The 55,739-nt window shown below is 73.3% G+C and carries 58 protein-coding genes, 1 tRNA gene and 1 riboswitch; of the genes, 27 read left to right on the top strand and 32 right to left on the bottom strand.

What is annotated here, in order from left to right; genetic code table 11:
• Positions 1–270 precede the first annotated feature (270 nt).
• A complete protein-coding gene (locus ACFUMH_RS01800; protein WP_378199447.1) occupies positions 271–690 on the top strand; it encodes a hypothetical protein in 420 nt (139 codons plus the stop codon).
• A 330-nt stretch (positions 691–1,020) separates the two neighbouring features.
• Here the strand turns inward: ACFUMH_RS01800 and ACFUMH_RS01795 are convergent, their stop codons facing one another.
• The 3 genes from ACFUMH_RS01795 to ACFUMH_RS01785 form a co-directional block, all read right to left on the bottom strand.
• Complete coding sequence (locus ACFUMH_RS01795; RefSeq protein WP_378199444.1) at positions 1,021–2,709, bottom strand: DUF4209 domain-containing protein; 1,689 nt, start codon at positions 2,707–2,709, stop codon at positions 1,021–1,023.
• A gap of 243 nt (positions 2,710–2,952) precedes the next feature.
• A complete protein-coding gene (locus ACFUMH_RS01790) occupies positions 2,953–3,834 on the bottom strand; it encodes an FRG domain-containing protein (RefSeq protein WP_378199500.1) in 882 nt (293 codons plus the stop codon).
• Positions 3,835–4,159: 325 nt separating this feature from the next.
• Complete coding sequence (locus ACFUMH_RS01785) at positions 4,160–6,097, bottom strand: hypothetical protein (RefSeq protein ID WP_378199441.1); 1,938 nt, start codon at positions 6,095–6,097, stop codon at positions 4,160–4,162.
• Positions 6,098–6,218: 121 nt separating this feature from the next.
• Between ACFUMH_RS01785 and ACFUMH_RS01780 the strand changes: the two genes are divergently transcribed.
• From ACFUMH_RS01780 to ACFUMH_RS01750, 7 genes are all read left to right on the top strand, one after another.
• Positions 6,219–7,106 (top strand): nuclease-related domain-containing protein, encoded by an 888-nt coding sequence (locus tag ACFUMH_RS01780; protein WP_378199438.1) that lies wholly within the window; start codon positions 6,219–6,221, stop codon positions 7,104–7,106.
• A 158-nt stretch (positions 7,107–7,264) separates the two neighbouring features.
• Positions 7,265–7,888, top strand: a complete 624-nt coding sequence (locus tag ACFUMH_RS01775; protein ID WP_378199435.1) for a hypothetical protein — start codon at positions 7,265–7,267, stop codon at positions 7,886–7,888.
• A 125-nt stretch (positions 7,889–8,013) separates the two neighbouring features.
• Positions 8,014–8,232: a helix-turn-helix domain-containing protein gene (locus tag ACFUMH_RS01770; RefSeq protein ID WP_378199433.1), complete on the top strand. Its 219-nt coding sequence runs from the start codon at positions 8,014–8,016 to the stop codon at positions 8,230–8,232.
• The gene (locus ACFUMH_RS01765) at positions 8,232–8,669 is read left to right on the top strand and encodes a hypothetical protein (RefSeq protein ID WP_378199430.1); all 438 of its coding nucleotides are present in this window, start codon (positions 8,232–8,234) and stop codon (positions 8,667–8,669) included. Before ACFUMH_RS01770 ends, ACFUMH_RS01765 begins: the two co-directional genes overlap by 1 nt.
• Positions 8,670–9,103: 434 nt before the next feature.
• Positions 9,104–9,376: a tyrosine-type recombinase/integrase gene (locus ACFUMH_RS01760; protein WP_378199427.1), complete on the top strand. Its 273-nt coding sequence runs from the start codon at positions 9,104–9,106 to the stop codon at positions 9,374–9,376.
• A gap of 104 nt (positions 9,377–9,480) precedes the next feature.
• Complete coding sequence (locus ACFUMH_RS01755; RefSeq protein ID WP_378199424.1) at positions 9,481–9,873, top strand: hypothetical protein; 393 nt, start codon at positions 9,481–9,483, stop codon at positions 9,871–9,873.
• A complete protein-coding gene (locus ACFUMH_RS01750; protein ID WP_378199421.1) occupies positions 9,870–10,541 on the top strand; it encodes a hypothetical protein in 672 nt (223 codons plus the stop codon). The genes ACFUMH_RS01755 and ACFUMH_RS01750 overlap by 4 nt, the downstream gene beginning before the upstream one ends.
• A 269-nt stretch (positions 10,542–10,810) precedes the next feature.
• Here ACFUMH_RS01750 and ACFUMH_RS01745 read toward each other — a convergent pair whose 3' ends face one another.
• From ACFUMH_RS01745 to ACFUMH_RS01715, 7 genes are all read right to left on the bottom strand, one after another.
• Positions 10,811–11,209 carry an ASCH domain-containing protein gene (locus ACFUMH_RS01745; RefSeq protein WP_378199418.1) on the bottom strand — a complete coding sequence of 133 codons (399 nt, stop codon included), beginning with the start codon at positions 11,207–11,209 and terminating at the stop codon, positions 10,811–10,813.
• Positions 11,210–11,254: 45 nt separating this feature from the next.
• Positions 11,255–12,418: a hypothetical protein gene (locus tag ACFUMH_RS01740; protein ID WP_378199415.1), complete on the bottom strand. Its 1,164-nt coding sequence runs from the start codon at positions 12,416–12,418 to the stop codon at positions 11,255–11,257.
• A gap of 37 nt (positions 12,419–12,455) precedes the next feature.
• A complete protein-coding gene (locus ACFUMH_RS01735) occupies positions 12,456–12,974 on the bottom strand; it encodes a GNAT family N-acetyltransferase (RefSeq protein ID WP_378199412.1) in 519 nt (172 codons plus the stop codon).
• Positions 12,975–13,419: 445 nt separating this feature from the next.
• Positions 13,420–13,492 (bottom strand) — tRNA-Arg (locus tag ACFUMH_RS01730).
• A 198-nt stretch (positions 13,493–13,690) separates the two neighbouring features.
• Positions 13,691–14,323 carry a hypothetical protein gene (locus ACFUMH_RS01725; protein WP_378199409.1) on the bottom strand — a complete coding sequence of 211 codons (633 nt, stop codon included), beginning with the start codon at positions 14,321–14,323 and terminating at the stop codon, positions 13,691–13,693.
• A 105-nt stretch (positions 14,324–14,428) separates the two neighbouring features.
• A complete protein-coding gene (locus ACFUMH_RS01720; RefSeq protein WP_378199406.1) occupies positions 14,429–14,683 on the bottom strand; it encodes a hypothetical protein in 255 nt (84 codons plus the stop codon).
• A gap of 25 nt (positions 14,684–14,708) precedes the next feature.
• Positions 14,709–14,909 carry a hypothetical protein gene (locus ACFUMH_RS01715; protein ID WP_378199403.1) on the bottom strand — a complete coding sequence of 67 codons (201 nt, stop codon included), beginning with the start codon at positions 14,907–14,909 and terminating at the stop codon, positions 14,709–14,711.
• Here ACFUMH_RS01715 and ACFUMH_RS01710 point away from each other — a divergent pair.
• Positions 14,896–15,132, top strand: coding sequence for a DUF6234 family protein (locus ACFUMH_RS01710; RefSeq protein WP_378199400.1), 237 nt, complete (start codon positions 14,896–14,898; stop codon positions 15,130–15,132). The two genes, ACFUMH_RS01715 and ACFUMH_RS01710, sit on opposite strands and share 14 nt — an antisense overlap.
• An 84-nt stretch (positions 15,133–15,216) precedes the next feature.
• Here ACFUMH_RS01710 and ACFUMH_RS01705 read toward each other — a convergent pair whose 3' ends face one another.
• From ACFUMH_RS01705 to ACFUMH_RS01690, 4 genes are read right to left on the bottom strand one after another with little or no spacing between them, the layout of a single operon-like run.
• Entirely contained in the window at positions 15,217–15,615 is a 399-nt protein-coding gene (locus tag ACFUMH_RS01705; protein ID WP_378199397.1) for a hypothetical protein, read from the bottom strand.
• On the bottom strand, positions 15,608–16,177 hold the full coding sequence (locus tag ACFUMH_RS01700) for a hypothetical protein (RefSeq protein ID WP_378199394.1): 570 nt from the start codon (positions 16,175–16,177) through the stop codon (positions 15,608–15,610). Before ACFUMH_RS01700 ends, ACFUMH_RS01705 begins: the two co-directional genes overlap by 8 nt.
• A gap of 30 nt (positions 16,178–16,207) precedes the next feature.
• Positions 16,208–16,657: a PIN domain-containing protein gene (locus ACFUMH_RS01695; RefSeq protein WP_378199391.1), complete on the bottom strand. Its 450-nt coding sequence runs from the start codon at positions 16,655–16,657 to the stop codon at positions 16,208–16,210.
• A complete protein-coding gene (locus ACFUMH_RS01690; protein WP_378199388.1) occupies positions 16,654–16,863 on the bottom strand; it encodes a type II toxin-antitoxin system VapB family antitoxin in 210 nt (69 codons plus the stop codon). Before ACFUMH_RS01690 ends, ACFUMH_RS01695 begins: the two co-directional genes overlap by 4 nt.
• A gap of 423 nt (positions 16,864–17,286) precedes the next feature.
• Between ACFUMH_RS01690 and ACFUMH_RS01685 the strand changes: the two genes are divergently transcribed.
• The 4 genes from ACFUMH_RS01685 to ACFUMH_RS01670 all read left to right on the top strand — a co-directional run bounded on the left by ACFUMH_RS01685 (position 17,287) and on the right by ACFUMH_RS01670 (position 23,548).
• Positions 17,287–18,642, top strand: coding sequence for a glycosyltransferase family 2 protein (locus ACFUMH_RS01685; protein WP_378199385.1), 1,356 nt, complete (start codon positions 17,287–17,289; stop codon positions 18,640–18,642).
• Positions 18,639–20,825: a right-handed parallel beta-helix repeat-containing protein gene (locus ACFUMH_RS01680; protein ID WP_378199382.1), complete on the top strand. Its 2,187-nt coding sequence runs from the start codon at positions 18,639–18,641 to the stop codon at positions 20,823–20,825. The genes ACFUMH_RS01685 and ACFUMH_RS01680 overlap by 4 nt, the downstream gene beginning before the upstream one ends.
• Entirely contained in the window at positions 20,815–21,969 is a 1,155-nt protein-coding gene (locus ACFUMH_RS01675) for a hypothetical protein (protein WP_378199380.1), read from the top strand. Before ACFUMH_RS01680 ends, ACFUMH_RS01675 begins: the two co-directional genes overlap by 11 nt.
• Positions 21,970–22,141: 172 nt before the next feature.
• Positions 22,142–23,548, top strand: a complete 1,407-nt coding sequence (locus ACFUMH_RS01670) for a UDP-glucose dehydrogenase family protein (RefSeq protein WP_378199497.1) — start codon at positions 22,142–22,144, stop codon at positions 23,546–23,548.
• Positions 23,549–24,019: 471 nt separating this feature from the next.
• Here ACFUMH_RS01670 and ACFUMH_RS01665 read toward each other — a convergent pair whose 3' ends face one another.
• Positions 24,020–24,565, bottom strand: a complete 546-nt coding sequence (locus tag ACFUMH_RS01665; protein WP_378199377.1) for an RBBP9/YdeN family alpha/beta hydrolase — start codon at positions 24,563–24,565, stop codon at positions 24,020–24,022.
• 280 nt (positions 24,566–24,845) lie between these two features.
• On the opposite strand from ACFUMH_RS01665, the gene ACFUMH_RS01660 reads away from it, so the two are divergent.
• Both ACFUMH_RS01660 and ACFUMH_RS01655 read left to right on the top strand, forming a co-directional pair.
• Positions 24,846–25,682 carry a hypothetical protein gene (locus ACFUMH_RS01660; protein ID WP_378199375.1) on the top strand — a complete coding sequence of 279 codons (837 nt, stop codon included), beginning with the start codon at positions 24,846–24,848 and terminating at the stop codon, positions 25,680–25,682.
• Positions 25,679–26,638, top strand: a complete 960-nt coding sequence (locus ACFUMH_RS01655) for a hypothetical protein (protein WP_378199372.1) — start codon at positions 25,679–25,681, stop codon at positions 26,636–26,638. The genes ACFUMH_RS01660 and ACFUMH_RS01655 overlap by 4 nt, the downstream gene beginning before the upstream one ends.
• A gap of 142 nt (positions 26,639–26,780) precedes the next feature.
• Here ACFUMH_RS01655 and ACFUMH_RS01650 read toward each other — a convergent pair whose 3' ends face one another.
• From ACFUMH_RS01650 to ACFUMH_RS01635, 4 genes are all read right to left on the bottom strand, one after another.
• Positions 26,781–27,152: a PH domain-containing protein gene (locus ACFUMH_RS01650; RefSeq protein ID WP_378199369.1), complete on the bottom strand. Its 372-nt coding sequence runs from the start codon at positions 27,150–27,152 to the stop codon at positions 26,781–26,783.
• A gap of 184 nt (positions 27,153–27,336) precedes the next feature.
• Entirely contained in the window at positions 27,337–28,005 is a 669-nt protein-coding gene (locus tag ACFUMH_RS01645; RefSeq protein ID WP_378199366.1) for an AIM24 family protein, read from the bottom strand.
• Between the two features lie 59 nt (positions 28,006–28,064).
• Positions 28,065–28,982 (bottom strand): hypothetical protein, encoded by a 918-nt coding sequence (locus tag ACFUMH_RS01640; protein WP_378199363.1) that lies wholly within the window; start codon positions 28,980–28,982, stop codon positions 28,065–28,067.
• A 179-nt stretch (positions 28,983–29,161) separates the two neighbouring features.
• Positions 29,162–29,572 carry a transferase gene (locus ACFUMH_RS01635; RefSeq protein ID WP_378199360.1) on the bottom strand — a complete coding sequence of 137 codons (411 nt, stop codon included), beginning with the start codon at positions 29,570–29,572 and terminating at the stop codon, positions 29,162–29,164.
• Between the two features lie 162 nt (positions 29,573–29,734).
• Here ACFUMH_RS01635 and ACFUMH_RS01630 point away from each other — a divergent pair, with 162 nt between their 5' ends.
• Positions 29,735–30,457 carry a hypothetical protein gene (locus tag ACFUMH_RS01630; protein ID WP_378199356.1) on the top strand — a complete coding sequence of 241 codons (723 nt, stop codon included), beginning with the start codon at positions 29,735–29,737 and terminating at the stop codon, positions 30,455–30,457.
• Between the two features lie 18 nt (positions 30,458–30,475).
• On the opposite strand, the gene ACFUMH_RS01625 is transcribed toward ACFUMH_RS01630, so the two are convergent.
• A complete protein-coding gene (locus tag ACFUMH_RS01625) occupies positions 30,476–30,706 on the bottom strand; it encodes a hypothetical protein (RefSeq protein WP_378199353.1) in 231 nt (76 codons plus the stop codon).
• Between the two features lie 163 nt (positions 30,707–30,869).
• Here ACFUMH_RS01625 and ACFUMH_RS01620 point away from each other — a divergent pair, with 163 nt between their 5' ends.
• From ACFUMH_RS01620 to ACFUMH_RS01600, 5 genes are all read left to right on the top strand, one after another.
• The gene (locus tag ACFUMH_RS01620) at positions 30,870–31,400 is read left to right on the top strand and encodes a methyltransferase domain-containing protein (protein WP_378199350.1); all 531 of its coding nucleotides are present in this window, start codon (positions 30,870–30,872) and stop codon (positions 31,398–31,400) included.
• A gap of 61 nt (positions 31,401–31,461) precedes the next feature.
• Positions 31,462–31,968 carry a gluconokinase gene (locus tag ACFUMH_RS01615; RefSeq protein ID WP_378199494.1) on the top strand — a complete coding sequence of 169 codons (507 nt, stop codon included), beginning with the start codon at positions 31,462–31,464 and terminating at the stop codon, positions 31,966–31,968.
• Positions 31,969–32,016: 48 nt separating this feature from the next.
• Positions 32,017–33,402: a GntP family permease gene (locus ACFUMH_RS01610; RefSeq protein WP_378199347.1), complete on the top strand. Its 1,386-nt coding sequence runs from the start codon at positions 32,017–32,019 to the stop codon at positions 33,400–33,402.
• Between the two features lie 95 nt (positions 33,403–33,497).
• The gene (locus ACFUMH_RS01605) at positions 33,498–34,037 is read left to right on the top strand and encodes an OsmC family protein (RefSeq protein WP_378199342.1); all 540 of its coding nucleotides are present in this window, start codon (positions 33,498–33,500) and stop codon (positions 34,035–34,037) included.
• On the top strand, positions 34,037–34,759 hold the full coding sequence (locus ACFUMH_RS01600) for a hypothetical protein (protein ID WP_378199339.1): 723 nt from the start codon (positions 34,037–34,039) through the stop codon (positions 34,757–34,759). The genes ACFUMH_RS01605 and ACFUMH_RS01600 overlap by 1 nt, the downstream gene beginning before the upstream one ends.
• Positions 34,760–34,884: 125 nt before the next feature.
• Here ACFUMH_RS01600 and ACFUMH_RS01595 read toward each other — a convergent pair whose 3' ends face one another.
• A complete protein-coding gene (locus ACFUMH_RS01595; protein ID WP_378199336.1) occupies positions 34,885–35,877 on the bottom strand; it encodes an aldo/keto reductase in 993 nt (330 codons plus the stop codon).
• Positions 35,878–35,910: 33 nt separating this feature from the next.
• Here ACFUMH_RS01595 and ACFUMH_RS01590 point away from each other — a divergent pair, with 33 nt between their 5' ends.
• From ACFUMH_RS01590 to rocD, 3 genes are all read left to right on the top strand, one after another.
• Positions 35,911–36,429, top strand: coding sequence for an SRPBCC family protein (locus tag ACFUMH_RS01590; protein ID WP_378199333.1), 519 nt, complete (start codon positions 35,911–35,913; stop codon positions 36,427–36,429).
• Positions 36,430–36,629: 200 nt separating this feature from the next.
• Entirely contained in the window at positions 36,630–37,457 is an 828-nt protein-coding gene (gene ddaH, locus ACFUMH_RS01585) for a dimethylargininase (protein ID WP_378199330.1), read from the top strand.
• A gap of 5 nt (positions 37,458–37,462) precedes the next feature.
• On the top strand, positions 37,463–38,725 hold the full coding sequence (gene rocD / locus ACFUMH_RS01580) for an ornithine--oxo-acid transaminase (protein WP_378199327.1): 1,263 nt from the start codon (positions 37,463–37,465) through the stop codon (positions 38,723–38,725).
• Positions 38,726–39,051: 326 nt separating this feature from the next.
• Here the strand turns inward: rocD and ACFUMH_RS01575 are convergent, their stop codons facing one another.
• Complete coding sequence (locus ACFUMH_RS01575) at positions 39,052–40,407, bottom strand: CAP domain-containing protein (protein ID WP_378199324.1); 1,356 nt, start codon at positions 40,405–40,407, stop codon at positions 39,052–39,054.
• 157 nt (positions 40,408–40,564) lie between these two features.
• On the opposite strand from ACFUMH_RS01575, the gene ACFUMH_RS01570 reads away from it, so the two are divergent.
• Positions 40,565–41,035, top strand: coding sequence for an Lrp/AsnC family transcriptional regulator (locus ACFUMH_RS01570; protein ID WP_378199321.1), 471 nt, complete (start codon positions 40,565–40,567; stop codon positions 41,033–41,035).
• A 19-nt stretch (positions 41,036–41,054) separates the two neighbouring features.
• Here the strand turns inward: ACFUMH_RS01570 and ACFUMH_RS01565 are convergent, their stop codons facing one another.
• From ACFUMH_RS01565 to ACFUMH_RS01550, 4 genes are all read right to left on the bottom strand, one after another.
• Complete coding sequence (locus ACFUMH_RS01565) at positions 41,055–41,984, bottom strand: universal stress protein (RefSeq protein WP_378199318.1); 930 nt, start codon at positions 41,982–41,984, stop codon at positions 41,055–41,057.
• Positions 41,985–42,109: 125 nt separating this feature from the next.
• Complete coding sequence (locus ACFUMH_RS01560) at positions 42,110–42,604, bottom strand: HNH endonuclease (RefSeq protein WP_378199315.1); 495 nt, start codon at positions 42,602–42,604, stop codon at positions 42,110–42,112.
• A 232-nt stretch (positions 42,605–42,836) separates the two neighbouring features.
• A complete protein-coding gene (locus tag ACFUMH_RS01555) occupies positions 42,837–43,628 on the bottom strand; it encodes a C40 family peptidase (RefSeq protein ID WP_378199312.1) in 792 nt (263 codons plus the stop codon).
• Between the two features lie 2 nt (positions 43,629–43,630).
• A riboswitch (cyclic di-AMP (ydaO/yuaA leader) is annotated at positions 43,631–43,854 on the bottom strand.
• A 310-nt stretch (positions 43,855–44,164) separates the two neighbouring features.
• Positions 44,165–44,857 (bottom strand): metal-dependent transcriptional regulator, encoded by a 693-nt coding sequence (locus ACFUMH_RS01550; protein WP_378199309.1) that lies wholly within the window; start codon positions 44,855–44,857, stop codon positions 44,165–44,167.
• Between the two features lie 136 nt (positions 44,858–44,993).
• Here ACFUMH_RS01550 and serC point away from each other — a divergent pair, with 136 nt between their 5' ends.
• The gene (serC, locus tag ACFUMH_RS01545) at positions 44,994–46,133 is read left to right on the top strand and encodes a phosphoserine transaminase (RefSeq protein WP_378199306.1); all 1,140 of its coding nucleotides are present in this window, start codon (positions 44,994–44,996) and stop codon (positions 46,131–46,133) included.
• A gap of 146 nt (positions 46,134–46,279) precedes the next feature.
• Here serC and ACFUMH_RS01540 read toward each other — a convergent pair whose 3' ends face one another.
• From ACFUMH_RS01540 to ACFUMH_RS01525, 4 genes are all read right to left on the bottom strand, one after another.
• Positions 46,280–46,960, bottom strand: a complete 681-nt coding sequence (locus ACFUMH_RS01540; protein ID WP_378199303.1) for an LPXTG cell wall anchor domain-containing protein — start codon at positions 46,958–46,960, stop codon at positions 46,280–46,282.
• A gap of 134 nt (positions 46,961–47,094) precedes the next feature.
• Positions 47,095–48,879 carry a DUF4012 domain-containing protein gene (locus ACFUMH_RS01535; protein WP_378199300.1) on the bottom strand — a complete coding sequence of 595 codons (1,785 nt, stop codon included), beginning with the start codon at positions 48,877–48,879 and terminating at the stop codon, positions 47,095–47,097.
• Between the two features lie 81 nt (positions 48,880–48,960).
• Positions 48,961–50,319 (bottom strand): MFS transporter, encoded by a 1,359-nt coding sequence (locus ACFUMH_RS01530; protein ID WP_378199297.1) that lies wholly within the window; start codon positions 50,317–50,319, stop codon positions 48,961–48,963.
• Positions 50,316–50,768 (bottom strand): MarR family winged helix-turn-helix transcriptional regulator, encoded by a 453-nt coding sequence (locus ACFUMH_RS01525; RefSeq protein WP_378199294.1) that lies wholly within the window; start codon positions 50,766–50,768, stop codon positions 50,316–50,318. The genes ACFUMH_RS01530 and ACFUMH_RS01525 overlap by 4 nt, the downstream gene beginning before the upstream one ends.
• A gap of 91 nt (positions 50,769–50,859) precedes the next feature.
• Here ACFUMH_RS01525 and ACFUMH_RS01520 point away from each other — a divergent pair, with 91 nt between their 5' ends.
• On the top strand, positions 50,860–51,474 hold the full coding sequence (locus ACFUMH_RS01520) for a CAP domain-containing protein (RefSeq protein ID WP_378199291.1): 615 nt from the start codon (positions 50,860–50,862) through the stop codon (positions 51,472–51,474).
• Between the two features lie 53 nt (positions 51,475–51,527).
• On the opposite strand, the gene ACFUMH_RS01515 is transcribed toward ACFUMH_RS01520, so the two are convergent.
• Both ACFUMH_RS01515 and ACFUMH_RS01510 read right to left on the bottom strand, forming a co-directional pair.
• Positions 51,528–52,853, bottom strand: a complete 1,326-nt coding sequence (locus ACFUMH_RS01515; RefSeq protein WP_378199288.1) for a UDP-glucose dehydrogenase family protein — start codon at positions 52,851–52,853, stop codon at positions 51,528–51,530.
• A 70-nt stretch (positions 52,854–52,923) separates the two neighbouring features.
• The gene (locus ACFUMH_RS01510; protein ID WP_378199285.1) at positions 52,924–55,530 is read right to left on the bottom strand and encodes a LuxR C-terminal-related transcriptional regulator; all 2,607 of its coding nucleotides are present in this window, start codon (positions 55,528–55,530) and stop codon (positions 52,924–52,926) included.
• Positions 55,531–55,739 lie beyond the last annotated feature (209 nt).

Raw genomic sequence — 55,739 nt, 5'->3', positions numbered from 1 at the left:
GACACGTTGACGCTGACGGAGTCCCGGCGGTCGAAGCGAGCACTGAGTTCGCGTGCGCGCTCTCGGGCCTAGCGAGGCCGGAATTCCTCGTAGTCCTTCGCCACGCCGATGAGTGTTGCGGATCGCCAACAGGTGACCGCACTGCCACGCCACACACGGCGGACACCTGACTGCGATCTCGCAGATCGGGTAGGCCCTCGCACCCATCGCGGGGCGTCATCGCCGCCGCCAGTCACCTATGCAGCACATCGTTTCGGCCATGATGACGGTATGACGACCGAGGGCTCTGGATACGTGCCGAACGAGCTGCTGTCGCGCCTGGTTGGTTTCCGGCTCTACTCCGTCCAGTTCGTCATGGACTACGTCCAGCTCCGGTTCGACGGCCCGACCGACGACATGCCGGTGCTCAACAGGGACGTCATGCCCGCAGTCGAGACGTCGGCGGGCGTGATCGTTCCCGGAGACCGGGGGCACGCCGACGCCCTCGTCGCCCTGATCTCGGACGAAGTCGTCGGGACCACGGAGGGGACGGGCAGCGGCCTGCGGATCGAGTTCTCGTCGGGGACCGTCGTGCTGCATCCCAAGTTCGAGGACCTCGTCGGCCCGGAGATCGCACTCCTTGATGGCTTCGCGGACGGGCAGTGGATGTGCTGGCGCCCCGGCGAGGAGTCGTTCGAAGACCTCGCATGACGTGACGGCCCGGATGGATTCACCGCCTGTCCGGCGGCGTCCGTCCGCGTCTCTGACGGGCCGCCCACGCCCCGCGATGAGACGCTCACCGCGAGTCTGAAATGGACAGGCAGCTCCGGCGTTCGTGTCGGTCAAGTTGTCGGACCTGCACAACGACTCGGTGCGCCTGGGCAGATTCGAACTGCCGACACCCGCTTTAGTAGTGCGATCTTGGGAAGGCTGCAACGTGCTGCCCCGCGGAACTACATGCGGGTAGTTCGCGTGGTGACCGCGTTCCGGGTGCTCGCTCACCACACGCTGACCACGCCAGCGAGGTACCGGCCATGAGCCTTACGACCCAGCGTCTTCTTCCGCGGCCTGATCCGGCTCGGTCGCGCCCACATCGGGCGCCTGGGCGACTTGCCAGGTTCCCAGGATGAGGCCGATGTGGATGGCGAGCGCAGCATCGGCGGCAGTTGCTTCTTCCATGAGGCCATGGAGCCCTCGGTTGCGAAGGTTCAGGCCGAGTCTGTCCACGAGGATTCTCGACATGTACCGACGCTGAGCCTCGGGGGCGCGGCCCTTGAGAATCCGGAGCAGTTCGCCAAGTCCCTTGTAGTTGCCGTAGCGCGTCCCGTCCGTCCTCGGCTCCTCGTATATGGAAAGGCCCAGCGACCTCGCGATCCGCCGCACAGCCCTTTCAATTCTTGGAAGCAGAACAAACAACGAAGCCTCGTAATCGCCCGCAATATAGTGTCCGAACGCCCGCCCCATGCTCGCCGCCCCGGCGGTGTCAAACGCTGACGCTTCAACAAATTGCTTCACAGCTTCGCCGGTTGCGCCACGTGCGGTAGCCCGAGCGAGAACCTCCACAACGAAGTTTGCCCATAGGCCTATTCCCATGGACTCGTGTTGTGCTACCGCCCGCTCGAACTTCTGATCATCGGTAACCACGTGAGCGACAGGCATGCCGTCCGAGTCGAGAACCACCGTCGAGAACAGGTGCTGGAGTGGGTACTCTGCCATCTGCGATCTGACGATCTCCTGGACCTGATCCAGATCGCCGTCCAGCGGACACTGCAGCGCCAATCTCGCGAGCCATATTGCTACATCGTCTCCTCCGAGGACGTTCTCGACGAAACGTTCGATCTCCTCAACAGGAATTGACACTTCCGTCGCTACGCGCTGCATGCCCAGCTCGTCCGGCGTTCTTGGCACCTCCAGCTTGGAGCGTAAACGGTCAGCGTCCGAGACCATACCTTCATTGGTCGCAAGCTCAAGCGCCCGCTCCAGGTAGTTGAGCGAGGCAAAGTCAGAAGCCTCGTCGGCGCGCTTCTCCCAAGCGTCGATCGCAACCCGCGCCAATGGCCGCCGAAGATGCGTTTGGCCCCCAGCGAGCGCGAGCTGAAGGGCAACGACGTCCTGAACGATGAATGGGTCGTCGGCGTAACGCGTCAGTGCCATATCGAGCAGTTCGCCATACTTCTGCGGACGCACCTCCAACGGGAGGGATCCCAACGGCGTTGCTAGCCGCAGAGCGACGCCCGGGCTCCACTCGGCTGACGCCAACGTCTCCTTGAGAGCCCGGACCATGGCGTCAACCACCGACGCTGCCAGTGATGCATCCCTCAACTCCTGCGAGATGGTGAGGGCTCGGACGAGCTGGTGGGCCTTGTCGACCGCGTGTTGCCCTTCGGAGTCCCAGAGCCCTGCATACGCGTCGACCGCCGCACGCGCGTGCTGGTCAGGACGGGGCTTCGCACGACTGACCCAGAGCAGGTCGTTGAGTCTGGCTGCGACGAGCGGGACGTCGGCGAGCTCATCCGCAGCCTCTTGCCAGACGGCGAGTGTCGGCTCCCCCACTTGGCTTAGCGGCTCGGGGTACTGGCGGCCGTCGGCAAGCTCGATCATCGGGCCGTAGGGCTCATCCCGCACGTCGGCGGAGCGAGGGTGATAGTCCATCGCCTGCGCGAGGGCGCGCACAGAACTCGGGGGTTCAGGCCCAAACTCGGAGCGCAGGCGCTCGGTGAGCTCATACATCTCGCGAGCGTCCGCTGCCGCGGCCCTCACTCGCGCATAGTCGACAGAGGCGGCCTCCGGCCCATCCTCGTGGATCGGTGACTGTGACATGGCGTAACGGTAGCGCCGAGCTCAGACAAACTGGCCCTTCCGCAACGTTCCGGCGCCGGCGTTGTCCGCTCAGCGGCTGTCCCGCCGAGGACGGGTTAGCCCCTGCGGTCGTGACGCTCAACCCGGCGAGTGTGCAACTAGGGGACATCCCGCCTACTCACCCGAGTCACTGGCATCCGCTGACGCACCCAGCTCCTCCCATTGAGGTAGTCCGTACTCGCGGAAGCCCTGATAGTCGGGAAACAACGCGCGGGCGTGCCGATTGTAAGAGCCCTGGAGGTAGGCCAACAGCTTCTTCTTGAGTGTCGATCCGATGAAAATCGCCACGAAGGGCAATGGCCGTGGCGCGCCTCGCTCGGGGTCCGCGAGTAGTCGGCGCGTTAACTCCTGAGGATTCCCGCGGCCTCCCCCAATCTCCAGTCCCATGAATGGCTCGTTGTGCGCGAGGTGACGAAGACTTCGTTCGGGGACGGCCCCGGCTACAAAGAACCCCTCCTGCGCCCGCAGACGGGCGTTTGGAGTCGATTGCTCGACGATAAATGGCTCGTTCGTGGTCAATGCCAGATCGATCCGCCACTCGCTCCCGAGGCGCAGGGTTCCGTCGTCCCACAACCCGAAGGGCACGCCTACCGTATCGAACCTTCGAAAGCGGGTTACGTTCAGTGCAAGAACTACGCCGCTTCTCGCCAGACGACGACCGTCGTCGAGATCTCTTTCCGGTGCGGACTGACAGGCAAACCAGAGAGCAGTCATCGGATTGCTGGTGAAATCAATGAGTCGCGTTGGAATACCGTAGTGCTGAAGATCTGCAAGAAGCTGAAGATCGTCCACTTGACCAAACTCGCCAACCCCAAGACCCCATTGGCGAGCTCGCTCCACGATGGCACGTTCGGCAGCTCGCAGACTCGCCTCGGTGGCTCGCCTCCCGAGCCGGCGCTGAAGGGAGGACGTCACCGAGAAGTCGGCGCTCGACATGCCGCGCCAAGCGAACTGTTGCCCACGGCTGTAGACACCGATTCGCCCGAGCACTTGCATGACCTCGGCGGCGCTCTTCGGTTGGACGTACCAACCGCGGCGCTTCCACCCCGAGCCGTTGTTGCCGATAGACAATGCGACCTCCGATTTGCGTCCTCTAACCAGCCACCGTCACGCCCTTGCGCAGGATCCCATGGAACCAGCCGCATGCGGCGGCCCGGGTGGCAGCTTGAGCGCGTCGAGTCCTGCACGCCGTCGGCCCTCTGGGCGGCTTGGTCAACGAGAACCAGCGGGCGGTCCACCGAGCACTGTGCGCATGCAAGAAGAGTCACGCGCTGGGCCAGTCACGACGCGCCGGCCCGGGCACTCTGGATGCTGCGGAGCATCAGGGAAGCTCGAGCTCGCCTGCGCGGAGCCACTCCCTCCACGTGCGGCTGGCCTTCAGTGACCCCACGTCGCTGAGGCGAAGAGCGCGGATGGTCTCGTTGAGCAACTCCTCGGCGGCAGGGTCCTTCGCTTCGAACGCCCAGGCCCGGAGTTGCTTGAGCTGACGGGTTCGCGCGAGATCTTCCGCGCTAAGCGCGTCCCAGCCGATGGCCGCTACGGCCGCTCGAAGGCGACCCTCCGTGAGCCACGGCGCGCCGTCGACCCGAGCAACCCGGCAGCCAACAACCGTCTGCCAGAGGAACCCCTCAGTCTCCGCGTCGGCATGGTCATGGACTGCCTGCCGATCCACCTCCAGGTGGCGAGCATCGGTCCCCCACTGGTGTGCAACGGAGACAACGTCGACATGGGCCGGGGCGAGCGCAAGGGACGCAGCAGCGATCGCGAAGGTAGGAGGTCCTCCCCCGACGACTTCGAGTTCCATCCGGTCGCCTTCGAGACGCAGGCTCTCCAGGGAAATGCCATGAGCCTCCAGACCGAAGCGGACGAGGGCCTCCGTCGAGGGCTGGTAGAGACCGAGGTCCGTGGGTCGGTGATCGGTGTAGCCCCTGAGCAGGAGCGCGTTGTCGAGCGCGAGATGGATGCCCGCGACCATCTCGGTGAGCGCCAGGACATCATCGAAGAGCTCCTCCCAGTGCACAGTGTTGCTGAAGGACCTCAGAGAGAACTCAACAAAGTTGCCGTTCAAGCGATACGCGTGCCCGCCGTGGCTCGCCGCGTGCCGGTAGCCCTTTTCGACACGGCGGAAGATGCCGGCGAGCTCAGGCGCCTCATGAGCGAGACGCGCGACTTCCGTCGCGTCCAAGCGCATCAGGCGGGCGTACTCCCGGGTGCTCGAACTCGTGCCGACGAGCATCAACGAGCCGAGCGGGGCGACGAGATCTTCAACCAGAGTCCCGTAGAGCTTCACGAGCTGACGCACGACGCCCTCTGACGTTGCCCCGGCCCGCGTCAGAAGCGTGGCCTGCGCGTACGCCTCCGTCCAGAGCGACGAGGCGCGCTGGAAGTCGTCGCGGATGCGTGCATCTGCGAAGGCCGCCGCGAACCCCTCCCGGTTCGTGGCGATCGCTCTCGCTGTGGCTGCCAAGGTGGCGGCCCAGGTCGCACTGTCCAGGTAGACGGACGCGGAGAGCTCCTGCGCCAAGAACGTGACCCCTGCGGTAGCCGCCGCCTCGCCGCCGGTGACCTCAGCCAGCCGGCGCCGGCCAGCGTCGTCGACCTCTGGGATAGACGATCCGGCGTGCTGAGCAAGCAAGACTGAGATCAACCGCTCGACGGTGCCAGCGAGCTCTCCATCCCCCTCGAGGGCGCGCCCGGCCGCTTGCAGGCCTTCGTATCTGTCGATCGATTCGACCGCCCGGTCGATTTCCCGCTGCGCCCGGCCCGCTGCCTTCTGCGCCGCAAGCGGGGTCTCCGCCGTGAGCGCCTCAAGGTATGCCGCAGCGATCGCGGCCAGCGCGGCGCTCCGTCCCCGAAGTGACGCCAGTTGGGACACGAGCGGGCGTCGCGCCCCGTATCGTTCAAGGAGCCCCTGCGTTTCGGCGATGCCCGCGAGCGATTCTCCCAACTCGCCCGCGGCGCCCTTCCGGGCAGCAGCGATGCCAGCGACCGCACTAACCAGGGCTTCGAGTTCCTCGCCTTGGCGGGCCCATATCGTGGGGGCGGCTAGCGCGAGGGGCGGCAAGTCGACGGGCGGTCCCGGCCTGTCAACGGTCTCGGGCTTGGCTAGCTCAACGGCTTGCCGACGCTGTTGTACCTGAACGTTCACCTCGGACGGTGCAGCCTTCGCACCGCACGACGCACAAGCGACGCCGAGAATCCGTTCAGGATCTCCGCACCGCCGACAAGTGACCCGGTCGAAGCCGAGCGTGAACTCCATTGTGATTCCGAGACCTCTCCGGGAGTTGCCAGAACTGAACGTATCGCTCCGCCACCTCGCTTGGGAGGCTGACCGTGACGACTGGGCTTGAGGCTCAGCCTCTTGCCGCCGATGGAGGAGCATGACGACCACCTCCGGCGGGGACGCCGTCACCGCGGCCAAGGTGATGCCCCTGCGCTACGCGGGCACTTGTGAGGCATGCGGCTCGGACCTCGCCGCCGGGACGCGCGCGGGATACTCGAAAACCACGAGGACTGTCCGCTGTCTCCCCTGCCTCGAGCCGGCGCCTCCTGAGGTGCCGGCTGCCAGCGTGACGGAGCCGACGCCGAGACAAGCCCCCGAACCCGTCGAGTCGGGGGCGGCGGGCTCCTCCGCCCGACGCGAGTACGAACGTCGGTCCGCGAAGCGCGAGGCGCGCATCCGCGAAGCGCACCCACGGCTCGGAAGCCTGATCCTCGCGCTGACCGATGAACCGCAGAGCACGACCGCGTGGGCCAGCGGCGCCCGCGGGGAGGAGCTACTCGGGGCGCGACTGGCCGATCTCACGGAGAAGGGTGTCCGCCTCCTCCACGACCGCCGCATCCCCGGGACGAGGGCGAACATCGACCACATCGCCGTTGGGCCCACGGGCGTTCACGTCATTGACGCCAAGCGCTACAAAGGCCGCCGGCCGTCCCTCCGCGTCGAGGGCGGGCTGCTCCGCCCGCGGGTGGAGAAGCTCCTCGTCGGCTCCCGCGACTGCACCCGCCTGGTCGAGGGCGTCCACAAGCAGATCGGTCTCGTCCGGTCCGCACTCGACGCCGGGACGCTCACGGACGTGCCTGTGCAGGGCAACCTGTGCTTCATCGAGGCTGATTGGCCCCTCATCGGCGGGTCGTTCGTCATCGCCGACGTCGCGGTCATCTGGCCCAAGAAGCTCGCCGAGCGCCTCGTCGCCGCGGGCTCGATGAGCGAGGCGGAGGTCGAGACGGTTTACCGAGTCCTGGCACAGGCTTTCCCAGCCGCGTGAGCCCGAAGTAGGGCCCTGCGAGACGCCCCCACACTGGCCGCCCCGCGACTGCTCGTAGCGACCTGAGGGCGTCGCCGTCCGGTGTGGCGCGGGCACGACGCGATGCTCGACACCTCGATCAACGCAGTCCGGTCGTCAGCGAGCGGGGCCGCGTCGCCGTGCTGCAGGCGGTCGACAACCGGACCGTCCGCGAGATCAACGCCCGCATCCGCGCAGGCCGCATCACCACCGGCGACGTCGCCCCGGCGGGGATGAGCCTGCACGACGGGCTGACGGCCGGCGTCGGGGACCGGATCGTCACCCGCCGCAACCACCGGCGCCTGACCACCGCGGACGGGTTCGTGCGCAACGGCGCCCTGTGGGAGGGCACCGCCGTCCTGTCCGACGGACCGCTCCGCATTCGCCCTGCCAGCGACGCCGACGCGGCCACCGTCCGGCTGCCCGCCGACTACGTGGCCGAGCACGTCGAGCTCGGCTACGCGACGACCATCGCCCGCACGCAGGGCATGACCGTCGACGAGACCCACACCATCGCCTCCCCCTGCATGGGCCGTGAGGACCTCTATGTCGCGATGAGCCGCGGCCGCCACACCAACCGCACCTACGTCGTCCACGACCACGGCGACCCAGAGTGCATGCCCGGCCACGCGCCGTCGTCGGGCCGCGAGATTCTGGAGCGGGTCCTCGCCACCAGCCACGCCGAGCCGAGCGCCACCGAGACCTGGGACCCCTACCACCCGGGTCGGGCCGCGCCGCTTGTGCCGCCCGGGCGTCCACAGTAGGCGTGGAGCGTCGTGCCTCCACAGCCTGCGCCGCATCACTTGACCGCAGCGCCGCCGTCGTCCGCCGATCGACCTGTGCTCGGTCGCTGACCGCTCCACCCAACGCAAGAAGAAGGAGAAGAACGATGACCACCAAAACACAGCACAGCGATCGCTCGACCTCGACTCCGGCGCGGCAGTACTACCGCGTGAAGGACGCGGCACGGGCGCTCGGGGTGTCACCCCGGACGCTGTACGACCTGGTCGAGCGCGAGCAGATCCCGTGCCGGCGGCTCGCCACGGTGATCCTCCTCCCGGCGGCATGGGTCGAGCGCGACCCGACGATGCCGGTAAAGCGGCGCTGATGTTCGTCACCATGCGGCTGCACCCGACGGGGAACGTGACCTGGCGCGCGAAGGTGTTCTTCGAGGGCCGGTCATCACGCACCGTTCGTTCGGGCGCCGGGTCGACGCCAAGCGCTGGGAGGCGGACCAGCTCGCAAGAGCTGAACGCCGGCTCGTGGATCGATCCGGCGCGCGGGCGGATGACGTTCGCGGCGCTGGCCGGGGGGTGGCAGGCCTCGCGTGGGCACTTGGCGGTGCGCAGCCAAGAGACCACGCGGTTCCTACTGGACAAGTACGTGATCCCGGAGATCGGGGCGTACCCGATCTCCGGGATCTCGGCGGCCGACGTCGAGCGGGTGATGTCGGCGCTGACGGCTCGTGGGCTGGCGACGGCGACGCGGCGTCGGACGCTGTCGATGATCCGGCTGGTGTTCGACTACGCGCTCCGCGATCCGTGACCGGCGGCTGGCCGTGAACGCGGCGCGGATGGTGGCGCTGTCCCGCGGCGGGACCAAGCGCGAGCCGCGGTGGCTGCGAGCCGAGCAGCTCGGCCGGTTGGTCATGGCGGTGCCACCGCTGTGCCAGCCGGTGATGCTGTTCCTCGGAACCACGGGATGCCGGTTCTCCGAGATGGCGGCGCTGCGGGTCGACGACGTCGTGCAAACCCGCACGGGCTCGGGGTGCGGGTGCACCGGGCGACGACACAGTCCAACCGGACCAGCGGCGCGGTGTTCGGACCGACCAAGACGCATTAGACCCGGACCGTACCGGTGCGGGCGGCGCTCGATGAGTACGTGCAGAGGCGCGTCGCCGGCGCGACTCCGGGCGGGTACCTGTTCCCGAGCCCGAGCGGGGGCGTGTGGGCAAACACCAACTCCGGGGCGCGGTCAGGGTGGATGGACGCGACGAGGCGGGCCGGGGTCGAAGGGACGACGATCCACCCCTGCGGCACACCGCAGCGTCGCTGCTCATCGCCGCCGGCGCCGGCGTGAAGGCGGTACCGGAGATCCTCGGGCACTCGACTTCGACGATGACGATGGACCGCTACGAGCACCTGTCTAGCGATGCCACATGGCAAGCGATGGAACGGCTGCTGCTGATCCCGCTGATGCAGGCGCCGCGGGAAAATCGAACCGGACCTCAGGGGTGGGTGCGGACCCGGTGAGCGCAGACGACGTGCGCCCCGAGAGGGGTGCGTGGTTGCACCCGACCGCAGGGATCTCCCCGCACGCCGTAGCCTCCACCGCCATCGTCAGCCAGACTGCGCGCGTGGACGCGAACGAGTACGGCGAGTTCCTCCGCTATACCAGGGAGAGGGTGCGCCTCAGCGGTCGGGCGGATATCGACGAACAAGCGGTGCGCTCGCAGTTTGGAGGAGCCGACAGAGTCGACGACGCCGTGATCAGCTACCTCGTGGGACTGCGGAGCGAACTGGCGCTTCGCTCGGAGACAGGTGCCCGCGAAGCGATGCGCCGATTCAGGGGCGTATCGACGGACACGGGACAGCCAATCGAGGGGATAGTCCTTGATCTCGTCGGCGAGGACGCAGCGGCGTATGGCACCGACCGAATCGAGCTGAGTGGTCGGTCCGCTCTCAACGAGGTCGTGGCTGACCTCGACCAGCTCATCTCCGAGATCATTCAGGACCGGCCAGTCCGATGAGCCTCACACTCGCTGAGGCAAAGAAGCGAATCGACCGAATACTGTCGACGTATGCGGCGAGCACCACGTCTGTCAGCCTGCTGAGCGACTCCCTAACTGCAGGGAAGGTGTACGAGGCATGGGTCCTGAGCGTGGTGCTAGAGCGTCTGCGCGACGACGAGGGCTACAACGTCCAACTGGTGAACGGTACCCAGGTTCACCTGAAGTCCTCACCAGGCCCGATCAACGCTTCCTACCCGCATTTTTTGCTACGCGCTCCTGGTCGATCATCCCTGGACGTCTGGACGGATGTCGAATTCGCCACGCTCAGCCACAAGAGGCGGGGAGAACCAGGCCCGCCTTCCAGTGCGTTTCGCCACGAGTTGGACATCTGTGTTGTACCACGCGGCACCTCAGGCTATCCATCCCACGATGCGGTTCTCCTAGGGGTCGAATGTAAGAACACCAGCTTCGAAAAAGTCATGGCCCGGGCCGCTCTAGGGGTCCGGCGTGAGCTGAGCCTGCTCTGCCACCCCAGGGCGACGCACTTTGACCGATGGCCCAGGGCTCTCGTTCCCGCAGATCCCCCATCCGTCCTGATGGTATACGCGACCGATCCGAAGGTGACGACATACCAAGAGGCCGGTGAAGTCTTCGGGGTTGGCTTCTACCATGAGCCGATGCTGTAGCATCAGCGACCCGGCTCGCATTTGAGTACGCGATCCACTACCGGTGACTCTCGGTGATCGCTGCACGGGAGGTGTCGCTCCCTCGCGTCGCGATCAAACGCGAGCCACCTGGCTCTTCCGATGGAACGAGAGCTGGCGATGTGGCTACTGTGGGCCCTACTCCCACAAGCTCCGTCGCCGGTGCGCGACCTGACCGCGTCCGACAGAAAGCACGCACCGAGGTGAAGATCTATCTCGAGCGCCGACCGTGAATGGGCAGCGTGGGCAACTTATCGCCGCGTGATGCGGCTTAGGAGTTCCACGTCTCGAACTGAGAGGTATCGCCAGGACATCGGAGCACGGAGATCCGCCCGCAAGTCAGCCAGTCGCACCGGCACCGCGAACTGGACCGAGTTCCGTAACTCAATGACGGATGCCTGCTCGACACCTGCGAAGTACTCGTTGAAGGCGTCGATTTCAATCGCCGCTCGGTGCCCGTATCCTCGCCAGGCGGTGACGGGCGAAAGGCGCCTGACAGCCGTTACCTCGACCGTCCCCAGGATGGAGCCGAGAGGAGCGGTCGCGTACACCACAACGATCCGAACAGAGTCCGGAAAGGGACGACGCCGAAGTTCAACTGTCTTCCTGCCCTCGAAGATGGCGGCGGCGTACTTTGGATGGATGGACATCAGCGCATGGTACGTGGCCCGCTGCTCTAGGTTAGGCACCAGGGTTCAACCGCCTGGCTTGACGCTCAGAATCCACCGCTCGGCTCGGCGGAAGGTCGAGCGCGGGCGGATGAAGCGACCTGATGCCCAGCCACGGAGCCGCTCGTACGCGGCGATCACGCTCGCGAGCGAGGCGCCGAATACGAAAACGAGAACGCCCTTCAACGAGGCGAGATCAAGGTGGATGTCTGAAGCTAACACCCACCCGCCGAGCCGGACAGCACCCCAGGCGAGCATAACGCCGACGAAGTTGAGCAAAGCCAGGGAGTACCAACTCCGCGCCTGAGGACGATGTAGTGACAGCAAGATCCTGAAAGGGTTGTCGGGGTTCGTCGCGCCGTTCTTCGCTTGACCGTCCTCCTCGGTTTTGCGTCGATGGCGCCAGTAGTACACGGCAATTCGATCACCGGAACCACGGAACGTGGCACCCTTCAGGTACTTCAGCCACGCGCCTGTTTCGAGTCGCCTGACGTATCGGAACTCCGGGCTTCTCGCCGCCACGACCAGTCGCGACGGCGCCATTACGAAGATATTGAGGACGTCAACTTCGAGCATTACGTCACGCAGGTGACGTTCCTGCTCTGCGAAACTGCTCTCACGTACGTCGTATAGACGAAAGTCCACCTCGGCGCCGCCGGAGCTCCGGCTCCACCTCCAGAGCGGCGCAGATCCGAACACCCTGAACCTCAGCCGTACATACGCGCGCGAGTTCGGCCCAACTGGCTGCTGCAGGACAACCCTTACGAGAGTCGAGTCCTCCCGGCTCTTCAGGTCCTCTGACACCTCACATTGCGAGGCGTTAACTCGGACTACGTTTACAGGTTCCGCGTAATCTCCGACATAGATTGCGACCGCTCCTGCTGACTGCTCTATCCGAACCGGCCCGCCGAAGACCAACTCCGCGGTATCCTGGTCCACAACGTGCGATTGTAGGTCCTGGACCACGGATGTGCCATCAGGCCACTTGCCCTCCTCGATACGGAAAGGGAGGAGCAAACGAAAGTCGCTTATTGCGAGGCCCGCCGTTGCGAGCTCGACACCCACGTCGAAGTACAACAGACGCCTGGAGCCCAATCCCGGTAGGGACCATAGATTCAGATGGCACTTGCTCACCCGCGGCAATTGATCCTTTGAAGCACCTTGCGGCGCCAGCACCGCGAAGTAGCCCACCGCTAGTCCTCCCGATCGCTCACTTGTGAGACGCGGATCAGCCGAGACGCGTTGCCACTATTTCGTGCCGGCCCCTGCCATAGCGATTCGATTCGAACGCGGTGCGCGTGAAGCCTCGGCTTGATAGCAGCCGTTCGAGCTGGCCCCAGGTTTGGTGCGCAATCGTCACGTAAATTTCTCCCTGGGCGTCACGCGGCGCCCATCTGCTCGCGTCCTGGAGAACCTGGTCAAGGAGCCGGGAACCCAGGTGGGTGCGACGAAAGTCCGGACGGACATAGATGGTGCTGAGCTTCGTCGCCAATGACTTGGGAGTCAAAATCGTGACTCCGACCACGTCGTCAGCAGTTGCCGCGATCATGCAGCGCGCTCGTCCAGCGAGACAGTCCTGGAGCCGCCGCCTCAGCCACGCCTCCGCACCGGGGTAGGCCACAGGGAGGTCGACAAGAAGCGAGCGAACCGCAGGCAGGTCTGCAGCGGCCAACGGCTGGATCACTACGTTCGTGTCGACGAACGCTCGCGAGGCCCCTCGCCTGTCCCACGTCGCGGCTGTCTGCATCGCGCCAGCCTAGTCGGGACCGCTGACAGACGCCGCAAGTATCAGCACGCGTCCGAACCGTCCGCGCACTGGCCGCGGTCGACGCCGGTCAGCTCGAGCGTCCGGCGTCATGCGCACAGTCGGGGACGATCGGGAGATATGCCACCACCGACGGCGCCCACCCGCCGCAAGGAGCGAGCCCGTCACCTGGCGCTCACGGCGCGGATCACGCGACGCCGGTGACCAAGACTTCGGGCCGCGGACAGTAGCCGCCGTCATGCCCGGGGGCGGGGTGGCGGCCGTCTTCGGCGACCGGGTCCGTCGGCGTTCCTTGACGTCCTTGCGAGGCCGTCCACGTCCTGAGGCAGGCCGCTGACCACACGCTGACCAGTACGCGGCAAATTGCAAACGGTCCCAACCGTAGCTGCGGCGCCCATACCGTCCCTGACCTGCGAAAACACTTGTGTGCGCCTGGGCAGATTCGAACTGCCGACACCCGCTTTAGGAGAGCGGTGCTCTATCCCCTGAGCTACAGGCGCGAGAGCCATGTTGGAAACGTCGTCGAAAATCCGGCGTGGCTCGTGCCGAACACGTCCAGACGTCATCTTGGTGGCCCCGAACAGCGCCGGGCAGGCCCACAGGGCTGTTCGGCGCGCTCGTCAGCCTACCGCCGCGCAGCTCGGGGATGCGCCACCAGCCCCTCGAGGGGGCTGGTGGCGTGCTAGGTGTTGAGGAGATCAGGCAGCGGAGGCGCGCGTCCTGGCGCGTTGCCGGTGACGGTGGTACCAGTTAGCGACGGCGTTGTGCGCCACGGCGAACCTCAGCATGACCAGGGCCTGACGCTCAGCGGTCAGAGCGACCATCCGGCCACGGTAGAGCCAGTCGTCGAGCTGGGAGTGGGTCGACTCGGTGTCGTTGCGCCACCCGTACGTGTCGTCGTAGACGGGTGTGCCGGGCGGGTGCATGCGCAGGTGCTCTGCACGGTTGAAGCCGTTGTTCACGTCGGTCGATGACGAGGTGAGTCGCACAAGGTGGGTGTGGCCGCACGGGAGGGTCACCTCGACGTACCACCTGGCTTCGGGCGCCTTGCCTCGAGCGATGACCTTGCGGGGCAGGATATGGAAGACGCGTGTGGCGGCGTCGTCGGCGAGCACCTCGAGGACGCCGAGCGCACCGTTCTGCTTGTACAGACGCGTGCGCTCGTCGCAGATGACGCCGGTGGACCTGTCGACGTGCCCGCAGGTGACTCGCTCGAACTCTTCGCGTCTCGCAGTCTGGCTATGGGGAGGGTTGACCACTGCCAAGCCAGCCTTCGTGAGGTCGTCGAGGTGGACGCCGCGCAACGCGCCGTCGTACCGAACCCCGAGCATGCCTGGTGCACGCCGCTTGAGCTCAAGAAGCTTGCGAGCCGGGCGCCGAGGCAGGAAAGCAGCTGGCCCCGCTCCCAGAAAGGTGCGGGGCCAGCTGTGTGCGCCTCAGGCCGTGGTCGCCCCGACCACGAGGCCTGCGACGGTCAGCACGACGATCGCCACGGCGCTGAGCGCGATCGCGGTCCACAGGAACCCGGCCCGTCCGATGCTCTTGGCGAGCATCCAGGCGGCCGCGATGATCGTGATCAGCGCGAGCACGGCGGCGAAAGGCGTGAACGTCGCCGCGATGAGGGACAGGACGCCTGCTGCGAGCACCCAGGTCGAGCGGTGGTCGGTGCTCGTCGTCGTGATGGTGGTCATCGGAGCCCCTCGGGTCAGATGTTGATCAGGTGACGGTACTCCACGCCGGGTCCGGTGACCGCTGGTACATCTCCTTCTCCATCCCGGCGGCGGCGCCCTTGTCCACGACGTCGAGGTCGAAGTTGAAGATGCAGTGGCCCTTGCCGCTGGCCTTGTAGTGGTTGTCCGAGACGGAGATGGCCCAGAAGCCGGTGAACGAGGAGAACCGGTACGTGGTCACGGCCACCGCGTGCCTCCTCCTGCTCGCGGTCGGCACCGGTGCCGCGATCGCCACACGCCGCCACGTGCTGACCGCCCTCGGCGTGGTGCTCCTCGTCGTGGGCGTCGGCGTGGCCGCCGTGTTCGCCGTGCCGCCGCACGACTGGGAGCGGGATCCTCCGCCGCCTCCCCCGGCCGACCGTCCCATCTGCCGCAGCGGCGGCGACAGCGACGACTGCCCCGGCGGGTAGCCGTCGGGGCACGGTGCCGGTCCGACGAGTCAGGCGCACACGCGCAGGAGAGTCACCCCGACGTCCCCCTCGGTGACGGGAGCATTACCTGGGCGAAGACCCGTCCACCCCCACCACCACGGCCAGCAGCTCCGCGGTCAGCGGTTCCGCAGCTCCCCCGATCCGCACCCACACCCGGGCACCCAGCGCGGCGGCCAGGCCCTGCACCGCCGCCCACAGGGCACGCACGTCCTCCGGGTCCACCGGCGGGTCGCCGTACACCTCGCCGGCGAGCTGCTTGAGCGCCCCTTGCGCGTCGGGCTCGAGGGCCACCTGCCAGAAGACCGTGCCCCCGCCGGCGTCGAGGACCCCCTCCGGCACGGTGGACACGTTCACCCCCAGGCCACCCAGGAGCGTGCGGGCGAGCGGCTCGTCGAGCGCAGGCAGGGCACCGGAGACGTACTCGTCCGGGTGCCCGGCCGCGAGGACGAGCTCCTCAGCCACGGGCGCTCCGGTACGCATCGAGCTGCGCGAGGGTCCGCACCACCTTGTCGTGCAGGTCGTCGGGCTGGAACGGGCGGCCGCTGCCCACGGCCGCCGGGACGCTGCCGTGGGCGAGCATGATGACGTCGGCCGAGTTCTCGGGCCAGCCGATGTCCATCATCGGCTTGCCGTTGCGGTCGTCGCGCCGGTCACCGTTGCGGAAGCAGATCCACCGCGAGCCGGGCACCTGCGCGCGCAGGACGTCGGCGACGTGGACGGTCACGAGGTCCCACAACCGCATGACCGCGTCGCTCGCCGGGCGCGGACCTCCGGGCCGGGGCACGAAGTCCGGGTTCGGCGGCGGCGCCCAGAGCGGGCGGCCCGGCGACGGGTCGACCTGCGCCTCCACGGCCCGCGCGTAGTACCAGACGTTCAGCGCGCGCAGGCTCTCGAGTGTGGGGTCCAGGTACGGCCCGCCCGTGGCGGCGACGCACGCGTGGAGGTGACCCCGGCGGTCGTCCTCGGCCGCCACCCACTCGGCGAACCGGCGTTCAACCTCGTCGCGCGTCATCTGCAGGTACATGTCGATGAGTCTCCCGGTCGGCCGTGCACGTCACGGCAGCGTCCCGAGCGGCGCCACCAGCTCCTGGCGGAACTCGGGGACTGCCGCCGCGATGTGCTCGTAGTCCCGGTCGTAGTGCAGCACCGTCGCGTCGTGCTCGATCGCGACGGCGGCGATGAGCGTGTCGAAGGCGCCGGCGGCGCGTAGGCGGCCGCTGTGCCACAGGCGTTGCTGGACATCGAGGGCGATCTCGTGCGTCCGGCGGGACATCGCCAGCAACGGGAACGCCGACATCGCCTGGTGCGCGGCGTCGAGGTCGCTCGGCGACGGCGCGCTGAACCCGTACTCCAGCACCTGTGCCGTCGTGACGCAGATCGCGTGCTGACGGTGGACGTCGGCGATCCGCGCCGCGACGGTGGCGGAGCGGGGCATCCGCGCCCACACGCTGTTGTCGACGAGGTACAGGGTGCCGATCCCGACCGCACCTGCCGGCTCCGTCACCGGCGCGCCTGCGCCCGGACCTCCGGGTCAACGAGGTCCTCGGCGAACGCCATCCCGCCGAGTGCGGCCAGCGCCTCGTCCTGCCTGCTGCGACGGACCGTCTCGCGCAGGGACGCCGTGATCGCCTCCCGCTTCGTCCGCGCACCGAAGATGCGCATGACCTCTGCGACCAGGTCCTCGGGAAGATCCACGCTGGTCATCGCCATGGCTACTCCTCCATATGTGTCTAGACGTCGGATCATATGACTGTGAGTGGTGCGACGACAGGGCCCGACGCACGAAAGCCCGAGCGTTTTACGCGGGCAACACCGCGGAGATCGTCCGCATGGTGGATATACCCGTCCGGCGGCAGGGCACTTTGTCCCATATGACCGACTCACGGGTGAAGCCACAGCACTGGCGCCACGCGTCGCCGCCGCACGCACCTGTCACCTGCACCGACACCCTCCTACCTGCGCAGTCACAGCCTCGACGACCACGACCGCGCTCCCCACGACGGTTCACCCGTGAGCCGGACACCTGTCCGATTCCACCCCGTTCGGGCTATTCACGGCATCCGCCCGGCCCGCCTACCTTCGGCCTCACCAGGTCAACGGAGACCCCCGCCCTCTTACCCGACGGGAGTCCCGATGCCTCCGGCTGCCGCGACGTTCCTGCCCGCCCTCGACACGAGCGCCCTCACCTTCGACACCGTGCGCGCCGCGTTCCCCCTGGCGCTGGCCGGCCTCGTCGTGTGGGGCCTGTGGCTGTACCGCGTGATCCTCTCGCGCCTCGCGCAGCCGATCAGCACGGACTTCCGCGCCACGACGTCGGTGATCGTCCCGTCGTTCCACGAGGACCCCGACATCCTCATGAGCTGCCTCGAGTCGTGGCGGTCGCAGGACCCGACGGAGGTCATCGTCGTCCTCGACGTCGCCGACACCGAGGCGTTCGAGCGCATCACCGCCCTCGGCGACCCGCGCGTCACGCCGGTCCTGTTCAAGCACGCCGGCAAGCGCTCGGCGCTCGGCGAGGGCATCCGGCGGGCGACGAGCGAGCTGCTGGTCCTCACCGACTCCGACACCACGTGGCAGCCGGGCCTGCTCGAGGCCGTGCAGATGCCGTTCGCCGACCCCGAGGTCGGCGGCGTCAGCACGCAGCAGAACGTGTACGACCGGCGCTCGAGCGTGTGGCGCCGCGTCGCCGACTGGCTCGTCAGCCTGCGCTACTACGACTACGTGCCGGCGATGGGCCGCGCCGGCGCCGTCGCCTGCGTGTCCGGCCGCACCGCCGCGTACCGGCGGGCCGCCGTGGAGCCGGTGCTGGAGAACCTCGAGGACGAGTTCTTCCTCGGCCGGCGCTGCATCGCCGGCGACGACGGCCGCCTCACGTGGCTGGTCCTCGCATCCGGCTACAAGACGGTGCACCAGTCGGCCGCGAAGGCGCTCTCGATGTTCCCCGCGTCGTTCCGGGCCTTCGTCAAGCAGCGCGTGCGCTGGAGCCGCAACTCCTACCGCTGCTACCTCACGGCCGTCTACAAGGGGTGGCTGTGGCGGGTCCCGTTCGTCACCAAGATCACCGTCCTGCAGATCCTGCTCACGCCCGTGACCATGGGCATCACGCTCGGCTACCTGATCTTCGCGCGGCTCGAGGCGACGCCGTGGGGCATCGCCGCCGTCGTGGCGTGGATCCTGCTCGGGCGCGGCATCCGCGGCCTGTCCTACCTGCGCCGGCACCCGAAGGACATCGTGCTGCTGCCGCTGGTCACGCTCGTCGTCATCTTCATCGCGCTGCCCATCAAGCTCTACGCGTTCGTCACGATGAACAAGCAGGGCTGGCTCACCCGGCACGCCGACCAGGTCGGCGGCGACGGCCAGACGGCCGGCACGCTCACCGCCAGCGGCGCACGCCCCGCGACGCCGACGCAGCACCACGCCCCCGCCCGCCCGGTCGCCGCCCAGCCCGTCCCCGCGCTCGCGATGCGCCCGGCCGAGGTGAACGCGTGAGCGCCCCCCTGCGCCGCCGCCGGCGCCGTCGCGTCGCGGCCTGCACCCTCGCGGCCGTCCTCGCGACGACCCTCGTCGCCGCCCCCGCCTCCGCGACGGCCGGTCAGTCTGCGCCGTCGGACCGCACGGGCCTCGTGCCCCTCATCGCCGGCGTCCTCGCGGCCGCCGACGTCAACCCGTTCGGCGACCCGGCCGAGGCCGCCACGCCGGACCCGTCCGTCGACGCCCCCTCCCCCGGCGTCGACGCGGGCACCGAAGCGGGCGCCGACGCCTCCGCCGTCCCCACCACGGCGACCGAGCCGGCCGCGCCGGACGCCGAGCCCGCCGAGGACCTCGACCCCGAGGACGTCGACGCCTCCGCCGGCGGCCGCCCCTACTTCGGCGACGCGACGACCGAGGCCGTGCTCGTCGCCGACGAGGACGACCGCCTCGACGAGGTCCGCACCGTCTCGTCGATGGTCCGCTGGCGCCAGCTCGACATGGACGCGCCGTACCGCCTGACCAACGGCTCGACGTACACGCTCGTGCTCACCAAGCGCGAGGCCCCGTACACGGTCACCGACCTGCTGGCCCTGGCCCCGCAGACGTTCGTCCGCCAGCCCGACGGCGCGTTCCTGCTCACGGAGAACGTCGTCGTGCAGCCCGGTGCGTCGCTCGAGCTCGGCGGCGCCGACGGCCTCACGGTGCGGCTCGCGAGCGACGCCGAGCGCTTCGTGTCGATCGTCAACTACGGCGGCAAGCTCGTGACGCGCGGCACCGCCAAGCACCCGGTCGTCATCACGAGCTGGGACCGCAGCGCCGGCGCCCCCGACGTCCTCACCGACGACGGCCGCGCCTACGTCCGCGCGATCGGCGGCCAGGTCGACCTCCAGGCGACCGAGTTCCGCGACCTCGGCTTCTGGAGCGGGCGCACCGGCGGCGTCGCGCTGACCGGCACCGACCGCCCCAGCGGCGGCGCGCTCGAGCAGTTCGGGCGCGAGCTGCGGGACAACGCGAACGCGCTCAACGGCGGCGTGCCCGCCGATCCGGCAGCGCCGGCCCCCGATCCCGTCGTCGTCGACCCGAGCACCGCCGGCGGCGCCGTCCCCGGCGTGCTCCCCGCCGGCGACCTCCCCCTCCCCGAGGTCGACCTCGACGACCCCACCTACAGCTACGTCGCCGCCCGCATCGACGGCGTCACGTTCGACGGCAACGCGTTCGGCCTCTTCCTCTCCAGCGCCAACGGCGTCGACATCACCGACACGTCGGTGTCGCGCAGCCTCGTCGACGGCCTGGTCCTGCACCGCTTCGTCGCCAACGCCGCGATCAGCGCGACCGAGGTCCACGGCAACGCCGGCGACGGCATCGTCCTGTCCCGCGCGACGACCGGCATCGTCCTGAGCGAGGTCTCCGCGACGCGCAACGGCGACAACGGCATCGAGCTGCGCGGCGAGGCCCTCGCCGACGGCCCGAGCGCGACCGGGTCGCCCGTCGGCGACTACGGCAACAACTCCGTGTCCAACAGCGTCGCCTCGGACAACGCCCGGTACGGCATCGAGGTCGTCGGCGGCCGCAACGTGAGCCTCACGGCCAACGACGTGTCCGGCAACGACATGGGCATCGTCGTGCGCGACCCCGCCTCCGAGGTCGCGGTCGTCGGCAACCGCCTGAGCGGCAACACGCGTCACGGCATCGCGCTGCGCGACGGGGTCGAGTCCGCGACCGTCAGCGGCAACGTCCTCGACGACGGCTCCAACGGCATCTACCTGCGCGACTCCACGGCCGAGGTCCGCCGCAACACGGTCTCCGGCATGACGCTGCACGCCGTCACGCTCGTCGGCGACGTCACCGGCACGGTCGTCACCCAGAACGACCTGGCCGGCCGCGGCCCCAGCGCGGTCGACCGCAAGCGCGCCACCGGCGCGGACGTCGACGGCAACGACGAGGGCGGCTGGACGAGCACGAAGCCGTTCTGGACCGTCGTGCGCAACGCCGCCCAGCCGCTGACCGTCATGTGGGTGCTGCTCGGCCTGCTGGTGGTCGTGACCGCGATCCGCGGCGCCGGCCGCCCCCGCACGCGCAGCCACCCGTACGCGCAGCAGGCGCGCCTGTCCGCCATCGTGGGACGCTCCGCCAACGACGTCCCGATCGTCACGCACGACCTGCGGACCCGTCCCCAGCAGGAGGTGCACGGTGCGCGCTGACCTGCGGGCCGCGGCCCTCCTCCTGGCGCTGGCCGCCCTCGCAGCCTGCACCCCCGCCGCCGACACCGGCGCGCCGAGCCCCACCCCGACGTCCGCCTGGACGCCGCCGCCGTCCGCCCCGACGCCCGCCCCGCTGCCCTCCGACGAGGACGACGACGAGGACAAGGACGACGACGAGGGCGACGACGAGGGCGACGCCCCCGCCGACGCGACGACCATGCCCGGGTGGATGACCGAGCCGGCCGCCGAGGCACCCGCCTGCCCGGCACCGACGGTCACCGTCCGCTCCGCCGACGAGCTCCAGGCCGCGCTCGACGCCGCCGCACCCGGCGACGTCATCGGCCTCGCCGACGGCGTGTACCGCGGCGAGTTCGTGGCTCGCGCCTCGGGCACCGCGCAGCAGCCGATCGCGCTGTGCGGCGGGCGCGGGGCCGTGCTCGACGGCGAGGGCATCAAGGGCGGCTACGCCCTGCACCTCGACGGCGCGCAGCACTGGCACGTCGACGGCTTCACCATCAGCAACGCGCAGAAGGCCGTGATGGCCGACGGCACCGTCGGCACGACCATCTCCCGCCTGCGCATCCACCACATCGGCGACGAGGCGGTCCACCTGCGCCGCGTCAGCACCGACAACCACGTCACGGGCAACGTCATCAGCGACACCGGCCTGCGCAAGCCAAAGTTCGGCGAGGGCGTCTACGTCGGCACCGCCGAGTCCAACTTCTGCGACATCACCGACTGCGAGCCGGACGCCAGCCACCGCAACCGCGTCGTCGCCAACGCGATCTTCGCGACGACGAGCGAGGCGATCGACGTGAAGGAGGGCACCGAGGACGGGCTGGTCGCCCGCAACCAGTTCGACGGCAGCGGCCTGGAGGGCGACGCCGACTCGTGGGTCGACGTCAAGGGCCGCACCTGGACGATCGAGGACAACACCGGCCGGCACTCCAGCGCCGACGGATTCCAGACCCACGAGATCATCGACGGCTGGGGCACCGACAACGTGTTCCGCCGCAACCGCGGCGAGCTGGACCGGTCCGACGGGTTCCTCGTCGCGCCGCGTCCCGCCCGCGACAACGTCGTGGAGTGCTCCAACGAGCTCCTCACGCAGGTCGGCGCCGTGAGCCCCGACGACTGCACCTGATCCCGCCTCTTCCCCCGGCACGTCCCCCGCCACATCCCCCGTCCGGCCCGCGCACCGCCGTGGGCGGGCCGAGCACACCCTGGAGGGCATTCTCATGAGCGAGAACCAGCGCGAGAACCAGCGCGTCACCCCGACCCACGTCGACGGCATCCCCGTCGTCGCCCGCCCCCGCATGACCGTCATCGGCACCGGCTACCTCGGCGCGACGCACGCGGTCTGCATGGCCGCCCTCGGGTTCGACGTCCTCGGCGTCGACGTCGACGCGGCGAAGATCGCCCGCCTGTCCGCCGGCGAGGTGCCGTTCTTCGAGCCCGGCCTGCAGGAGCTGCTCGCGGAGACGCTCGCGACCGGCCGCCTGCGGTTCACGCAGGACTACGCGGAGGCCGCCGCGTTCGGCGACGTGCACTTCGTCTGCGTCGGCACGCCGCAGCGCAAGGACTCCCTCGCCGCGGACCTGTCGTACGTGTACGCCGCGGTCGACGCCCTCGCGCCGCACCTGACGCGCCGCGCGCTCGTCGTCGGCAAGTCGACCGTGCAGATCGGCACGGCGCAGGCGCTCACCGAGCGCCTGCACGCGACGGCGCCCGCCGGCACGGACGTGGAGCTCGCGTGGAACCCGGAGTTCCTGCGCGAGGGCTACGCCGTGCAGGACACGCTCGCGCCGGACCGCCTGGTGTTCGGGACGTCGTCGGCGTGGGCGTCGGCGCAGCTCGCGGCCGCGTTCGGCCCGGTGCTCGACCGTGGCACGCCGCTCGTTGAGTGCGACCTCGCCACCGCCGAGCTCGTCAAGGTCGCGGCGAACTCGTTCCTCGCGACGAAGATCTCGTACATCAACGCGATGGCCGAGGTCTGCGAGGCCACCGGCGCCGACGTGAACCTGCTCGCCAAGGCGCTGTCGTTCGACGACCGCATCGGCGGCCGGTTCCTCAAGCCGGGCCTCGGCTTCGGCGGCGGGTGCCTGCCCAAGGACATCCGCGCGTTCGCCGCCCGCGCGGCCGAGCTGGGCGTCGGCCAGGCCGTCTCGTTCCTGCACGAGGTGGACGCCATCAACGCGCGCCGCCGCACCCGCACGGTGGACCTGGTCCGCGAGCTCGCGGGCGGCTCGCTCGCGGGCGTCCGCGTGGCCGCGCTCGGCGCCGCGTTCAAGCCCAACTCGGACGACATCCGCGACGCCCCGGCCCTCGACGTGGCGCGCATGCTGCACGAGGAGGGCGCGATCGTGCAGGTGTACGACCCCGAGGCCATGGACAACGCGCGCCGCGCCTACCCGGACCTGACCTACGCGGAGAGCCTGCCCGCCGCGCTGCACGGCGCGGACGTCGTCGCGCTGCTCACCGAGTGGGCGCAGTTCCGCACCGCCGACCCCGAGATGATGGGCTGGCTCGTCGCCCACCGCCGCGTGGTCGACGGCCGGCACGCGCTCGACGCCGACGCCTACCGGGCCGCCGGCTGGGACTACCGCGCGCTCGGCCGCCCGCTGCTGCCGCGCACTGTCGAGCTCACCGCCTCGGCCGCCGACGAGGTCGACCTCGCGACAGCGCTCGCGATCGCCGGGCAGGCGCTGGCCGGCACGCGCTGACACGCAGGTGCGGGATCCGGACGACCGGTAGGACCGCACGACCTGCACTGCCACCTGAACGACCTGCACGATCCGAGGGGCCCGCGCGTGCGTGGGCCCCTCGGCGCGTCCCCCGCCACGGCCGGCGCGCGGGCGGGGTCGGCGTGTCGCACGGCAGACGGATGTCCTTCCGCGAGCGTGCGCACACCGTGCGTACAGGGGGCGTACGCCCGCAGAAAGAAGTCCCTCCGTCTTCGGCTCTCGCCGGCGGCAGGGTGCACGTCTGGGCCCGCACCCGGAACAAGGTGCACACCCCGGCGCTCATCCGCGGCACGGTGCACACCCCGGCGCTGACCGGCGCCGGACCGGTGCGCTCGCCACCCGGCGCGGGACGGGTGCGCGCCGCGGACGGTCGGCGTCGGCCGTAGGCAGCCGCCGTGTGCAGCCGCCACGGGCGGCGCCCGCGGCACGAGCGTGGCGGCCGTCCGGAGGTCAGTGCGTCAGCAGCTCGTCCAGCAGCGCGCGTCCCGCCGGCCAGTCGCCGAGGCCGGAGCCGGCGTTGACGTGGCCGACGTGGCCCGCGTCGACGAGCGTCGCGCCCAGCGAGTCCGCGACGGCGACGGAGTGCGCGAACGTGGCGAACGGGTCGTCGTGGCTCGCGACGAGCACCGTGCGGAACGGCAGCGGGCGGTCGGTCGGGCCGGTGAAGCCGACGGCCTCCTCGGGGAAGGCCGGCCCGTGCACGTCGGGCGCCGCGACGAGCAGCGCGGCGACGACGTCGGGGTCCTCGTTCCCGGCCGCCCACTCCGTGACGAGCGTGCAGCCCAGGCTGTGGGCGACCAGCACCTTCGGCCCCGCGACCGCGCGCAGGGCCTCGTCGAGGTCGCGCACCCACAGGTCGCGGTCCGGGTGGTCCCACGACGCGTGCTCCACCCAGACGCCGTGCGGCAGCTCGGCGTGCCACCGGGCCTGCCAGTGGTCCGGCTCGGAGTTGCCGATGCCGGCGACGAACACGGGGGTGGGACGTGGGGAGGTCACGGCGCCATCGTGGCACCGGGGCCCGGTGCTGCGGGCGAGGTCGGCGCAACCGGTGACGGCGGCGCAGCGGTCGGGGCGGCGCAGCGATCGGGGCGGCGCGGCGGTCTCGGCGGCGCAGCGGGTGAAGTCGGGGCGCGCACCTTGGCCGCCGCCGCGGGGGCGGACACGATGGCGAGCGACGGACGCGACCGCGGGGGGCGACATGCGACCGAGCCGGACGACGCACGCACGCACGCACCGGGGGGCACGGCGACGACGCGCGGCCACGGTGGCGGTCGCGGTGCTCCTGCTGGGCGGCGTGGCGCCGGCAGCGGCGGCGGCAGAACCGGCGCCGACCGTCTGCGGCCAGGTCGCCGACTTCCGGCAGTACCGCGAGATCCCCGGCGACCTCGTCGTCGACGGCACCTGCTACGCCGACGGCCTGCTCGTCGCCGGCGACGTGCACGTGCTGCCCGGGTCGTCGTGGCCGACGTACCACTCCCGCGTCCGGGGCGACCTGCACGTGGGCGGCGGCGCGAGCGTGCACATGACCGACGTGGACGTGCGCGGCGGGCTGCACCTGGACGGCGCCGCGTCGGTCACGGTGATCGGCGTCGTGGGGCTGTCGGTGCGTGGCCGGGCGGACGCCGTGACGCTCGCGCAGTCGCGCATCGGCGGCGCCGTCAACGTCACCGTGCCGGCTGCGGTCCGCGACACCGGCGTGCGGCTGCTGCGGTCGGAGGTGGGCGGCTGGGTCAACGTCCACGGCGGGCGCACCGAGGTCGCGCAGTCGTGGCTGCACCGCGGCCTCACGCTCACGGCGGTACGCGCGTCGACGGTCTCCGAGCTGCTCGTCGACGCCGACGTGACCGTCCGGCAGGCCCGTGCGCGCGTGCACGTCGGCGACCTCGCCTGGTGGCCCGGCCCACCCGGCGACTGGGCCGGCACCTGGCTGGACGACGCGCAGCCGCAGCGCAGCCGGTACGCCGGCGGCCTCGTGCTCCTCGACAACGCCGGGCCGGTCACCGTCGGGCACGTCGACGTCGCCGGCGCGCTCACGTGCAGCGGCGGGCGCCCGGCACCCGTCGTCGACGTGACCGTGACCGTCGGCGGCGCGCGGACGGGGCAGTGCGCATGACCGGGCCCGCGCGGATGCGCCGGGCGCAGCGATCGGCCGCGGCGCAGCCGCCCGAGCCGCACCGGACGCACCGCCCGGCGCGCACCCGCGCCCTGCGGCGCCGGGCCGCGCTCGTCGTCGCCGCGCTGCTCGCGACGGCCGGTGCGCTCCCGCCCGCCCACGCCGCCGCGCCCCCGAGCGCGGCCCCACCGACGGCACCGTCCCTGAGCTGCGACTACGACACCCCGGGCGTGCCGGTCCTCGTCCCCGGCGACCTGCGCGTCTACCCGGGCTGCCCGCTCGGGTACACGGTCGTGCTCGGCGACCTGCACGTGCTGCCGGAGGCGCAGCTGACGTTCCGTGGCCGCGTCGCGGGCGACGTCCACGTCAACGAGGTCGCATCCCTGCTGCTGCAGAGCGCCGAGGTCGGCGGCGGCGTGCACCTGGACCGGGCGACCGACCTGACGGTGCTGCAGTCGACGGTCGGGCGCAGCATCCGCGGCAAGGCGCAGCAGATGGCGGTCGACCAGTCGGTCGTGCACGGCGCGATCAACGTGGCGACGCGGCAGACGGCGCCCTGGGAGCTGCGCGTGCGCGGCAGCTGGGTCGGCGGGTGGGTCAACCTGCACACCGGGCAGGTCCGCGTCATCGCGTCGGTGCTGCGCCGCGGGCTCACGGCGTCGTGGGCCCACGGCGTGCAGGTGTGCGCGAGCGAGATCGGCGCGGACCTCGTGGTCCGGCACGCGCAGCGCGCGGTCCGCGTCGGCGGGCCGGCGTGGCAGGGCGACTGCGTCACCGGGCCGACGACGCGCCCGGTGCAGGTCGGCGGGGACGTGCAGGTGCTCGACAACGACGACCCGGTCGCGCTCGAGGCGCTCGACGTGACGGGCGACCTGCTGTGCACCGGCAACCGCACCGCGCCGGCGCTCGGCGCGGTCACGGTGGCGGGCGTCCGCGGCGGTCAGTGCGCCGGCTGACCTCGAGCGGGCCGGCACGCGGGTCGACGTGTCGCGCGAGGAAGCGTGTCCTTCTCGCGAGCGTGCGCACACCGTGCGTCCGGCGTGCGTACGCCCGTGAGAAAGACCGCCTCCGGGACCGGCCGGCGCACCGAGCCGCGCGTCACCCCTTGAGGATGGCCCAGGCGAGCAGCTTGTCGAGGCGACGGATGTCGATGTTGCGGTCGAGCTTCACCTTGATGTGCCCGGCTCGGGTCCACAGCTCGAGCTCCGCGTTGACGTCGAAGACCTTGCCGGCGTTCTCCGACGACCACATGACCACCGAGCTGTAGGGCAGCGAGTAGATCTCCACCTTCTTGCCCGTGAGGCCCTGTGCGTCCCGCACGATGAGGCGCCGGGTCGTGAAGATCGCGCTGTCACGGAACGTCTTGTAGGCGGCCACGGCCTCCTCCCCCTCGACCAGGAGGTCCACCACGTCGGGAGGGATCGGGATCTCCTGGATCAGGGTCCATGACGTGATGGCAGCGGTCTCCATGAGGGCCTCCGAGCGGGTTGGACGAGCAGCAGCGCCCCATCCTGGCGGTCACGTCGCACGCGACGACCGCAGTCACGACCGCGCACCCCACGGATCACTCGATGGGACGCATCGAGGCGTGCCCGGTGCCGCGGTCCTCGCGCACGTCCAGCCGGCGAGGTGCGGGAGGACTGCGGCGGCGACGTCAGCCCTGCGTCACCATCGGGAAGCCCTCGGAGGGCTGCACGATCACGAAGCCCGGCCCGTGGAACTTGTACTGGAACGCCTCGCCCGTGCCGCCGCGCAGCAGCGACGTCATGTTCATGCTCGACACGATCTCCGGCGACAGGTTCGCCGACCAGCACACGGCCGCGTTGGGGTCGACGAACGTCGGCTGCTGCGAGCAGTCGAGGATGACGGGCGGGCCGTCGGACGTGAGCGCGACGGACCCGTGCCCGTGGATGAGCGTGCTGAACAGGCCGCCGGTCATCATCCCGGCGCCGCGGGTGCGGTGCAGGTCCCACTGCAGGTTCGCGTCGAATGCCAGCACGTTGCCGCCGCCGATGCTGATGGCGTCGCCCTCGAGCTCGAGGATGAACACGTCGTGCGCGTAGCGGGCGAAGAACACGTCGCCCTGCCCGGAGACGGTCATGAGCGCCTGGTCGTCGGAGCTGATGGCCCGCTTGACGAACTTGGCGAGGCTGTCGGCGCCCTTGTGGTGGAACTGCACGGCGCCCTGGTACGCGACCATCACGCCCTTGGCGGCGATGACCGGCTCGCCGAGGGTCACCTTCAGCATCTTGCGGCTCTGCAGGGCGAACCGGCGGCTGCCGTCCACCTCGAGGTTCGACTGGTCGAAGAGATCGCTGCGCATGGCGTCATCCTGCCGCCCCGCGGCACGCGCCAGGGCGCCCCGACGGGTGAACCGCGGGCTCAGGCGCGGGCGTTCCGGCTGAGCACCGCCTCCAGCTCGGGGCCGACCTCGATCGCGGTGCGCCCGTCCTCGGTGCGCCGGCTCACGCGGCGCAGGACCCCGTCGCGCCACCAGTACACCGACGGCGACACGCCCCCGGCGGACTCGGCGAACGCGCCTGCCGCGAAGCCCGCGAGGCTCTGCAGCGCGGGGACGACCGACGGCCCGTCCGGCACGTGCAGGACGAGGGTGTGCCGGTCCGGCAGCGCGACGAGCACGCCGTCCGGGTACGCACGCGGCCCGTGCAGCGCGGTCAGGACGTGGTCGAGCACGAGCACCTTGCTCGCCACGAACATCGAGTCCCCGATCAGCACGTCGGCCTCGGCGCCGTCGGCGAGCGGCTCGCGGCGGTGCTCGTACGGCTCGGCGACGAGCCGGGCGCGGCCGGCGGCGCGCAGCGCGTCGTGGCCGGCGCGGGCGACCTCGTCGTCGGTGAGCAGGGAGACGGCGTGCGGCGAGTCGAGCACGAGCGCCTCGACGAGGTCCTCGGCGACGGGCATCGCGTACCCGAGGCGCTCGGCGCCCCACTCGGCGAGCGTGTCGGTGGAGTAGACGCGCAGGACGGTGCCCGCGAGCAGCTCGTCGACCGGCATCGTCGCCACGTCCGGCGGGGGCCGCAGCAGCCGCGCGACATGCCCCTCGACGAGGTCCGGCCACACGCGGCGGTCGTCGGTCTCGGCGCACACGGCCGCGAGGTTCCACAGCCCGAACGCGCGCCCGTCGAGGCTCTCCAGCCGGTCGGCGAACGCGACGACCGGCACGCCCGCCCGGCCGAGCGCGTCGGTGGCGAGCCGGCGCACGCGCTCGGCGTCGGCGACGCTGAGGAAGGGCAGCGCCTCGTCGGGCGTGCGGTCCTCACGACGACGGAACAGTCCCATCCGTGCCTCCGGCGGTGCGGCGCTCCGCCCGGTGCGTCGCGACGCCGCACAGCGTGCCGTGCGGCACACCGACGGGGGAACACCCGGCCGCGCGCGTCACCCGGATGATCGCCCCGGCCCGGCCGGCGCGCAGGACGACGCCCCGACGGTGGCCCGCCGGGGCGTCGTGCGTGGTCGAGTCAGGCCGCCAGGACGTGCGGCGGGTAGCCGCGGCGCTCGACCTCGGCGCCCTCGGCGACGCTCGCCTCGGGGGCCACGACGACGCCGTCCTGCAGGCGGGCGCGCGCCCCGACCTCGGCGCGGGTGCCGAGCTTCGCGGAACGCCCGACGACCGCGTTGCGGCCGACGTGGACGTGGGTGCCGAGCTGCGCGCCCTCGGAGACGACCGCGCCGGGCTCGACCCAGCAGTAGCGTCCGAGGTGCGCGCCCGGTTCGACCTGGGCGCCGGGGTCCACCCACGTGCCGTCCGCGACGTACGCGTCGTCGGCCACGCGGGCCCCCTTGGCGACCATGCCGCCGCCGTTGCTGTGCCGGAAGTAGCGGACGACCCGGCCGTCGTCGGTCTCGAGATCTTCGTATCGCTTCCTCATAACACCTCTCCCAACGCCGCGAGGTCATGGGATGTTCCCCGGATCGGGCTCCGGTGGGCGTGCCGGTGAGGTGCGGCGACGTGCCGGTGGCGCGCGACACGACGCGCGGCGGCCGGGTGACGTGCCGTGCCCGGTGCCGCACCGGCGGGCAGGATGACGGCCGTGCGTCCCTCCCCCGCCGCCGGCACGGCCCGCGCCGTCGCCGTCACGCTCGCCGCCGCGGCCGTCGTCACGCTGGCTGCCTGCACGCCCGGCGCGGACGATGTCGCCGCGACGGCCACCCCGACCGCGACGGCCGTCCCGACGTCGACGCCCACGCCCACCCCGACGCCGGACGTCGAGCCGCTCGAGGTCGGCACACGTCTGACGCCCACGCCGCCCGGGTCGTTCCTCGGCACGACGGACACGGCGGTCATCGAGGCGCACATGGGGTTCGACCCGACGAGCGACTACTACGCCGAGGCGCAGTTCACGTCCCGGCTCATCGACGTGTCGGCCGCGGACCCGGCCGACCTGGCCGGCGTCGACATGACCGACCCCGTCGACCCGGCCGCGGAGACCGTCTACTACATCCGCACCGCGCACCGCCTGGAGTGGGCGCGCACCACCACCGTGGGCGCGGCGGGCGTGAGTGCGCCGCACGTCGGCGGCTGGGCCGAGGACGGCACGGGCGCGAGCGACCTGCTCGTCATGGGCCTGTTCGACCCGTGCACGACGGGCCGGTTCGACGCGCTGCTGCCCGGGGTCGAGGTCGAGGCCTGCGACGTCGTCGTGCTGCCCGCCGGCGTGCCGCTGGCCTGGGTGGGCGTCAGCGAGAACCCGCAGGTGACCCGGGACGCGCACGAGGAGTACGAGCCGCAGCCGGTGGCCTGGCGCGTCGGCTGACGCGCCAGGTGCCGCGCGTCAGCCCAGCGGCGCGCGCCACGTCGTCGACCGCGTGAGGGAGACGGCGTCGAGGGCACCGAGCGGTCCGTGCCCGGACCGGCGCCGGTCCGCCGCGCCGGCCGGGAGCCACACGCGCGCCGCACGGTGCAGCGGCAGGACGCGCACGCCGACGCGGTCCGCGACGGCGCCAGGCAGGACGTCGAGGTCGACGTGCCACGGGGTGCCGTCGCCGAACCGGTCGGCGACCACGCGCCCGTCGACGAGGAGCTGCGCGACGTCGCCGGCCCAGTCGACGCGCAGGTGGCGGACGGTGCCGGGCCGGGCGTCGCGCGCGACGTGCGCGCCGGCGTACGGTCCCGGGAGGCGGGGACGACGCCTCGCCGCCGCCCGTCCGGCACGCGAGGAGGCGCCCGTGGACCGGCAGACGGCCGCCGCGCAGCTCGTCACCGCCCGCACGCACGGCCGCGTCCTCGAGGTGGGCAGCGGACCGCGCGGGCTCGCACCGCTGCTCGTCGGGACCGTCGCGCGGTACGACGCGATCGACCGGTCCGCGTCGGCGACGCGGCGCCTGCGGGAGTGGCTCGCCGCCGCCGCGCCCGGCGGCGCGTGGGGCGTGCACACCGGCGACCTCGCCGACCTCGCCGCGCTGCCGGACGCGCCGCCGCCGGCCGACGTCGTCGTCGCCGTGAACGTCAACGCCGTGTGGACGGAGCCGGCCGGCGCACCGCTGGCCGCGGCCGCCGCGCACCTGCGTCCCGGCGGCGCCGTCGTGCTCGTGCTCGAGACGCCCGACCCCGTCGACGCGCGCGTGCGCCCCGCGCTGCACGCCCGCCTCACCGCCGCCGGGTGGACGTGGGACGAGCACCCGGACCTCGGCGGGCCGCGGCGCGTCGCGCTCGTGGCCGTCCCCGCTGGCCCGCGGGGGGCGACTCGGGCAGGGTGAACGCGTGGTCGACGACGCAGGGGGTCCGCAGCCGCGGCAGGACGTGCCGCACCTCGTGGTCATGGGGGTGGCCGGCTCGGGCAAGACGACGCTGGCGACGGTCCTGCGGGAGCGGCTGGGCTGGCCCTACGCCGAGGCGGACGAGTTCCACCCGCCCGCCAACATCGCCAAGATGAGGGCCGGCACGCCGCTGGACGACGACGACCGGTGGCCGTGGCTCGAGGCGATCCGGGACTGGCTGAGCGCGCAGACGCGCGCCGGCCACAGCTCGATCGTCACGTGCTCCGCGCTCAAGCGCAGCTACCGCGACGTGCTCCGCTCGGCCGACGGGAACGTGCGCTTCGTGCACCTGACCGCGCCGGCGGAGCTGCTCCAGCGGCGCATGTCCGGCCGCTCGGGCCACTTCATGCCGACGACGCTGCTGCCGTCGCAGCTCGCGACGCTCGAGCCGCTCGCCGACGAGGAGCAGGGCGTCACCGTCGTCGTCGACGTGCCGCCCGACGCCGTCGCCGACCGCACGATCCGCGCCCTCGGGCTCGTCGCCGACGGACGCCCGCCGGCCCGCTGACCCCTCGCCCGCGGGTGGTCCGTGGGCACCGACGCACCAGGAGGACCCGTGCCACCGGAGGACTGGGAACAGACGCTGGGGGCCGGGCCGCTGCTCGGCATCGCCGCGGCCGCGATCGCGCTGCTGCTCTTCCTCATCATCCGCCTGCGCCTGCACGCGTTCCTCGCGCTGATCCTCGTCTCGCTGGTCACGGCGTTCGCGACGGGCGTGCCCGCGGGGGCGGTCGTCGACGTCCTGACGACGGGCTTCGGCACGACGCTCGGCTCGGTCGCGCTGCTCGTCGGGCTCGGCGCGATGCTCGGCCGGATGGTCGAGACGTCCGGCGGCGCGAGGGTCATGGCGGACACGCTCGTGCGGCGGTTCGGCGAGAAGCGGGCACCGCTGGCGCTCGGCGTCGCGTCCCTGATCTTCGGCTTCCCGATCTTCTTCGACGCCGGCTTGGTCGTCATGCTGCCGATCGTCTTCGCGGTCGCGCGGCGGCTCGGGGGGTCCGTGCTGACGTACGGCCTGCCGACGGCCGGTGCGTTCTCCGTGATGCACGTGTTCGTGCCGCCGCACCCGGGGCCCGTCGCGGCGTCCGAGCTGCTGGGCGCCAACCCCGGCATGGTCGTGCTGCTGGGCCTCGTCGTGGCGATCCCCACCTGGTACGTGACGTCGTACCTGTACGGCGTGTGGGCCGGCCGCCGCTGGGTGCTGCCGGTGCCGGAGCTGCTGGGGCGGACGTCGGACGAGGACGCGCCGGACAACCCGCCGTCGTTCGGGACCGTGCTCGGCGTCCTGCTGCTGCCGCTCCTGCTGATCTTCGTCAACACCGGGCTGAACACGCTGGGCACCGCCGGTGTCGTCGACGCCGACGCCACGTGGGTGCAGGTCGCGCGGGCGATCGGCTCGACGCCGGTCGCGCTGCTCATCGCCGTGCTCGTCGCCGCCTGGGTGATGGGCCACCGGCGCGGGCGCGACAAGACCGCGATCGAGCGGCTGCTCGAGTCGTCCCTCGGGCCCGTCTGCTCCGTCATCCTCATCACCGGCGCGGGCGGCATGTTCGGCGCCGTGCTCCGCGCGTCGGGCATCGGCGCGGCGCTCGAGGACGCCCTCGGCGACCTCGGCCTGCCGATCATCGTCGCCGGGTTCCTCATCGCCACGATCCTGCGCGTCGCGCAGGGCTCCGCGACGGTCGCGCTCATCACGACCGCCGGGCTCATCGAGCCCGCCGTCGCGTCCGGCGACTTCTCGGCCGTGCAGCTCGCCGCGATCGTGCTCGCGGTCGCCGCCGGGTCCGTCATGGCGTCGCACGTCAACGACTCGGGCTTCTGGCTCGTCGGCCGGTTCTTCGGCATGGACGTGCGCACGACGCTCAAGACGTGGACGGTGCTCGAGACCTTCATCGGCCTCATGGGCTTCGCCATCGCGCTCGTGTTCTTCGCGGTCGGCTGACGCCGCACTCGGGACACCGCACGCGGGACCGGGGACGCCCGAGCGGCGGCCCCGGTCCCGCGCGGGCGTCGGGGCCGCGTGCGAGGATCGGCCGCATGACGACCGAGCAGGACGCGCGCGACCTCGCGGGCGACCCGGCGCCGGCCGCCGAGGGCACCGCCCTGGGCGACCCCGCGTCGGCGACCGCCGCCTCCGACCCCACCGACCCCCTGGCGAACGCCGGCGACACCCGGCTGTGGCTGGAGCGCACCGGCACGCGTCGCTACACCGGGCGCAGCTCGCGCGGCGCGGAGGTGCTCATCGGCTCCGTCGGGGACGAGGGCGCCTTCTCGCCCGGCGAGCTGCTGAAGATCGCACTCGGCGCGTGCACCGGCCTGTCGAGCGACGCCGCGCTCGCCCGGCGCCTCGGCGACGACGTGCGCGTGACGATCCGCGTCGGCGGGCTCGCGCACCCGACCGAGGACCGGTACCCGCACCTCACGGAGGAGCTCGAGGTCGACCTGTCGTCGCTCGACGACGCGGCCCGCGACCGCCTCCTCACCGTCGTGCACCGTGCCGTCGACCAGCACTGCACCGTCGGCCGGACCCTCGAGGCCGGCGCCACCACCACCCTCCACGTCACCGGGGAGCGTTGATGCCGCAGGTTCTCCAGACCGCCCTCGACAAGGCGGTCACCATCCCGTCCGCCACCATCCACGCGCACGTCGCGAGCCTGCGCCGGCGCAACCCGGAGGCGAGCCCCGCGCGGATCGTCGAGCTGCTCGAGAAGGAGTACCTGCTCGTCGTCGCCGGTGCGGGCGGTGCCGTCGGTGCGGCCGCCGCCGCGCCCGTCGTGGGCACGGGCGTCGCGACGGCGCTGACCGTGAGCGACGTCGCGACGTTCTTCGGCGCGTCGGCCGCGTTCTCGCTGGCGGTGGCGTCGGTCCACGGGATCGAGGTCGAGGACACCGAGCGGCGCAAGGCGCTGGTGCTGGCGAGCGTGCTCGGCGAGGACGGCGCGAAGGCGATCGGCAGCAGCGTCGGCGAGCTGTCGACGCTGCGCATGGGCCGCCTGCTGCTGACGCGCATGCCGCGCTCGTCGGTGAAGAAGGTCAACAGCACCCTCATGCGCAAGATGATGCAGAAGCAGGCGGCGAAGTTCGCCGGGCTCGCGCTCGGGCGGCTCGCGCCCTACGGCATCGGCGCCGCGATCGGCGTCGCCGGCGGGCGGGCGATGGGCCGGACCGTCGTCGAGGGCGCGCGCCTCGCGTTCGGGCCGCCGCCGGAGCGGTTCCCGCAGGTCGTCGAGGGCGTCGCGCGCGACGTCGACCGGCCCGGCCTGAACGGGCGCACGCCGTCGCTGCCGCGGGGGCGCTGACGGCGCGCCCGCACCGGACGCACGGACGGGGCCCGGTGCCGCGCGGGGGTGGTTCCTCATGCGGCGCCGGGCCCCGTCCGACGTCCTGACGGCGGTGCGTCGACCGGACGTGCCGGCCGGCCGCGTCACCAGCGGTCGTGCACGTGCTCCTTGATGCGCCGGTCGTACACGTCGGCGAGGGCCGCGAGCGTCGCGTCGTCGAGCGACGCGAGCTGCTCCGCCGCCGCGTTGGCGCGGGCCTGCTCGGGCGTGCGGGCACCGGGGATCACGACCGAGACACCCGGCTGGTCGACGATCCACCGCAGCGCGAGCTGGGCCGTCGTCGCGCCGGACGGCGTGTGCTGCGCGACCTCCTGCGCCGCCTCGACACCGACCTCGTACGGCACGCCCGCGAACGTCTCGCCGACGTCGAACGCCTCGCCGTGGCGGTTGAAGTTCCGGTGGTCGTCCGCCGCGAACTGCGTCGACGCGTCGTACTTGCCGCTGAGCAGCCCGGAGGCGAGCGGCACGCGCGCGATGATGCCGACGCCGGCCTCGGCCGCGGCGGGCAGCACGCGCTCGAGCGGCTTGCGCCGGAACACGTTGAGGATGATCTGCACGCTCGCGACGTGCGGGCGCGCGATGGCCGTGAGCGCCTCGTCGACGGTCTCGACGGAGACGCCGTAGGCAGCGACGCGGTTCTCCTCGACGAGCGTGTCGAGCGCGTCGAAGACCTCGTCGCGGCCGTACACGTCGGTGGGCGGGCAGTGCAGCTGCACGAGGTCGAGCGTGTCGACGCCGAGGTTCTCGCGGCTGCGGTCGTTCCAGGCACGGAAGGCGTCGAGCGAGTACGCTTCGGGCACGTGCGGGTCCGCACGCCGGCCCATCTTCGTCGCGACCGTCACACGCGACGCCACCTCGGGACGCTCGGCGAGGAACCGGCCGATGACCTTCTCCGACCGCCCGTCGCCGTACACGTCGGCGGTGTCGAGGAAGGTCACCCCGGCGCCGACGGCGGCGTCGAGCACCTCGAGCGCCGTGTCGTCGCCGACCGTCCCCCAGTCGCCGCCGAGCTGCCAGCAGCCCAGCCCGACGACCCCGACCTCACGTCCTGTCCTACCGAGTACCCGCGTGCGCATGCCCCCGACGGTACCCCGGGGGAGGATCGGTGCATGACGACGCCCACCGCACGACCCGCCGGCGCCGGGGCGCGCGACGGGGTCACGGGGGCGCGCGTCACGCGGACGTTCCCCGCCCCCGCGCGCACGGCGTTCACGGCCCTCACCGACGCCCGCAACCACGCGCGCTGGGTGCCGCAGACCCGGGTGGAGACCGACGGCGGCCCGCGGCTCGGCACGCACGTCGAGGCCGTCTCCGGGCCGCTCGCCCGGTTCGGCGCCCCCGGCCTGCCCGACCGCATGACCATCACGCGGTACGAGTCGCCGGGCGGCGACGGGGCCGGCGACTCCCCCGGCGTCGCGGTGTTCGCCAAGCACGGCCCCCTGCTGCTCGGCGAGGCGACGATCTGCGTCGAGCCGGTGGACGACGCGAGCTGCCGCGTCACGTGGGAGGAGCGCGTGCCGCTGGCGGGGCCGTTGCCGGGCGCGCTGACGTCGCGGCTCACCGCACCCGCGCTCGCGCTCATGCTGCGCGTGGTGCTCGGCCGGGCGGCGCGCGAGCTGCTGGTGTGACGCGCGCACGTCATCGACGTCACGCCTGCGTTTCGACGCAACGGATCGTCGCACGCGATCCGTTTCGCGCAACGGATCGCGCGTAGGCGCGCAACGGCGCCTGCGCAGCCGTGCGTGCCGCCGCTCGTACGCTCGGGACCACCGGTACGCCCACCCGCGCACCGCACGTCCCCGTCCTTGCGCACCCCACGAGGAGCCCCATGACCGCGCACGCCCCCGGCCCCACCCCGCGCCACTACCTGATGTGCGAGCCCACCCACTACACGGTCTCGTACGAGATCAACCCGTGGATGGACAAGACGCGGCACACGGACGCGGACCTGGCCGTGCGGCAGTGGCGCACGCTGCGCGACACGTACCTCGACCTGGGGCACACCGTCGAGACGATCGACCCGCTGCCCGGGCTGCCCGACATGGTCTACGCGGCCAACGGCGCGACCGTCGTCGACGGCGTCGTCTACTCCGCCAGGTTCCGCTACCCCGAGCGGCAGCCGGAGGGCCCCGCGTACCAGAAGTGGTTCGCCGACCGCGGCTGGGTCACGCACACCGCCGCGCAGACCAACGAGGGCGAGGGCGACCTGCTCGTCGTCGGCGACCTCGTCCTCGCCGGCACCGGGTTCCGCACGGCGCGCGCGGCGCACGCCGAGCTCCAGGAGCTCGTCGGCCGGCCCGTCATCTCCCTCGAGCTCGTCGACCCGCACTACTACCACCTCGACACGGCGCTCGCGGTGCTGTCGTCCGACCCCGCGGACCCGCAGATCGCGTACTACCCGCCGGCCTTCTCGCCCGGCTCGCGGTCCGTGCTCCGGCAGCTCTTCCCCGAGGCCGTCGTCGCGACCGAGGACGACGCCGCGGCGCTCGGCCTCAACGCGGTGTCGGACGGCGAGCACGTCGTCGTCGCACCCGCCGCGACGCACCTCGCCGGCGCCCTGCGCGAGCGCGGGTACACGCCGATCCCCGTCGACACGAGCGAGCTGCTCAAGGGCGGCGGCGGAGCCAAGTGCTGCACGCTCGAGCTGCGGAGGTGAGCGGGATGGCGACGGTGACGGGTGCGGGCGCCGTCGGTGCGGGTGCCGTCGCGTCGGGCGTCGGGTCGGCGCTGGCGCCGAACTACCACCCGCTGCCCGTCACGGTCGCCACCGGCGAGGGCGCGTGGGTCACCGACACGACGGGGCGCCGGTACCTGGACCTGCTGTCGGCGTACTCGGCGCTGAACTTCGGGCACCGGCACCCCGCGCTCGTCGCGGCGGCGCACGCGCAGCTCGACCGGCTGACGCTGACCTCCCGCGCGTTCGACCACGAGCTGCTCGAGCCGTTCGCGCAGGCCCTCACCGGGCTCGTCGGCCCGCTGCTGGCCGGGCGCTCGCACCTCGTCCTGCCGATGAACACCGGCGCGGAGGCCGTCGAGACGGCGATCAAGGCGAGCCGCAAGTGGGGCTACGAGGTCCGCGGCGTGCCCGCCGACCGGGCGACGATCGTCGTCGCCGACGGCAACTTCCACGGCCGCACGACGACCGTCGTGTCGTTCTCGACCGACCCGGACGCCCGCCGCGGCTTCGGTCCGTTCACGCCCGGGTTCGTCACCGTGCCGTACGGGGACGCCGCCGCGCTCGCCCGCGCCGTCGACGAGACGACGGTCGCCGTGCTGCTCGAGCCCGTGCAGGGCGAGCAGGGCGTCGTCGTCCCGCCGGACGACTACCTGCCGGCCGTGCGCCGGGTGTGCGACGACGCCGGCGTGCTGCTCGTCGCGGACGAGATCCAGTCCGGACTCGGCCGCACCGGCTCGACCCTCGCGTGCGAACGCTGGGACGTCCGCCCCGACCTCGTCACGCTCGGCAAGGCGCTCGGCGGCGGGATCGTGCCGGTGTCCGCGGTGGTCGGGCGTGCCGACGTCCTCGAGGTGCTGAGCCCCGGGACGCACGGGTCGACGTTCGGCGGCAACCCGCTGGCGTGCGCGGTGGGGCTCGCCGTCGTCGACCTGCTGACGCCCGGCACGCTGCAGGCGCGCGCCCGCACGCTCGGCGAGCACCTCGGCCACCGGCTCGCGGCGCTCATGGACGACGGGCTGCTGCACGGCGTGCGGACCGTCGGCCTGTGGGCGGGCCTGGACGTCGTCCCCGGCCTGCCGGGCGGGCCGGCGTCGGGCCGGGAGCTGTGCGAGCGGCTGCTCGCGCGCGGCGTCCTCGCCAAGGACACGCACGGCGCGACCGTCCGCCTGGCCCCGCCCCTCACGGTCGACGCCGCCGACCTCGACCACGCCCTCGACGACCTCACGACCGCCCTGACGACCCCCTGACGCACACCCCGCCTCCCCACGCCGACCGGAACACCGGTGCGGTCACCACCACCGCAGGACGACACCGGCATGCCGCTCGGCGCACCCGATCCGCCCGCGGCAGCGCCAGCGGCTCACGGCCCCCACTCCGCGCCGACCGGAATGCCGGTGCCGTTCACGGGTCGCAGGACGACACCGGTATGCCGTTCGGCGCTCGGGTGGGCGGGGCGGGGGCGCGTCGACGAGGTTGCCGCCGGGCACCTCGCCGCAGCCAGCCGTCACCTGCGGCGAGCGGGATGTCGGTGGCGTTCCCGGTGTGGAGAGCTGCAGCGGTGTTCCGGTCGGCGTCAGCTGAACGTGATGGACGTGTACATCCAGCCGTCGTGGAGGACCACGCCGACGTAGGCGGTCGAGTAGCTGCCGAGCATCTGCGCGTTGTGCCCGCCGGAGCCCGCGTAGGCGGCGATCATGCGCGACGCGCTGGCCGGCGACACCCGGCCCACGATCTCGGGGCGTGCCTTCATCGAGCCGGCGCGCGTGCCGGAGTGCCAGATGCTGTCCGACGCGGCCATCTGCATCGCGTGCTCGCCGCGCGCCCCGGACGAGACGATGTTCAGGCGGCCCAGCCCGTTGGCCGCGCGGTGCGCGTTGAGCGCCTCACCGACGTCACCGGCGCCGACCACCGAGCCGGCGAGCGGCAGACCCGCCGCCGGGGCCGGGGCCGGGGCGCCGCCACCGGAGGCCGCCGGGGCGGACGCGGCGCGCGGGGCGGTGGACCGGGGTGCCGTCGACCGCGGGGCGCGCGCGGCGGTGCCGCTGCCCCGGGACGCGCGGGCCGCGGCCGCCGCGGCGGCGGCCTGCTCGGCGGCGGCGCGCTCGGCGGCGATGCGGGCGTCCTCGGCGGCCTGCCACGCGGCCTGCGCCTCGACGACGGCCTTCTCGGGCCCGGCGATCGCGGCGGTCGTGGTCCGCAGGGTCGTCAGCGACACCGAGGGGGCGCCGAGCGCGGTGGACGTCGCGTCGACGGCCTGCTGCAGCGCGCCGCGCGGGCCGTCGCCGGCCTGCGCGGACGCGGCGAGCGTCGCGACGGCGTGGTCCGCGGCGGCCTTGGCGGCCCCCGACGTGGCGGCGCGCTGACCCGTCACCACCGCGGCACCGGCGAGCGCGGTGTCCGCGCGCGGCGCGGCCAGGTCGGCGGCGTGCGCCTCGACGGCGGCGGCGACCCGCGACGACGCGGCGGCCTCGGCGGACGCGCGTGCCCGGTGGTCCTGCTCGGCCGTCCACACGGTGCCGGCCGCGGCGAGCACCGCCGCGGCGGCGACCAGCGCGGTGGCGCGGCGCGCGCCGCCCGGGCGCGAGGCGTCGGCGGCGGGGCGCTGCTGCGGGACGTGGTCGAGGCCGCCGGCGCGGGCGGGGTCGGACACGTGCTCCGGGGCCGGTGCCGGCTGCGGCACGGTGCCGGCGGTGCGGCGCGGCACGAGCGGCGTCGGCGCGGAGAGGACCGGCCCGGCCTGCGTCGGCAGGACCGGGGGCGCGGCGGCCGCGGGCCTCGCGGCGCCGGGCGGGGTGGGCGTCGGCACCACCGGCGTGGGCGCGGACGCCACCGGTCCCGCCTGCCGTGGCACGCCTGGCGTGGTGCCGCTCGTCGTGCGCGCCTCACGTGCGCCGTCCCGGCGCATGCCGGTGCCCTGCCGTCCGCTCATCGGTCGTTCCCCCCTCGGCGAGGTCGCGTCGTCCACGACCCCATCGGCAGGTGAAGCGTCCGACCTGAGCACATGTGTCGCAATCCGTGGCACATGCGGTCATCGACGTTGCACGTCCGTGCACGGACATCCCGGACGGACCCGTCAGGATGGGCACGTGCACGCCGACCGCCTCGACGACCTCGACACCGCCATCCTCCGCGTGCTCGCACGCGACGCCCGCGCGACGTTCGCGCAGGTGGGCGCGCAGGTCGCGCTCAGCGCGCCCGCGGTGAAGCGGCGCGTGGACCGGCTGCGCGAGCGCGGCGTCATCCGCGGGTTCACGGTGCGGCTCGACCCGGCCGCGCTCGGCTGGCACACCGAGGCGTTCGTCGAGCTGTTCTGCCACGGGTCGACGAGCCCGGCGACGATGCGCGCGGCCGTCGAGGACTACCCGGAGGTGGTCGCGGCGAGCACCGTGACGGGCGACGTCGACCTCGTCCTGCAGGTGCGGGCGCGCGACATGCGCCACCTCGAGCAGGTCGTCGAGCGGCTCGCGGCGGAGCCGTTCGTGTCCCGGACGCGGTCCACGGTCGTGCTGTCGGCGCTCGTGCGGCGTCCCGACGTGCCGACCACCGGCGCCGGCTGACACCGGCCCGGCCGCGACGTCAGCGCGTGAGCTCCTCCGCGCCGCGCGCGGTGACGACCATGACGGGGCAGCGCGCGTGGTGCAGCACCGCCTGGCTCGTCGAGCCGAGCAGCAGCCCGGCGAACCCGCCGCGGCCGCGCGAGCCGACGACGATGAGGTCGGTCGCGGCGGAGAACTCGGTGAGCAGCTCGGCGCCCGTGCCGTCCAGCACGTGCCGCTTCACCTCGAGGCCCGGGTGCCCGGCGAGCGCGCGGTCGACGACGACGTCGAGCCCCTCGGCCACGTCGCGCAGCACCTGGTCGTGGTCCACCGCCGACGGCAGCCACGCGAGCACCCCCGTCATCGCGTGCACCGGGACGCCGGAGATCGCGTACAGCTCGGCACCCCACCGCTCGGCCTCGCGGATCGCGAGCCGCAGCGCGGCCTCGGCGGGCGGCGAGCCGTCGACGCCGACCACGATGCGCCGCACGGGCCGCACGGGCGCGGGGTCCTCCTCGACCGGCGCGCCGCGCTCGTCCCGCAGGGGGACGACGACCGTCGGGCACCACGCGTGCGCCGGCAGCGCCGACGACACGGTGCCGAGCAGCCGGTCCGCGAACCCGCCCCGCCCGCGCGTGCCCACGACGGCGAGGTCGACCGAGCGGGACGCGTCCACGAGCACCGCGGCGGCGTCGCCGGTGACGACGCGCCCCTCGACGGGGACGCCGGCGTCGCGCGCGTGCAGCAGCGCCTCGTCGAGCACCGACTGCGCGCCGGCGCGGATCGTGTCGTCGTCGAGGGCCGCGTACCCGCCGTCGAGGCTCGCGGCCGTGAACGACGGCAGCGCGTACGCCACGAGCACCCGCACGCCGCACCCGCGGGTGCGCGCCTCGTGGAGCGCCCAGTCGAGGGCGTGCAGGCTGGCCGCCGACCCGTCGACCCCGACGAGGACCTCGTGCTCGCGCGTCATGCCGCCCTCCGCGTCGGTGCTCGCCGCGCCGTCACGACGAGTCTGTGGTGCTGACCTGACCCCATCGTGGCACACCCGTGACGATCCGCGGACCCTCCCCGCACCGGACGCGGACCCGCGTGGCGTCAGGCGACGAGGTACGGGGACCAGGCCGGCTCGGTGCGCGCGGCCGCGCCGCCGACCGTGAAGGACCACCGAGGTGCGTGGGGCCGAAAGGGCAGCTCCCAGCCGAGCTCCAGGAGCGTCCGGTCGGCCTTGCGGTGGTTGCAGCGCACGCACGCGGCGACGACGTTGGTCCACTCGTGCCGGCCGCCGCGCGAGCGCGGGTGCACGTGGTCGACGGTGTCGGCGCCTCCGCCGCAGTACGCGCAGCGGTGGTCGTCACGCTGCAGCACGGTGCGCCGGGTGGGCGGCACGGGGCGCCGCTTCGGCACGTGCACGTAGCGGGTGAGCACCAGCACGACCGGCAGCGGCACCTCGGCGCGCGCGGAGTGCAGCACGCGTCCGCCCGACTCCAGGACCGTCGCCTTGCCGGTCATGACGAGGGCGACGGCGCGGTGCACCGTCACGACGCACAGCGGCTCGCCGCTCGCGTTGAGCAGCAGGGTGCGGTTGGGCACGGGCGCGGGCGGGGGGCCGGGTGGGCCTCCCACGGGGACGGTCGTCAGCACGGTGCACTCCTGACCTCGGTGGTCGGACCGGCTGGCTGCCGGTCCGGACGAGAAGGAACAGCGTCGATGCGGGACCAGGGTACGCGCACGCCCTTTCGACGGGTGGGGCGTGCGTCCACGAACGACGGAGCCCCGACGACCGTGTGGTCGTCGGGGCTCCGTGACATCGGTGCCGGCCTGGTCAGCCGATCCGGATGAACGTCGGCGAGCTCTGCCAGATGGTGCGGAACTGCACCGTCTTACCCGGGCGCGGCGAGTCGATCATCATGTCGCCACCGGCGTAGATGCCGATGTGGCCGGGGCTCCAGATCAGGTCGCCCGGCTGCGCCTCGGCACGCGACACGACCGTGCCGGCGTTCCGCTGCGCCGACGACGTGCGCGGCAGGTTGATGCCGAGCTGCGCGTACACGTACGACGTGAAGCCGGAGCAGTCCATGCCCTCGGGCGACGCACCGCCGGAGACGTACGGGACGCCCACGTAGCGGGCGGCGACCTCGAGGACCGCGTTGCCCGACACGCTCTGCGGGATCGGGGCGTTGGCCGTCGTGGTGGTCGACGCCTCGGTGCCCGCGGACGCGCGCTCGGCCGTGCGGGAGGCGGCGCGCGTACGCACCGGCTCGGGCTCGGGCGCCGGCGGCGGCGGGGTCGGCTTCGCGGCCGTGACGACGGGCGCGTCGACCGTGAAGACGGCCTCGGCCGGGGCCGAGACGACCGGGGAGGTGTTGAGGACGGCCCGTGCGGAGGCCGTCAGCGCTGCCGTGTCGACAGCGGCGAGGTTGCCGGCGGACTCACCGGGGGCAGCGCTCGACGGGATGGCCAGCATGGAGACCATGAGGCCGGACGATGCGGCGACGACGGCGGAACGGCGGCCGACGGTGCCCATCTGCTCGGATGCTGCGTTGGCGAGCTCGGTCAGCGGCGTCGACGGACGACGCGCGGCGCGGTGGCGCGCCCGGATGGTGCTCTCGGACAACGTGTGCCTCTCCTGTCGCCTACGAGGTGAGCTGTCGGGTTCGGGTGGGAGAACACCCGGCCGGTCGTCCGTCCCGACCGCGCGCACCGTGGTGCGTGCTGTCGTTCCGTCCGCCCGGCTTCACCCCAAGGGCACCGTCTCCGGTACCCACGATTTGGGTCCCCCGCCCCTGCCGGCGAGTCGTACGGGACCTGTGAGCGGCGGCAGGGTTCGGCGTTCCGCTCGTAGGGCTCCCACGGAGGAGGGTTCCGAGAAGCAGGACGAACGTACATGACGGATTCGGCGATTGTCACGCGTTGGTCACGACGATCTCGGAACGATCATGGACGGCCGTCCGGGCGACACCCGGACGCCGGACGCCGCCGTGCGTCTGACGTGCACGGCGGCGTCGCGGAGCGGCTCGGGCGCGCCCGTGGGAGCGCGACCGGTGTGGCGGAGTTCACCCGTTCGTGGGCGCGCGGCGCGGCGTCGCCGGGCCGCGCCGGCACGGTCGCCAGCACGGTCGCCGGCACGGTCGCCGGACGCGCCCGCAGGGGTCAGGCGACCCCGACGAAGATGTGCCGCGCGAGCTCCAGCGGCAGGTCCACGACCGTGCCGTTGCCGGGCACGCCGACCGTCACGACGCCCGTCCCCCGCTCGACCGACACCTCGACCCCCGGGCGCACGCCGGCGTCCGCGAGGCGCTCGAGCAGGTCGACGTCGACCTGCAGCGGCTCGGCGATGCGGGCGACGACGGCCGTGGGGCGCACGACGGCGTCCGCGGACGTCAGCGGCACGACCCCGTCGAGGAACCGCACGGGCGTGCGCTCCTCGCCGATCTCGTCCAGGCCCGGGATGGGGTTGCCGTACGGGTCGAAGTGCGGGTGGTCGAGCAGCGCGGCGAGGCGCTTCTCGACGCGCTCGCTCATGACGTGCTCCCACCGGCACGCCTCCTCGTGGACGTGCGGCCAGTCCAGGCCGATGACGTCGGTGAGCAGGCGCTCGGCCAGGCGGTGCTTGCGCATGACCCGCACGGCCTTGCCGTGCCCGGCCTCGGTGAGCTCCAGGTGGCGGTCGCCGGTGACGACGACGAGCCCGTCGCGCTCCATGCGCGCGACCGTCTGCGACACGGTGGGCCCCGAGTGGCCGAGGCGCTCGGCGATGCGGGCGCGCAGGGGGGTGATGCCTTCCTCGGTGAGCTCGTAGATCGTCTTGAGGTACATCTCCGTCGTGTCGATCAGGTCGCTCACCGCTCGGCCTCCCACGTCGCCGTCCGGCGGCGGTCGACCCGCCGCGTGCCGCCCCCAGGGTAGTCGGCCCGCCCGCACGTCCGGGGCGGTGCGGACGCCCGGCCCGCGGCGTGACGCCCGTCGTTATCCTCGGCGCGTGCCCGACGCCCCGGTCCCCGCCGTCACCATCCCCGCCGACCTGCTGCCGCGCGACGGCCGCTTCGGGTGCGGCCCGTCCAAGGTGCGCGCCGCGCAGGTGGACGCGCTCGCCGCCGCGGGCCGCTCGCTGCTCGGCACCTCGCACCGGCAGGCGCCCGTGCGCGCGCTGGTCGGCCGGGTGCGCGCGGGGCTGGCCGAGCTGTTCGGCGCGCCGGACGGGTACGAGGTCGTGCTGGGCAACGGCGGGTCGACGGCGTTCTGGGACGTCGCGACGGTGTCCCTGGTGCGCGAGCGCGCGGCGCACGCGCAGTTCGGCGAGTTCGGCGCGAAGTTCGCGGCGGCGACGTCGCGGGCGCCGTTCCTCGCGGACTCGCACGTGGTGAGCGCGCCGGCCGGGGACGCGGTCGTCCCGACGCTCGTCGACGGCGCCGACGTGTACGCCTGGCCGCACAACGAGACGTCGACGGGGGTGCTCGCGCCCGTGCGGCGCGTCGAGGGCTCGCGCGACGCCGGGGCGCTCGTGGTCGTCGACGGCACCTCGGCGGCGGGCGGCGTCGCGGTGGACGTCGCGGAGACCGACGTCTACTACTTCGCCCCGCAGAAGTCGTTCGCCGCGGACGGCGGCCTGTGGCTGGCGCTCGCGTCGCCCGCCGCGGTGGAGCGCGCCGCGCAGGTGGAGGCGTCGGGGCGCTGGGTGCCGGAGTTCCTGTCCTTCACCGCGGCGGTGACGAACGCGCGCGCCGACCAGACGCTCAACACCCCCGCGCTCGGCACGCTCGTGCTGCTGGCGGAGCAGGTCGAGTGGCTGCTCGCGCAGGGCGGGCTCGCGTGGGCGGCGGCCCGCACGGCCGAGTCGTCGGGCCACCTGTACGCGTGGGCTGCGGAGCGGGAGTGGGCGACGCCGTTCGTCGCCGACCCGGCGCTGCGCTCCCCCGTCGTCGGCACGGTCGACCTCGACCCGGCGATCGACGCGACGGCCGTCACGGCGACGCTGCGCGCGCACGGCGTCGTCGACGTGGAGCCCTACCGCAAGCTCGGCCGCAACCAGCTGCGCGTCGGCATGTTCCCCGCCGTCGAGCCGGACGACGTTCGCGCGCTCACCGCCTGCGTCGACCACGTCGTCGCCGCGCTGGCCTGAGCGGCACCACCGCACCCGCACCCCGCCGCCGCACACCACGACGCCCCGCCTCCCCCGTCCACCGGGGGAGGCGGGGCGTCGTCGCGCCGGGCCCCGTGCCGACCCGAGCCCTGCCGCGTCAGCCCTGCCGAGTCAGCCCTGCCGCGTCAGCCCTGCCGGCGGCGACGCACCGCGACCGCGCCGGCACCGAGGCCGACGAGCGCCGCGGCCGCCGCGGCGAGCAGGCCGACCTGCGCACCGGTGGCCGCGAGGACCTCGGAGCGCTCGGCCGGGGCGGCGTCGACGGCGGAGAGGACGTCGCTGCGCGGCGGGGCCGTGAGGCACTGCGGCGACGACGGCGGGTAGGCGACCGTGACGGTGGTGGACGGGTTGACGTCGAACCGGACGGTGACGTCGGGGCGGACCCAGTCGTACTCGTCGCCCTGCACCCACGTGCCGCCCTCGAGGCGCCAGCCGGGCCAGTCGGCGCCGGTGCCGTCCGTGCCGACGACCGCGCCGGGCCACAGGACGCTGCCGTCGAGCGGCTGATCCTCGTAGACGACGTCGTCGCCGCCCGGGTTGACCCACGTGACGTCGACGGTGCTGCTCGACGAGCCGAGCGCCGTGAGCACGTACCGCAGGCGCGGGACGTCGTTGTCGCACACCGGCGACAGGGTGGTGACGACGACCTCGCAGGGCAGCGGCGCCCCGTAGTCGTCGACGCCGCGCTGGCAGTCGTCCGTCGGCGTCGGCGTCGGTGCCGGCACGGCGGAGGCGACGGACGGGGCGAGGCCGACCGACGCGAGGAGGAGGGCCGCCGCTGCAGCGGCCCGGACGGTGTGACGCATGGCGACTCCCGACATCGATCCGGACATTTCGGAATCATCTTCGCGTCGGCGACGCCATCCGTGGCCAACCCGAACGGGTGATCCTGTCCGGTTCGTCCGATTTCACCCGGACCGCCGCGACGGAGCCGCTCGCCTCACGGGCAGCGGAACGACGCCACCCCGGGCGACGACACGGTGGGTGTCGTCCACACCGTGACGCCGCCGTCCTGCAGCGGCAGGTCGACGGCGACCTCCTGCCGGGCGCCGGGCGCCAGCACGGACGCCACCTGCTGCACGTCCCGCCCGGCCAGCGTGCTGCTCGCGCCGCCGACCGGCGCCCCGTCGCGCCGCATCGCCACGGGTCCCGCACCGACCGGCGACCAGACCGAGACGGTCGTCGTCAGCGTCCCGAGGGGCACGCCGAGGTCCGGCGAGCCGGCGATGTACCGGCCGAGCGTGGCGACGTCCGGGGGCGGGCGGAAGTCGAGGGACAGCACGGCGGTGACGCGCGGCGAGGGGCCGTCGCAGCGGGCGTCCCGGAACGTCACCGCGGTGGTGAGGTCGATGCCGAGCTTGCCCTGGCTGACGTCGTCGAGGAAGACGCCGGCCGCGCCCGCGAACGGCGGCGCGAGGAACCCGCCGCCCACGACCGTGCCGGCCAGCACCTCCTGCTCGTCGCCGTGGGCCGACCAGACGCGCACGCGCCGCTCGTCGACGGCGCCGGTGAGCGCGCCGACGAGGTCCTCGGTGCTGCCGCCGCCCGCGCCGACCGCGGCGACGACGGACGACGCGACGTCGGCGAAGTACGCGTCGGCCTCGAGCGAGTGCGGGTACCGCAGGTACGCCTCGCGCAGCACCGCACGCACGAACCCGTCGCCGGTGAGCGTGCCGCCGGCGGGGTCGGCGAGCGGGCCGACCGCGCCGACGAGCGCGCCGATGGCCACGGGGTCGGTCGCGACCACGCCGTCGACGGGGCCGCCGACGTCCCGCTGCCAGCGCGCGGCGACGAGCTCGGCGGTGCGCGGGAAGTGCGGCGTGAGCGTCGAGTTCTGCACCCAGCGGCCGAGCCGGTCGCTGTGCGTGGCGACCTCCTCGGCGGTGAGCGGCAGCACCGGGGCGTCGAGCGAGCGGAGCTGGTCGGTGCTGCGCTGGTCGACGACGGCGACCGCGCCGTCCTCGACGCGCACGGCCGTGATCGACCCGACGATGCCGCCGGCCGCGCGCAGCTCCGCGGAGTTGAGCGCGAGGACGAGGTACGTGCGCGGCCCGTCGGCGCCGAGCAGGCCGGGCAGCAGCGCGAGCCCGCGCGCGGCGGGACCGAGGGACGCGTCGGCGCGCGCGACGGTGCGCTGCGCCTCCCGCACGGGGTCGGCGAGCGGGCCGACGAGCCGGTCGGGGTCGAGCGCGTCGAGGCGGTCGCGGGCCGCGGCGGTGGTGGCGGCGGCCGTGCGCAGGGCGTCGGCGCCGCGGCTGACGGCGGCGACGTCGACGCGCCCGTCGGGTCCGCGCAGGCCGTCGTCGAGGACGGCGCCGAGCGCGTCGACGGCGGGCAGGGCGTCGCGCACCAGGTCGTCGACGGCCGTGGCGACGACCCGGACGGCGGTGAGCTGGTCGCCGGCCCACGGGACGACCTCGGCGGCGCGCCACACCGGGTCGGACGCGGCGTCGCGCGCGCGGGACGTGTGGGCGCGCAGCCCCTCGAGGTCGGCCGCGGCGGTGCCGGCGGCGCGCGGGTCGACCTCGACGCCGGCGAGCCCGGCGCGCGCGTCCTGCAGCGCACCCGCGGCCTGCCACACGCGGAACGCGACCCACGCGGCGGCGAGCACCAGCAGCACGGCCAGGACGGCGACGACGCGCGCCACCACCGGGCCGACGCGGCGGCGCGGTGCGGGCGGCGTCGGCGCGGGCGCCGTGGCCGTCGTCGCCGGTGGGTGCGTCACGGCCACGATGCTGACAGAACGGACGTTCCGGGCACCGGGACCGGGCGGGGTTTCACCCGCACGCTCACCCGCTGACGGCCGTCAGGCCGCGTGCTGCCGGTCCGCCGCCTCCTGCGCCCCGACGCGCGCCGGCGCCGTCGTCGCGCGCCGCTCCCCCGCCGTGGTCGCGTCGGCCCCCGGCAGCCCGAGGTGGACGACCTCGAGGTGCGGCCGGCTCGTCACGCGGTACCGGAGGCGCACGTTCCAGTGCGAGCGGGCCCACCACGCGGCGCCGACCGAGACGAGCAGCGCGCTGATCGACCCGACGCCGATGGACCACCGCGCGCCGAACGTCTCGCCGATCCAGCCGACGATGGGCGACCCGACGGGCGTCGCACCGAGGAACACCATCATGTAGAGCGCCATGACGCGCCCGCGCATGGCGGGGTCAGTGCTCATCTGGATGGCGGAGTTGGCGGCCGTCATCATCGTGAGCGACGCGAGCCCCACGGGGATGCAGGCGAGCGCGAAGGTGAGGTACGTCGGCATGAGCGCCATCACGCCCGTCGTGACGCCGAACGCGAAGGCCGCGCCGATGACGAGCCGCACGCGCGGCCGCTCGCGCCGGGCGGCGAGCAGCGCCCCGGTCAGCGACCCGATGGCCAGGACCGACCCGAGGATGCCGTACTCCTGCGCGCCGCGGCCGAACTCGAGGCGGGCCATCAGCGCGCTCGTCAGCTGGAAGTTGAGGCCGAACGTCGAGACCACCCCGACGACGACCATGATCACGAGGATGTCCGAGCGGTTGCGCACGTAGGCGACGCCCTCGCGGATCTGCCCCTTGGCGCGCTTGGCGTGCGGCATCGGGTAGAGGTCGGCGCGGCGCATGAGGGTGAGCGAGACGATCGTCGCCGCGAACGTGACGGCGTTGATGACGAACACCCAGCCGGTGCCGACGGCCGCGATGAGCAGGCCGGCGACGCCGGGGCCGACCAGGCGGGCGGCATTGAACGACGCGCTGTTGAGGCCGACGGCGTTGGACAGGCGCCGTGCGGGCACGAGCTCCGCGACGAACGTCTGGCGCACGGGGCCGTCGACCGCGGTGACGCAGCCGAGCAGGCCGGCGAACACGTAGACGTGCCACAGCTCCGCGCGCCCGCTCAGCACGAGCACGCCGAGGCCGGCGGCGAGCACGCCCTGCAGCACCTGCGTGAGCACGAGGAGCTTGCGGCGGTCGAACCGGTCGGCGAGCAGGCCGGCCCACGCCGACAGCAGCAGCGTCGGCCCGAACTGCAGCGCCGTGGTGACGCCGACGGCGACGCCCGAGTCGGAGGTCAGCTGGGTGAGGACCAGCCAGTCCTGGGCGACGCGCTGCATCCACGTGCCGACGTTGGCGACGAGGGCGCCGGCGAACCACAGGCGGTAGTTGCGGAACGAGAGGGACGAGAAGGTGGCGCTCACGAGGCGGCGATCCTCCGGAGGATCTCGGCGGCGTGGACGAGGGCGGTGCGCTCGTCGTCGGTGAGGTCGGCGAGGCGGGCGGAGAGCCAGGCGTCGCGGCGGCGGCGGGTCTCGACGACCTCGGCCTGTCCGGCCTCGGTGAGGGTGACGACGACCTGGCGGCCGTCGGTGGGGTGCTCCTCCTTGCGGACGAGCCCCCGCTCGACGAGGCAGTTGACGGTGCGCGTCATGGCCGGCGGCTGGATGCGCTCGAGGTCCGCGAGCCCGCCGGGCGACATGGGGCCCTCGCGCACGAGGATCGCGAGCACGTTGAACTGCGGGTCGGAGAGGCCGGCCTCGCCCCGCTCCCCCTTGATGCGGCGCGTGGCGCGGCCCAGGGAGACGCGCAGCTCGGCCGCCAGCGCGAGGTCGGCGGCCGGGGCGGCGGGGGCGTCGGAGGTCGTGGTCACAGGTCATTACCCTACATCATTACCTCGGGAAAGGGTCCGGTCCGACGCCGGTGATCCCGGTGATCCGCGACGCACGTGGCAGCATGCCGAGGTGCCCGACCACGCCCGCGACGTCCCCGCCGACGTTCCCCACGACCCCGCACCGACGCCCGGCGGGCGCGCGCCCGTGCCCGGCCTCGCCGTCGCGCTGCTCGTCGTCGCCGCGGTGCTCGGCGTGGGTGCCGTCGTCGCGACGGTGGGACCGGGCGGCGGACCGGCCGGCAGTTCGGCGGGCAGCACCGGCCCGGGTGCGGACGCGCCGTCCGCGACCACCCCGGCCGTCGTCGACCTCGGCGGCGTGGCCCCCGACGACTACGCGCGCGACCTGCTCGCCGCCACCGCCGCCGAGCGGGAGGCCGCCGGCCTGCCCGCGTGGGGCGGGGCGACGTGCGCGGCCGACGCCGCCGCGGCGCGCGCGGCGGACCTGGTCGGGCAGGACCTCGAGCACGCCCCGCTCGACGACGTGCTCGCGGCGTGCGCGCCGCGCAGCGTCGCCGCCGAGAACCTCAGCCGGGCGGCCGTCGCCCCGGCGGACGTCGCGACGGCGTGGATGGGCTCGCCGGGGCACCGCGCGAACGTGGTGGACCCCGGGCTCGAGGACGCCGTCACGGCGTGCGTGCGCGACGGCGAGCAGATGCTCTGCACGCTGGTGCTCGTCGGGCCGTAGCCCGCGGCGCCCCCGGGCCTGGGCGTCAGGGCCTGGGTGTCAGGACCTGCACGTCAGGGGCGGCCGAGCGCCCGGTACGTGAACCCGGCGGCGCGCCACGCCCGCGGGTCGAGGACGTTGCGCCCGTCGACGATCGCGCGCTGCGCGACGACCGCGCCCAGGTCCTCGGGGACGAGGTCGCGGTACTCGGCCCACTCGGTGGCGAGCACGACGACGTCGGCGTCCTGCGCGGCCTCGAGCGCCGTGGCGGCGTACTTGAGGTCGGGCCACTTGGCGCGCGCGTTCTCGACCGCCTGCGGGTCGGTGACGGTGACGTGCGCGCCCTGCAGCTGCATCTGCGCGGCGACGGAGAGGGCCGGCGAGTCGCGGACGTCGTCGCTGTCGGGCTTGAACGCGGCCCCGAGCACGGCGACGCGGCGCCCGACGATCGAGCCGGAGCAGACCTCGCGGGCCAGGTCGACCATGCGCACGCGGCGGCGCATGTTGATCGAGTCGACCTCGCGCAGGAAGGACAGCGCCTGGTCGACGCCGAGCTCGCCGGCGCGGGCCATGAACGCGCGGATGTCCTTGGGCAGGCAGCCCCCGCCGAAGCCGAGGCCGGCGTTGAGGAACCGGCGGCCGATGCGCGCGTCGTAGCCGATCGCGTCGGCGAGGCGGGTGACGTCGGCGCCCGTGGCCTCGCAGAGCTCGGCCATCGCGTTGATGAACGAGATCTTGGTGGCGAGGAACGAGTTGGCGGCGACCTTGACGAGCTGTGCGGTCGCGTAGTCGGTCGTGACGAGCGGCGTGCCCTCGGCGAGCGGGGTCGCGTACACCTCGTCGAGCGCGGCGTGGGCCTGCTCGCCGTCGGGCGTCGGGTTGCCCTCGTCGTCCGTCGGCAGGCCGTAGACGAGGCGGTCGGGGTGCAGGGTGTCCTTGACCGCGAAGCCCTCGCGCAGGAACTCGGGGTTCCACACGAGCGTCGCGCCCGTGGGGGCGAGCCGCGCCGCGAGCGCCTCCGCGGTGCCGACGGGCACGGTGGACTTGCCGGCGACGACGTCGCCCGGCGCGACGTGCGGCAGCAGCGCGTCGAACGCGGCGTCCACGTAGGACAGGTCGGCGCGGAACTCGCCGTGCTTCTGCGGCGTCCCGACGCACAGGAAGTGCACCTGCGCACCCGCCGCGTCGGCCATGTCGGTGCTGAACCGCAGGCGGCCGGTGCTGCCGACCTCGGCGAGCAGCTCGGGCAGGCCCGGCTCGTAGAACGGTGCCGTGCCGGCGGCCAGGCGGGCGACCTTGTCGGCGTCGACGTCGATGCCGACGACGTCGTGCCCGAGCGACGCCATGCTGGCGGCGTGCACCGCGCCGAGGTAGCCGCAGCCGATGACCGAGATGCGCACGGGTGCTCCGATCGCGAGAGGACGAGGTCGCGACGACTCTACGGCCCGGCCGGACGCCCGGCCCCGCGCGTCACCCCTCCGGCGGGGCGGCCGCCGGGCCGGTGGCGCCGGACAGCAGCCCGTAGCGCACGCCGGCGGCCACGGCGGCCTGCCGCGAGTCCGCGCCGAGCTTGCGGTAGAGCGAGCGGACCTGGGACTTCACGGTGTTCGGGGAGACGCCGGCGCGCGCCGCGACCGCCGCGAGGGTGGCGCCCTCCGCGAGCGCGTCGAGGACGGCCTGCTCACGCGTGGTGAGCTGCGGCGCGCGGCCGACGCCCACGAGCACGTCCGGCACGTCGACGCGGGCGAGCACGGCACGCAGCCGCGCCCGGTCGGCGCGCTCGGCGACGGCGTGCAGGGCGGCCCGGTCCTCGGCGCGCACGAGCGCGAGCGGCAGGCCGAGGCCGTGCACCTCGAGCAGGGCCGCCATGCGGTCGGCGGCGTCGACGGCGGCCTCGTCCGCGCCGCGCCGCGCCAGCAGGGCGGCCTCCACGACGGCACGCTCGGCGCGGGCGCGCGGCGTGGAGGTCGGGTCCGCGGGGGCGGCCGCCAGCACGCCCAGCGCGCGGTCGTCGTCGCCGGCCACCAGGTGCAGGCGGGCGATCGCCGTCGCCGAGCGCCGCCCGCGCGGCCGCGTCCCGACGAGGTCGCCGGCCTCGCGCACCCGTCCGAGCGCCAGCAGCAGGACGGCGGCCGTCTCGTCGAGCCGCCGCCGCGACAGCGGGCTCGTGCTGCGCCGCGCGTGCTGGCGGGCGCGGGTCGCCTCCAGCCGGGCCAGGCCGGTGGCGGCCTCGCCGCGCACGAGGTCGACCATGGCCTGCACGTGGGCGATCAGCGGCCAGTGCTCGATGGTCACCAGGTGCCGCTCGAGCCGGTCCAGGTGGGTCTGCGCCGTGGCCCCGTCGAAGTCCTCGAGCGCGACGAGGGCCTCGCCCACGTGGTACATCGACCCCAGGTAGTCGTCGAGGCGCTCCTGCGGCCACCCCGCGGCGCGGACGCGGGCTGCCATGGCGCGCGCCGCGGGGACGTCCCCCGCCGCCGCGAGCGCCCCGGTGAGCAGGGCGCTCGGGTGCAGCCGGTCGATGCCGTCCGGGCCGGCGGCGGACAGCCCGCGCTCGAACGCCGCGACCGCGCCCACGGTGTCGCCCGCGTACAGCAGCGTGATGCCCGCCTGGGTGCAGAAGCGCGGCACCTGGGTGCCGATCGACGCGTGCTCCGCGGGGTCCATCTCGGCGAGCGTCCGCAGCACCTCCCGCGCGGGCCGCACCGCCCGGTCGGCCTGGCCGACGAGGCGCAGCGCCGCGTTCTCGACCGAGCGGGCGAGGACGCGGTCCGTCGCCGTCGCGGGCGGGACCAGCCGCACGGACGCCAGCGCGAGGCCGAGCAGCGCCACCGCGCGGCCCCGGTGCTCGGCCTGCGCGTTCAGCGCCAGCGCCTGGATCATCAGCAGGTACGGGTGGCGCCGGAGGCGGCCGAGGGGCACGTCGCCGAGGGCGCCGAGGACGTCGCCCCGGCCCAGCCGGATGATGTCGTGCCAGTGGCGCTTGACCACGGTCTCCGCGAGCACGAGGTCCTCGGCGTCCACGGCGGCGTGCAGGGCCGCCGCCGGCCGGCCGTGGCGCAGCGACCAGGTGGCGACGGTGCGCCGCAGCGCGCGGTACCGGGTGGGGTCCGCCGCGCGCCCGCCGTCGCGCAGCACCCGGCGCACCGCCCCGGTGAGGACGAAGAGGTCCTCGCCGGGCCCCGCGGTCCACGTACCGAGGCCGAGCGCCGCCGCCTCCGCGAGCCGCTCGTGCGCGTCGGGCGCGCCCGTGAGCTCGGCGGCGAGCCCGGCCGTCACCACGTCGGCCGCGGCGATCGTGCGCAGGAGGTCGCGCACGGGCGCGGGCCGGTGCGCGACGTGCTCGTCGAGCATCCGCTCCAGCGTCCGCGTCGCGTCGAGGGTGCCGGTGAGCGCGTGCTCGAGGGCGACCAGCCGGACGACGAGCGCGACGCCGTCCGTGGCGGCGTGCACCCGCTCCGCGTCGTGGCGGGCGACCGGGCCCAGCACCGCCACCGTCTCCTCGACGGTGAGCGCGAGGTCGTCGAGCGTCAGCTCCTCGACGTCGACGCGGGCCCGCGCCTCCCGGCCGCCGATCCGGCACGTGCCGCGCGCGGCGGCCACGACGTGCAGGTCCGGCAGCGCGGCGACCAGCTCCACCAGGTCGTCGTGCACGGCGTCCGGCAGCTCGTCCACGGCGTCGACGACGAGCGTCAGCACGCCGAGCGTCGCGAGGGCGCGGCGCAGCAGGGGGCGCGGCTCGTCGTCCGTCGAGAGCGCGCCGGAGCCGAGGGCGAGGGGGTGACCGGGCGGGGCGATCCCCGCGGCGGCGACGCCGTCGGCCACCGCGGCCCAGAAGGCGGCGCGGGACAGGCGCTGCTCGGCGGCGTCGACCCACACGCCGCGCACGTGCGGCGCCGTGCCGGTGTGCGCCCACTCCGCGAGCAGCAGCGTCTTGCCGGCGCCGGCGGGCGCACGCAGCAGGGTCACGGGCGCGCCGGCGTCGAGCCGCGCGACGAGCCGGGGCCGCGGGACGAGCCACGACGGCGTGCGCGGGGTGCCGTGCACGCGGACGGGGACGGACCGGTCGGCGGGCACGGTCATCGACTGTAACCGCGGTCGCGGGCACCGCCGACGCACCGGGCACCGCCGACGCACCGGGCACCGCCGGCGCACCGGGCACCGCCGACGCACCGGGCACCGCCGACGCACCGGGCACCGCCGGCGCACCGGGCACCGCCGGCGCACCGCCCGCGGCCCCGGGACGGGCGGAGGGCCCCGGCGTCCGCCGGGGCCCTCCGTGGGGT

Origin of the sequence: Cellulomonas sp. NPDC057328, assembly GCF_042667215.1 — a bacterium.
In the GTDB taxonomy this organism is placed as follows: Bacteria; Actinomycetota; Actinomycetes; order Actinomycetales; family Cellulomonadaceae; genus Cellulomonas.
This window is presented reverse-complemented; position numbering and strand designations above follow the sequence as displayed.

What these genes read in the sequence shown, in the direction of transcription:
- ACFUMH_RS01605 (WP_378199342.1), top strand. Translation starts at nt 33,498, where the DNA reads ATGACGACCGAGCAGGACGCGCGCGACCTCGCGGGCGACCCGGCGCCG.
- ACFUMH_RS01635 (WP_378199360.1), bottom strand. Translation starts at nt 29,572, where the DNA reads ATGAGGAAGCGATACGAAGATCTCGAGACCGACGACGGCCGGGTCGTC.
- ACFUMH_RS01720 (WP_378199406.1), bottom strand. Translation starts at nt 14,683, where the DNA reads ATGACCACCATCACGACGACGAGCACCGACCACCGCTCGACCTGGGTG.
- ddaH (WP_378199330.1), top strand. Translation starts at nt 36,630, where the DNA reads ATGACCGCGCACGCCCCCGGCCCCACCCCGCGCCACTACCTGATGTGC.
- ACFUMH_RS01700 (WP_378199394.1), bottom strand. Translation starts at nt 16,177, where the DNA reads ATGTACCTGCAGATGACGCGCGACGAGGTTGAACGCCGGTTCGCCGAG.
- ACFUMH_RS01750 (WP_378199421.1), top strand. Translation starts at nt 9,870, where the DNA reads ATGAGCCTCACACTCGCTGAGGCAAAGAAGCGAATCGACCGAATACTG.
- ACFUMH_RS01650 (WP_378199369.1), bottom strand. Translation starts at nt 27,152, where the DNA reads ATGGAGACCGCTGCCATCACGTCATGGACCCTGATCCAGGAGATCCCG.
- ACFUMH_RS01735 (WP_378199412.1), bottom strand. Translation starts at nt 12,974, where the DNA reads ATGCAGACAGCCGCGACGTGGGACAGGCGAGGGGCCTCGCGAGCGTTC.
- ACFUMH_RS01595 (WP_378199336.1), bottom strand. Translation starts at nt 35,877, where the DNA reads ATGCGCACGCGGGTACTCGGTAGGACAGGACGTGAGGTCGGGGTCGTC.
- ACFUMH_RS01785 (WP_378199441.1), bottom strand. Translation starts at nt 6,097, where the DNA reads ATGGAGTTCACGCTCGGCTTCGACCGGGTCACTTGTCGGCGGTGCGGA.
- ACFUMH_RS01725 (WP_378199409.1), bottom strand. Translation starts at nt 14,323, where the DNA reads ATGCTCGGGGTTCGGTACGACGGCGCGTTGCGCGGCGTCCACCTCGAC.
- ACFUMH_RS01765 (WP_378199430.1), top strand. Translation starts at nt 8,232, where the DNA reads ATGTTCGTCACCATGCGGCTGCACCCGACGGGGAACGTGACCTGGCGC.
- ACFUMH_RS01600 (WP_378199339.1), top strand. Translation starts at nt 34,037, where the DNA reads ATGCCGCAGGTTCTCCAGACCGCCCTCGACAAGGCGGTCACCATCCCG.
- ACFUMH_RS01745 (WP_378199418.1), bottom strand. Translation starts at nt 11,209, where the DNA reads ATGTCCATCCATCCAAAGTACGCCGCCGCCATCTTCGAGGGCAGGAAG.
- rocD (WP_378199327.1), top strand. Translation starts at nt 37,463, where the DNA reads ATGGCGACGGTGACGGGTGCGGGCGCCGTCGGTGCGGGTGCCGTCGCG.
- ACFUMH_RS01685 (WP_378199385.1), top strand. Translation starts at nt 17,287, where the DNA reads ATGCCTCCGGCTGCCGCGACGTTCCTGCCCGCCCTCGACACGAGCGCC.
- ACFUMH_RS01645 (WP_378199366.1), bottom strand. Translation starts at nt 28,005, where the DNA reads ATGCGCAGCGATCTCTTCGACCAGTCGAACCTCGAGGTGGACGGCAGC.
- ACFUMH_RS01655 (WP_378199372.1), top strand. Translation starts at nt 25,679, where the DNA reads ATGACCGGGCCCGCGCGGATGCGCCGGGCGCAGCGATCGGCCGCGGCG.
- ACFUMH_RS01800 (WP_378199447.1), top strand. Translation starts at nt 271, where the DNA reads ATGACGACCGAGGGCTCTGGATACGTGCCGAACGAGCTGCTGTCGCGC.
- ACFUMH_RS01780 (WP_378199438.1), top strand. Translation starts at nt 6,219, where the DNA reads ATGACGACCACCTCCGGCGGGGACGCCGTCACCGCGGCCAAGGTGATG.
- ACFUMH_RS01770 (WP_378199433.1), top strand. Translation starts at nt 8,014, where the DNA reads ATGACCACCAAAACACAGCACAGCGATCGCTCGACCTCGACTCCGGCG.
- ACFUMH_RS01795 (WP_378199444.1), bottom strand. Translation starts at nt 2,709, where the DNA reads ATGTATGAGCTCACCGAGCGCCTGCGCTCCGAGTTTGGGCCTGAACCC.
- ACFUMH_RS01575 (WP_378199324.1), bottom strand. Translation starts at nt 40,407, where the DNA reads ATGAGCGGACGGCAGGGCACCGGCATGCGCCGGGACGGCGCACGTGAG.
- ACFUMH_RS01615 (WP_378199494.1), top strand. Translation starts at nt 31,462, where the DNA reads ATGGGGGTGGCCGGCTCGGGCAAGACGACGCTGGCGACGGTCCTGCGG.
- ACFUMH_RS01590 (WP_378199333.1), top strand. Translation starts at nt 35,911, where the DNA reads ATGACGACGCCCACCGCACGACCCGCCGGCGCCGGGGCGCGCGACGGG.
- ACFUMH_RS01690 (WP_378199388.1), bottom strand. Translation starts at nt 16,863, where the DNA reads ATGGCGATGACCAGCGTGGATCTTCCCGAGGACCTGGTCGCAGAGGTC.
- ACFUMH_RS01670 (WP_378199497.1), top strand. Translation starts at nt 22,142, where the DNA reads ATGACCGTCATCGGCACCGGCTACCTCGGCGCGACGCACGCGGTCTGC.
- ACFUMH_RS01640 (WP_378199363.1), bottom strand. Translation starts at nt 28,982, where the DNA reads ATGGGACTGTTCCGTCGTCGTGAGGACCGCACGCCCGACGAGGCGCTG.
- ACFUMH_RS01540 (WP_378199303.1), bottom strand. Translation starts at nt 46,960, where the DNA reads ATGCGTCACACCGTCCGGGCCGCTGCAGCGGCGGCCCTCCTCCTCGCG.
- ACFUMH_RS01790 (WP_378199500.1), bottom strand. Translation starts at nt 3,834, where the DNA reads ATGCAAGTGCTCGGGCGAATCGGTGTCTACAGCCGTGGGCAACAGTTC.
- ACFUMH_RS01565 (WP_378199318.1), bottom strand. Translation starts at nt 41,984, where the DNA reads ATGACGCGCGAGCACGAGGTCCTCGTCGGGGTCGACGGGTCGGCGGCC.